Source organism: Caballeronia sp. LZ028 (assembly GCF_031451415.1).
In the GTDB taxonomy this organism is placed as follows: Bacteria; Pseudomonadota; Gammaproteobacteria; order Burkholderiales; family Burkholderiaceae; genus Caballeronia; species Caballeronia zhejiangensis.
Map to the genome: position 1 here is coordinate 958,092 of NZ_JARUXN010000004.1, position 55,447 is coordinate 1,013,538.

Annotated in this window: 58 protein-coding genes and 2 riboswitches (2 of these 60 only partly in view); of the genes, 26 read left to right on the forward strand and 32 right to left on the reverse strand. The window is 62.6% G+C overall.

From position 1 onward, the window contains the following. Positions 1-477, forward strand: the end of a protein-coding gene (gene cobJ / locus QCE58_RS27195) for a precorrin-3B C(17)-methyltransferase (RefSeq protein WP_008353115.1). Its footprint begins 1,176 nt before the window's first position; only the last 477 of its 1,653 coding nucleotides appear in the window; its start codon lies beyond the left edge, outside the window; the stop codon is at positions 475-477. Positions 478-491: 14 nt separating this feature from the next. Here the strand turns inward: cobJ and QCE58_RS27200 are convergent, their stop codons facing one another. The 6 genes from QCE58_RS27200 to cobW form a co-directional block, all read right to left on the reverse strand. After that, positions 492-947, reverse strand: coding sequence for a type VI secretion system amidase immunity protein Tai4 (locus tag QCE58_RS27200; protein WP_250456831.1), 456 nt, complete (start codon positions 945-947; stop codon positions 492-494). After that, entirely contained in the window at positions 944-1,417 is a 474-nt protein-coding gene (locus tag QCE58_RS27205; protein WP_250521723.1) for a type VI secretion system amidase effector protein Tae4, read from the reverse strand. Before QCE58_RS27205 ends, QCE58_RS27200 begins: the two co-directional genes overlap by 4 nt. Positions 1,418-1,588: 171 nt before the next feature. Further along, a complete protein-coding gene (locus QCE58_RS27210) occupies positions 1,589-2,158 on the reverse strand; it encodes a VWA domain-containing protein (protein WP_250456833.1) in 570 nt (189 codons plus the stop codon). A gap of 119 nt (positions 2,159-2,277) precedes the next feature. After that, the gene (locus QCE58_RS27215; RefSeq protein ID WP_250521724.1) at positions 2,278-3,285 is read right to left on the reverse strand and encodes an ATP-binding protein; all 1,008 of its coding nucleotides are present in this window, start codon (positions 3,283-3,285) and stop codon (positions 2,278-2,280) included. Next, complete coding sequence (cobN, locus tag QCE58_RS27220; RefSeq protein WP_250521725.1) at positions 3,282-7,058, reverse strand: cobaltochelatase subunit CobN; 3,777 nt, start codon at positions 7,056-7,058, stop codon at positions 3,282-3,284. Before cobN ends, QCE58_RS27215 begins: the two co-directional genes overlap by 4 nt. 5 nt (positions 7,059-7,063) lie before the next feature. Continuing rightward, positions 7,064-8,149: a cobalamin biosynthesis protein CobW gene (gene cobW / locus QCE58_RS27225; protein ID WP_250521726.1), complete on the reverse strand. Its 1,086-nt coding sequence runs from the start codon at positions 8,147-8,149 to the stop codon at positions 7,064-7,066. Positions 8,150-8,269: 120 nt separating this feature from the next. Then, a riboswitch (cobalamin riboswitch) is annotated at positions 8,270-8,527 on the reverse strand. 47 nt (positions 8,528-8,574) lie between these two features. Here cobW and QCE58_RS27230 point away from each other — a divergent pair. The 4 genes from QCE58_RS27230 (at position 8,575) to QCE58_RS27245 (ending at position 11,396) form a co-directional block, all read left to right on the forward strand. After that, a complete protein-coding gene (locus QCE58_RS27230; RefSeq protein ID WP_008353104.1) occupies positions 8,575-9,000 on the forward strand; it encodes a cobalamin biosynthesis protein in 426 nt (141 codons plus the stop codon). Positions 9,001-9,249: 249 nt separating this feature from the next. After that, on the forward strand, positions 9,250-9,852 hold the full coding sequence (gene cobO, locus QCE58_RS27235; protein WP_175979443.1) for a cob(I)yrinic acid a,c-diamide adenosyltransferase: 603 nt from the start codon (positions 9,250-9,252) through the stop codon (positions 9,850-9,852). A gap of 3 nt (positions 9,853-9,855) precedes the next feature. Continuing rightward, positions 9,856-11,154, forward strand: a complete 1,299-nt coding sequence (locus QCE58_RS27240; protein WP_250521727.1) for a cobyrinate a,c-diamide synthase — start codon at positions 9,856-9,858, stop codon at positions 11,152-11,154. After that, positions 11,151-11,396: a DUF1289 domain-containing protein gene (locus tag QCE58_RS27245; protein ID WP_008353096.1), complete on the forward strand. Its 246-nt coding sequence runs from the start codon at positions 11,151-11,153 to the stop codon at positions 11,394-11,396. The genes QCE58_RS27240 and QCE58_RS27245 overlap by 4 nt, the downstream gene beginning before the upstream one ends. Positions 11,397-11,430: 34 nt before the next feature. Here the strand turns inward: QCE58_RS27245 and QCE58_RS27250 are convergent, their stop codons facing one another. Further along, on the reverse strand, positions 11,431-12,213 hold the full coding sequence (locus tag QCE58_RS27250) for a CbtA family protein (RefSeq protein WP_175979445.1): 783 nt from the start codon (positions 12,211-12,213) through the stop codon (positions 11,431-11,433). 9 nt (positions 12,214-12,222) lie between these two features. Further along, positions 12,223-12,456, reverse strand: a complete 234-nt coding sequence (locus QCE58_RS27255) for a CbtB-domain containing protein (protein ID WP_034471940.1) — start codon at positions 12,454-12,456, stop codon at positions 12,223-12,225. A gap of 31 nt (positions 12,457-12,487) precedes the next feature. Then, a riboswitch (cobalamin riboswitch) is annotated at positions 12,488-12,638 on the reverse strand. Positions 12,639-12,660: 22 nt separating this feature from the next. Between QCE58_RS27255 and QCE58_RS27260 the strand changes: the two genes are divergently transcribed. From QCE58_RS27260 to QCE58_RS27270, 3 genes are read left to right on the forward strand one after another with little or no spacing between them, the layout of a single operon-like run. Continuing rightward, complete coding sequence (locus QCE58_RS27260) at positions 12,661-13,227, forward strand: histidine phosphatase family protein (protein WP_250521728.1); 567 nt, start codon at positions 12,661-12,663, stop codon at positions 13,225-13,227. A gap of 59 nt (positions 13,228-13,286) precedes the next feature. Further along, positions 13,287-13,658, forward strand: coding sequence for a DUF1428 domain-containing protein (locus QCE58_RS27265; RefSeq protein WP_034471935.1), 372 nt, complete (start codon positions 13,287-13,289; stop codon positions 13,656-13,658). A 50-nt stretch (positions 13,659-13,708) separates the two neighbouring features. Beyond that, entirely contained in the window at positions 13,709-14,023 is a 315-nt protein-coding gene (locus tag QCE58_RS27270) for an antibiotic biosynthesis monooxygenase (protein WP_008353090.1), read from the forward strand. A 106-nt stretch (positions 14,024-14,129) separates the two neighbouring features. On the opposite strand, the gene QCE58_RS27275 is transcribed toward QCE58_RS27270, so the two are convergent. Both QCE58_RS27275 and lhpI read right to left on the reverse strand, forming a co-directional pair. Beyond that, a complete protein-coding gene (locus QCE58_RS27275) occupies positions 14,130-14,453 on the reverse strand; it encodes a hypothetical protein (RefSeq protein WP_008353089.1) in 324 nt (107 codons plus the stop codon). A 129-nt stretch (positions 14,454-14,582) separates the two neighbouring features. Continuing rightward, positions 14,583-15,524 (reverse strand): bifunctional Delta(1)-pyrroline-2-carboxylate/Delta(1)-piperideine-2-carboxylate reductase, encoded by a 942-nt coding sequence (gene lhpI / locus QCE58_RS27280; protein ID WP_250521729.1) that lies wholly within the window; start codon positions 15,522-15,524, stop codon positions 14,583-14,585. A gap of 231 nt (positions 15,525-15,755) precedes the next feature. On the opposite strand from lhpI, the gene ppk2 reads away from it, so the two are divergent. Then, entirely contained in the window at positions 15,756-16,652 is an 897-nt protein-coding gene (ppk2, locus tag QCE58_RS27285; protein ID WP_008353084.1) for a polyphosphate kinase 2, read from the forward strand. 20 nt (positions 16,653-16,672) lie between these two features. Here the strand turns inward: ppk2 and QCE58_RS27290 are convergent, their stop codons facing one another. The 5 genes from QCE58_RS27290 to QCE58_RS27310 all read right to left on the reverse strand — a co-directional run bounded on the left by QCE58_RS27290 (position 16,673) and on the right by QCE58_RS27310 (position 23,891). Beyond that, complete coding sequence (locus QCE58_RS27290; protein ID WP_308196618.1) at positions 16,673-17,056, reverse strand: hypothetical protein; 384 nt, start codon at positions 17,054-17,056, stop codon at positions 16,673-16,675. A gap of 1 nt (position 17,057) precedes the next feature. Continuing rightward, complete coding sequence (locus QCE58_RS27295; RefSeq protein WP_033537058.1) at positions 17,058-18,557, reverse strand: efflux transporter outer membrane subunit; 1,500 nt, start codon at positions 18,555-18,557, stop codon at positions 17,058-17,060. A gap of 5 nt (positions 18,558-18,562) precedes the next feature. Next, the gene (locus QCE58_RS27300; protein ID WP_008353078.1) at positions 18,563-21,763 is read right to left on the reverse strand and encodes an efflux RND transporter permease subunit; all 3,201 of its coding nucleotides are present in this window, start codon (positions 21,761-21,763) and stop codon (positions 18,563-18,565) included. A 31-nt stretch (positions 21,764-21,794) separates the two neighbouring features. After that, positions 21,795-22,991: an efflux RND transporter periplasmic adaptor subunit gene (locus QCE58_RS27305; RefSeq protein ID WP_175979449.1), complete on the reverse strand. Its 1,197-nt coding sequence runs from the start codon at positions 22,989-22,991 to the stop codon at positions 21,795-21,797. An 81-nt stretch (positions 22,992-23,072) separates the two neighbouring features. Next, complete coding sequence (locus tag QCE58_RS27310) at positions 23,073-23,891, reverse strand: alpha/beta hydrolase (RefSeq protein WP_008353075.1); 819 nt, start codon at positions 23,889-23,891, stop codon at positions 23,073-23,075. A 217-nt stretch (positions 23,892-24,108) separates the two neighbouring features. On the opposite strand from QCE58_RS27310, the gene QCE58_RS27315 reads away from it, so the two are divergent. The 4 genes from QCE58_RS27315 (at position 24,109) to QCE58_RS27330 (ending at position 26,432) form a co-directional block, all read left to right on the forward strand. Then, positions 24,109-25,119 carry a LysR family transcriptional regulator gene (locus tag QCE58_RS27315; protein ID WP_008353073.1) on the forward strand — a complete coding sequence of 337 codons (1,011 nt, stop codon included), beginning with the start codon at positions 24,109-24,111 and terminating at the stop codon, positions 25,117-25,119. Between the two features lie 38 nt (positions 25,120-25,157). Next, positions 25,158-25,688: a GNAT family N-acetyltransferase gene (locus tag QCE58_RS27320; protein WP_008353072.1), complete on the forward strand. Its 531-nt coding sequence runs from the start codon at positions 25,158-25,160 to the stop codon at positions 25,686-25,688. Between the two features lie 189 nt (positions 25,689-25,877). Further along, positions 25,878-26,249: a DUF4148 domain-containing protein gene (locus QCE58_RS27325; RefSeq protein WP_008353071.1), complete on the forward strand. Its 372-nt coding sequence runs from the start codon at positions 25,878-25,880 to the stop codon at positions 26,247-26,249. Between the two features lie 33 nt (positions 26,250-26,282). Continuing rightward, positions 26,283-26,432: a hypothetical protein gene (locus QCE58_RS27330; protein WP_239294398.1), complete on the forward strand. Its 150-nt coding sequence runs from the start codon at positions 26,283-26,285 to the stop codon at positions 26,430-26,432. A 45-nt stretch (positions 26,433-26,477) separates the two neighbouring features. Here QCE58_RS27330 and QCE58_RS27335 read toward each other — a convergent pair whose 3' ends face one another. Next, positions 26,478-29,000, reverse strand: coding sequence for an adenosylcobalamin-dependent ribonucleoside-diphosphate reductase (locus QCE58_RS27335; protein WP_250521730.1), 2,523 nt, complete (start codon positions 28,998-29,000; stop codon positions 26,478-26,480). Between the two features lie 181 nt (positions 29,001-29,181). On the opposite strand from QCE58_RS27335, the gene mobB reads away from it, so the two are divergent. Continuing rightward, on the forward strand, positions 29,182-29,706 hold the full coding sequence (gene mobB / locus QCE58_RS27340) for a molybdopterin-guanine dinucleotide biosynthesis protein B (RefSeq protein WP_008353068.1): 525 nt from the start codon (positions 29,182-29,184) through the stop codon (positions 29,704-29,706). On the opposite strand, the gene QCE58_RS27345 is transcribed toward mobB, so the two are convergent. The 4 genes from QCE58_RS27345 to QCE58_RS27360 all read right to left on the reverse strand — a co-directional run bounded on the left by QCE58_RS27345 (position 29,703) and on the right by QCE58_RS27360 (position 33,233). Continuing rightward, the gene (locus QCE58_RS27345; protein ID WP_033537076.1) at positions 29,703-29,903 is read right to left on the reverse strand and encodes a DUF2783 domain-containing protein; all 201 of its coding nucleotides are present in this window, start codon (positions 29,901-29,903) and stop codon (positions 29,703-29,705) included. The genes mobB and QCE58_RS27345 overlap by 4 nt on opposite strands. 8 nt (positions 29,904-29,911) lie before the next feature. After that, complete coding sequence (locus QCE58_RS27350) at positions 29,912-31,591, reverse strand: FAD-dependent oxidoreductase (protein ID WP_250521731.1); 1,680 nt, start codon at positions 31,589-31,591, stop codon at positions 29,912-29,914. A 288-nt stretch (positions 31,592-31,879) separates the two neighbouring features. Beyond that, on the reverse strand, positions 31,880-32,662 hold the full coding sequence (locus tag QCE58_RS27355; protein WP_250521732.1) for an IclR family transcriptional regulator: 783 nt from the start codon (positions 32,660-32,662) through the stop codon (positions 31,880-31,882). A gap of 61 nt (positions 32,663-32,723) precedes the next feature. Continuing rightward, positions 32,724-33,233, reverse strand: coding sequence for a cupin domain-containing protein (locus QCE58_RS27360; RefSeq protein WP_250456845.1), 510 nt, complete (start codon positions 33,231-33,233; stop codon positions 32,724-32,726). 88 nt (positions 33,234-33,321) lie between these two features. Here QCE58_RS27360 and QCE58_RS27365 point away from each other — a divergent pair, with 88 nt between their 5' ends. Further along, positions 33,322-34,053, forward strand: a complete 732-nt coding sequence (locus QCE58_RS27365) for an ABC transporter substrate-binding protein (RefSeq protein WP_250521733.1) — start codon at positions 33,322-33,324, stop codon at positions 34,051-34,053. Between the two features lie 14 nt (positions 34,054-34,067). Beyond that, positions 34,068-34,490: an N-acetyltransferase gene (locus QCE58_RS27370; RefSeq protein ID WP_008353060.1), complete on the forward strand. Its 423-nt coding sequence runs from the start codon at positions 34,068-34,070 to the stop codon at positions 34,488-34,490. 50 nt (positions 34,491-34,540) lie between these two features. Here QCE58_RS27370 and QCE58_RS27375 read toward each other — a convergent pair whose 3' ends face one another. Then, entirely contained in the window at positions 34,541-35,230 is a 690-nt protein-coding gene (locus QCE58_RS27375) for a DJ-1/PfpI family protein (protein ID WP_250521734.1), read from the reverse strand. Between the two features lie 120 nt (positions 35,231-35,350). Between QCE58_RS27375 and QCE58_RS27380 the strand changes: the two genes are divergently transcribed. Together QCE58_RS27380 and QCE58_RS27385 are read left to right on the forward strand one after the other, a co-directional pair. Beyond that, positions 35,351-36,337: a GlxA family transcriptional regulator gene (locus QCE58_RS27380; protein WP_008353055.1), complete on the forward strand. Its 987-nt coding sequence runs from the start codon at positions 35,351-35,353 to the stop codon at positions 36,335-36,337. Positions 36,338-36,513: 176 nt separating this feature from the next. Beyond that, positions 36,514-39,435: an EAL domain-containing protein gene (locus QCE58_RS27385; RefSeq protein ID WP_250521735.1), complete on the forward strand. Its 2,922-nt coding sequence runs from the start codon at positions 36,514-36,516 to the stop codon at positions 39,433-39,435. Between the two features lie 9 nt (positions 39,436-39,444). On the opposite strand, the gene QCE58_RS27390 is transcribed toward QCE58_RS27385, so the two are convergent. After that, positions 39,445-39,681 carry a hypothetical protein gene (locus QCE58_RS27390; RefSeq protein WP_250435947.1) on the reverse strand — a complete coding sequence of 79 codons (237 nt, stop codon included), beginning with the start codon at positions 39,679-39,681 and terminating at the stop codon, positions 39,445-39,447. 121 nt (positions 39,682-39,802) lie between these two features. Between QCE58_RS27390 and QCE58_RS27395 the strand changes: the two genes are divergently transcribed. From QCE58_RS27395 to pqqA, 3 genes are all read left to right on the forward strand, one after another. After that, complete coding sequence (locus QCE58_RS27395; RefSeq protein ID WP_008353051.1) at positions 39,803-40,036, forward strand: DUF2795 domain-containing protein; 234 nt, start codon at positions 39,803-39,805, stop codon at positions 40,034-40,036. A gap of 100 nt (positions 40,037-40,136) precedes the next feature. Next, on the forward strand, positions 40,137-40,337 hold the full coding sequence (locus QCE58_RS27400) for a hypothetical protein (protein WP_250521736.1): 201 nt from the start codon (positions 40,137-40,139) through the stop codon (positions 40,335-40,337). A 167-nt stretch (positions 40,338-40,504) separates the two neighbouring features. After that, positions 40,505-40,579, forward strand: coding sequence for a pyrroloquinoline quinone precursor peptide PqqA (pqqA, locus tag QCE58_RS27405; RefSeq protein ID WP_008353049.1), 75 nt, complete (start codon positions 40,505-40,507; stop codon positions 40,577-40,579). 64 nt (positions 40,580-40,643) lie between these two features. Here pqqA and QCE58_RS27410 read toward each other — a convergent pair whose 3' ends face one another. From QCE58_RS27410 to QCE58_RS27450, 9 genes are all read right to left on the reverse strand, one after another. Beyond that, a complete protein-coding gene (locus tag QCE58_RS27410; protein ID WP_008353048.1) occupies positions 40,644-40,877 on the reverse strand; it encodes a hypothetical protein in 234 nt (77 codons plus the stop codon). A 129-nt stretch (positions 40,878-41,006) separates the two neighbouring features. Next, positions 41,007-42,425, reverse strand: coding sequence for an aspartate aminotransferase family protein (locus QCE58_RS27415; protein WP_250521737.1), 1,419 nt, complete (start codon positions 42,423-42,425; stop codon positions 41,007-41,009). A gap of 47 nt (positions 42,426-42,472) precedes the next feature. After that, positions 42,473-43,951, reverse strand: coding sequence for an NAD-dependent succinate-semialdehyde dehydrogenase (locus tag QCE58_RS27420; protein ID WP_250521738.1), 1,479 nt, complete (start codon positions 43,949-43,951; stop codon positions 42,473-42,475). 195 nt (positions 43,952-44,146) lie between these two features. Continuing rightward, positions 44,147-44,626, reverse strand: coding sequence for an Lrp/AsnC family transcriptional regulator (locus tag QCE58_RS27425; RefSeq protein WP_250521752.1), 480 nt, complete (start codon positions 44,624-44,626; stop codon positions 44,147-44,149). A gap of 4 nt (positions 44,627-44,630) precedes the next feature. Next, a complete protein-coding gene (doeB, locus tag QCE58_RS27430; RefSeq protein ID WP_250521739.1) occupies positions 44,631-45,653 on the reverse strand; it encodes a N(2)-acetyl-L-2,4-diaminobutanoate deacetylase DoeB in 1,023 nt (340 codons plus the stop codon). Between the two features lie 4 nt (positions 45,654-45,657). Continuing rightward, entirely contained in the window at positions 45,658-46,884 is a 1,227-nt protein-coding gene (gene doeA / locus QCE58_RS27435) for an ectoine hydrolase DoeA (protein ID WP_008353038.1), read from the reverse strand. Between the two features lie 11 nt (positions 46,885-46,895). Further along, a complete protein-coding gene (locus tag QCE58_RS27440) occupies positions 46,896-47,900 on the reverse strand; it encodes a cyclodeaminase (protein ID WP_250521740.1) in 1,005 nt (334 codons plus the stop codon). Between the two features lie 4 nt (positions 47,901-47,904). Then, positions 47,905-48,870, reverse strand: coding sequence for a hydroxyectoine utilization dehydratase EutB (gene eutB / locus QCE58_RS27445; protein WP_250521741.1), 966 nt, complete (start codon positions 48,868-48,870; stop codon positions 47,905-47,907). 80 nt (positions 48,871-48,950) lie between these two features. Beyond that, positions 48,951-50,348 (reverse strand): PLP-dependent aminotransferase family protein, encoded by a 1,398-nt coding sequence (locus tag QCE58_RS27450; protein ID WP_008353032.1) that lies wholly within the window; start codon positions 50,346-50,348, stop codon positions 48,951-48,953. Between the two features lie 226 nt (positions 50,349-50,574). Here QCE58_RS27450 and ehuB point away from each other — a divergent pair, with 226 nt between their 5' ends. From ehuB to ehuA, 4 genes are read left to right on the forward strand one after another with little or no spacing between them, the layout of a single operon-like run. Beyond that, positions 50,575-51,429, forward strand: coding sequence for an ectoine/hydroxyectoine ABC transporter substrate-binding protein EhuB (gene ehuB, locus QCE58_RS27455; RefSeq protein ID WP_175979466.1), 855 nt, complete (start codon positions 50,575-50,577; stop codon positions 51,427-51,429). Positions 51,430-51,478: 49 nt separating this feature from the next. Further along, entirely contained in the window at positions 51,479-52,171 is a 693-nt protein-coding gene (gene ehuC, locus QCE58_RS27460) for an ectoine/hydroxyectoine ABC transporter permease subunit EhuC (RefSeq protein ID WP_008353030.1), read from the forward strand. 5 nt (positions 52,172-52,176) lie between these two features. After that, the gene (ehuD, locus tag QCE58_RS27465) at positions 52,177-52,836 is read left to right on the forward strand and encodes an ectoine/hydroxyectoine ABC transporter permease subunit EhuD (protein ID WP_208456975.1); all 660 of its coding nucleotides are present in this window, start codon (positions 52,177-52,179) and stop codon (positions 52,834-52,836) included. Positions 52,837-52,862: 26 nt separating this feature from the next. Beyond that, a complete protein-coding gene (ehuA, locus tag QCE58_RS27470) occupies positions 52,863-53,687 on the forward strand; it encodes an ectoine/hydroxyectoine ABC transporter ATP-binding protein EhuA (RefSeq protein WP_275445878.1) in 825 nt (274 codons plus the stop codon). 29 nt (positions 53,688-53,716) lie between these two features. Here ehuA and QCE58_RS27475 read toward each other — a convergent pair whose 3' ends face one another. After that, positions 53,717-55,123, reverse strand: a complete 1,407-nt coding sequence (locus QCE58_RS27475) for a cytochrome c peroxidase (RefSeq protein ID WP_250521742.1) — start codon at positions 55,121-55,123, stop codon at positions 53,717-53,719. 201 nt (positions 55,124-55,324) lie between these two features. Between QCE58_RS27475 and QCE58_RS27480 the strand changes: the two genes are divergently transcribed. Continuing rightward, on the forward strand, positions 55,325-55,447 hold the start of the coding sequence (locus QCE58_RS27480) for an FAD-dependent oxidoreductase (RefSeq protein ID WP_250521743.1). The gene runs 1,440 nt beyond the window's last position; only the first 123 of its 1,563 coding nucleotides appear in the window; the start codon lies at positions 55,325-55,327; its stop codon lies off the right edge, out of view.

Below are 55,447 nucleotides of genomic sequence, written 5' to 3' on the forward strand. Positions count from 1 at the left end.
GCGGTGCTCGAAGCACTCGACGAAGGACGCGCCACGCATCCCGAATGGAATGCGGTGAAGCTTCAGATCGTGCCGGGCGTGTCGGCCTCGCTCGCGACGGCCGCGCGCGCGGGTGCGCCGCTCGGCCATGACTTCTGCGTGTTGTCGTTGTCGGATAACTTGAAGCCGTGGAGCGTGATCGAGAAGCGCATCGCGCATGCAGGCGAAGCGGATCTCGTGATGGCCTTCTATAACCCGCTGTCGAAGGCGCGGCCGTGGCAGTTCGATCGCGCGATCGACGTCGTGAAGCGATATCGGGACTCGGACACGCCGGTCGTGCTGGGAAGAGATATCGGACGTCCGGCGGAGGCTTTGCGCGTCATTGAGCTCGGTGAACTGAAGAGCGAGCTCGTCGACATGAGGACGATGGTCATCGTCGGATCATCGATGACGCGTGTCGTCGGGGATTGGGTTTATACGCCGCGGTGGTATGACTGAGGATGCGTCGAGAGTCAATGCTTGCCCGCTTTTGAACGCGAACGTACCGTCCAGTCAGGGTGCGCTACCCGTCGTTTGACCAGCCGCTCCAATTCCTTGCTGTGGTACAGGTCGAGGCACTTGAGAAAATCGAAGCGAATGTCCGCTCCCTTCGCTTCGGCCTCGACAAGCGGATTATAGTAATCGCGCCGTAGATGCTTGCGCACTAGCGCCTCCACTTCCGCGGGACTTTTATCGAGGTCGTAATAAGTCCAGTCTCTCAGTGCGCTCGCGCTACTTCCGGCATCGACGGCTGCGTCGTTACTGCCTTTGTACGCTGTGGCGACGCATATGGCCAAGACCATGTCCTTGTAATTCTGGGCGTAGGTGCGCGATGGCGCTTCCGGCGAGTTTTCGTTGGGGGGAATGGTCTGTCCGCTTGCCGTAGCGCACGCCAGCGCGAGAATCACCAGGCTGGTCCATCGCTTCATGACAGGCTCCAAAAATGCGCCTGGTCGGTCCTATATCGAACCCCAGGTTCGTTGAAGTCACAACTGTCGTAGCAAACGATACCGTTGTACAAGGTGGCATGGCCTTGTGCGTCTCGCCATCCCGACGTTTCAAAGAGAATCACACCTTTTTTGCCTGCGAGCCTGCCGCCTCCCGAGGGCGGATATTCAATCGTTTCCGGCTTGCCCCAACGCTGTTTGAGAAATTCGATGAGGTCCACCACGCGAAAGAAGTAGCGTCGACGATCAGCGCCTGAAACCGTCTTCCCATCGATGGCTGGAATGGTCGCGCCCGAGTGATTCAAGATATGGCTCATGCGAACCGCGCATGTGTTCTTCCACCTCGCTTCCGCACCCACCTCGTTGATGTTGGCGGCTACCTTCCCACCAATCACCGTCGCGACCTTCCCCTCGGATTCGATGGATCGAAGATTTCCATGGATGCCGACCACGCGGCCGCAAAGCTTGGTCTGTACATTTGTTATCCTAATTATTCATAGCCAAACAACTCCGAAATATGCAGGCGATTATAAAGTCGATATGGCTCGCTGAATCGGCTGCAAGCCTGATCGCGCAAAATTCGGACAATCACCGTGGCAGTCGGCAATATTCGAATCGATTGCTCAACAATCCGAGATTCTTATCAGCGCATCCGCAAGCACATATCTCGCGCTCCACTCGCGCGCGAGCGCCTCGCCGCGCCCGACCCGAATCGCGCCTTCCTCGAAATCGACGACGACGATCTCATCCGCTGCGTGAGGTGCTTGCGGTTGCTCGTTCGTTCGCCCGTCGGTGAGCACCCACAAGCAGCGCCGTTGCACTGGTCTGCGCCGAGCCGCTCTTTCAAGCACCGTTCCCGCGCTCGCCAGCCCAAGCGCGAGAGGCGTGCCGCCACCGCCGCCGATCGGCGCGACCCACCGCTCATTGAACCAGTGCGCCGCGCCCGGCTGACGACGCACTTTGGCGCGTGCACCGCCGAAACATATCAGCGCAATCTCCGCCCGCTCACGATAAGCGCGATCGAACAGCGCGACGAGCATGCCCTTCGCGCGCGCAAGGCGCTCGCCGGCGAGCATCGAGCCGGAGCAATCGAGCAGAAAACAATGCAGCACCGCACCGTCGCCCTGCGTGCGCCGGTATCGCAAATGCTCCGTAGCAAAGCGCGCGGAACGCTTTGCGCGCAATGTCGCCATCCAGTCGATCGACGCGCTGACTTCGCCCTCGCGCGTCGCGCTGCGGCCTTTCGCGAACGCTTCGTTCCATCGAAGACGATGCCTTGTGTCGACGGCATTCGCGTCGCGCCTTCGATGGTTCAGGCTTTTTTTGCGGCGAGCGGCCTCACTTGCTTGACCTTCGCGGTTCCCGTCGGCTCCGGCGGCATGTAGCCCCATTCCGCTTGGTTCGAGCCTGCATCGGGCGACGTCGACTCGCGGCCTGCCGGTTCGCGTGAAGGCGCTTCCCCTTCTCTTCGCCGATGCGTAAGCACCGCATCGGCGACGCGTTCGACGTGCGTGACGTTCACGCCCGCTGCTTCCTCCAACGCAGCCAGCGCTCGCGCCGCGCGCAGCATGACGATGTCCGCACGCAAGCCGTCGACATGCGCCTCGATGCAAAGCTCGCTCACGCGCGCATGAACCGCATCATCGAAATCGAATGACGACAATGCCGCGCGCGCCGCGTGAATGCGCGATTCCAGCGAAGCCTGCTCGTCACGATGCCGCGCGCGAAACGCATCAGGATCGGCATCGAATGCAAGACGCGCCTTGACGATACGTTGCCGCACGAGCGCATCGAAGCAATTGTTCATCTCCACGGCAAGACCGAAACGATCGAGCAATTGCGGCCGCAACTCGCCCTCTTCCGGATTCATCGTGCCGATTAGCACGAAGCGCGCGTCGTGCCGATGCGAAATGCCATCGCGCTCGACGATGTTCACGCCGCTCGCCGCAACATCGAGCAACTGATCGACGAGCGGATTCGGCAGGAGATTCACTTCATCGACATACAGCACGCCCCGATGCGCCTTCGCAAGCAGGCCCGGAGAAAACTTCACACCGCCGTCGCGCAATGCGCTTTGGATGTCGAGCGTGCCGATCAACTGTTCCTCGCTCGCGCCGAGCGGCAAGGTCACGAGCTTCCCTTCGGGCAGCAACTCCGCGAGTGCGCGCGTCGCGGTGGATTTCGCGGTGCCGCGCGGCCCGCTCACGAGCACGCCGCCGATCGAAGGATCGACGGCCGCGAGCAAAAGCGCCTGCTGCAAGGGCGCCTGTGCGACGAGCGCCGAAAAAGGAAACACGGCAGATGTGATGGATTCGTTCAAGAATGTCGGCCTTCGATGTGCTGTTCGACATCGAGCAGATGCCGTTCGACCTGCTCGCGATAGCCAGCGGGTTGCTGCCACAGACCGCGTTGCATCGCTTCGAGCAGACGCTCGCAGATCGATTGCAACGCGTGCGGATTGTGCTGCGCAATGAACTCGCGCGTGTCGGCATCGTTCACATAGGCATCGGTGACCAGCGCGTACTGATGATCCGACACGACGCGCGCGGTGGCGTCGTAGCCGAACAGGTAATCGACGGTCGCCGCGAGTTCGGACGCGCCCTTGTAACCGTGCCGCTTCACGCCATCGATCCACTTCGGATTGACCACGCGTGAACGCACCACGCGCGCAATCTCTTCGTTCAGCGTGCGAACGCGCGGCGCAGCGGGATTGCTGTGATCGGCGTTATACGTCTGCGGCTGCACGCCCGACAGATAGCGCACGGCCGCGACCATGCCGCCCTGGAACTGGTGATAGTCGTTCGAATCGAGCAGATCGTGTTCGCGATTGTCCTGGTTCTGCACGACGACATCGAGCGTCGATAGCCGCGCGCCGAAGCTCGCGCGTGCTTCGACGCCATCGCCCGATTGCGAATACGCGTAGCCGCCCGCGCTTTGATACGCGGCGGAAAGATCCGCATCGGTCTGCCATTGCTTTGCGTCGATCAGTTCCTGCAGACCCGCGCCGTATGCGCCCGGCTTCGTGCTGAACACGCGCCAGCCCGCTCGACGCCGCGCGTCCTTCGTCTCGATGCCGCGCGCGATCAGCTCGTCGCGCTCACGAAGGATGCGCGCGCGGATCGGGTTGACATCGGCGGGCTCGTCGTCCAATTCGGCGACGGCCTGCACCGCCGCATCGAAGAGATGAATGAGATTCGCGAACGCATCGCGGAAGAAGCCCGATACGCGCAATGTCACGTCGATGCGCGGCCGGTTGAAGATCGAGATCGGCAGAATCTCGAAGTCGGTCACGCGATGACTGCCCGCCGCCCACTTGGGCCGCACGCCGATCAACGCGAACGCCTGCGCGATATCGTCGCCGCCGGTCCGCATCGTCGCCGTGCCCCACACCGACAAGCCGATTGCCCGCGGAAAATCGCCGTGATCCTGCACATGGCGTTCGACCAATGCGTTCGCCGACTTTACGCCGAGCGACCATGCGGCTTGCGTCGGCAATGCGCGCGTATCGACGGAATAGAAGTTGCGGCCGGTGGGCAGCACGTCCGGTCTGCCGCGCGAAGGCGAGCCGCTCGGACCCGGCGGCACGAAACGGCCTTCGAGACCTCGCTTCAGTTGCGTGAGCTCTTGCGGGCCGCACGCATCGAGCCGCGCGAGCACATCGCCACGCAGACGTTCGAACACGAGCGATGCACGCGGTCCGGGCGCGGCTGCGTCAGCATCGGACAATAGTTGCATCGCTAACGATTCGAGGCGCTCGCGCGTATCGCCTTGATGACGCCACGGCGCTTCGCTCACATCGGCAAGTGCTTGCGGACGCGGGCCGGTCCACGGCGCGGCCCAATCCGCATCGAGCGGATCGAAGATATCGGGCAATTGCAGATCCCGTGCGATCGCGACGATCAGGCTCGCGTTCGCGCCCTGGCCGTCGCCGATCGGAAAGCGGCCGAGCGCGAGCAGCGTGTCGCGTCGTTGCACGCCTTGCGGCGAGACACCGAATACATGCAGGCCGTCGCGAATCTGCGCTTCCTTCAGTTCGCAGAGATAGGCATCGGCGCGCGTGAGCAACGCGTCTTCACTCACGGTATCGCGTGGCGCATCCAGCCCGAGTTCCTCGTGCAGCCGGTTCTCGACGATGTTCGCGAGAATCGTCTTGCGCAGCAGCTTCGCGCGGCGCACATCGACCATCAACGCTTCGTAGTATTCGTCGACCTGACGCTCGAGATCCTGCAATGGCCCATAGTTCTCGGCGCGCGTGAGCGGCGGCATAAGATGATCGATGATCACGGCCTGCGCGCGGCGCTTCGCCTGACTGCCTTCGCCCGGATCGTTGACGATGAACGGATAGAGATGCGGCATCGGTCCGAGAATCGCATCCGGCCAGCACGATGACGACAACGCGACGCTCTTTCCCGGCAGCCATTCGAGATTGCCGTGCTTGCCGACATGCACGAGCGCATCCGCCTGAAAGCGCAGACGCAGCCAGAAGTAGAACGCGAGATAGGAATGCGGCGGCACGAGTTCGGCATCGTGATAGCTCGCGTAATCGTTGCGCTGCCGCGAACGCGAGGGCTGGATGCCGATGAACACTTCCCCGCAGCGATAGCCCGCGATCATGAAACGGCCGCGTCTGATCGTCGGGTCGTCTTCGGGTGCGCCCCAGGTTTTTTCGAGCGCGGCGCGCGCATCGGCGGGCAGCGTGCGATACGCGTCGAGATAGTCATCGAGCGAAAGACTCTGCAACGCAGGGCGCATATCGCGGACGACGGGATCGTTGGTCACGCCTTCCGTCAACGCGGCGATGAGCGCATCGCCGTTCGCCGGCATGGTGCCGACGCGATAGCCTTCTCGCGCGAGCATCGACAGAATGTTGATCGCGGATGCAGGCGTATCGAGTCCCACGCCATTGCCGATGCGCCCTTCGCTCGCCGGGTAGTTCGCCAGCACGAGCGCGATGCGCTTCTGCGCGTTCGGCGTATGACGCAGCTTGGACCAACGCCGGCTCAGTTCGGCGACGAAGCGCACGCGCTCCGCGTCGGCCTGATAGCGCACGACATCCACCTGCGTATGCTTGCAGTGATATGCGAGCCCCTTGAAACTCACGGCGCGCGTGATGATGCGGCCATCGACTTCGGGAAGCGCGACATGCATGGCGACGTCGCGCGAATTCAGGCCGTGATTGTCCTTCTGCCAGTCATCGCGATTGCCGCCGCTCAGGATGACTTGCAGCACGGGCGCATCGCCCGCGACTTCGAATGCTTCGTCCTCGCCGATCACGCTCGCCGCAAAAGCCGTCGTGTTCAATACGAGCGATGCGCGATGCTGCGCGCACAAACGCTCGACCACTTCGCGGCTCACGCTTTCCTTGAGCGACGAAATCGCGATCGGCAACGGATTCATGCCTTCCTTTTCGAGCGCTTCGATGAGCGCATCGAACACGGCCGTATTGCCCGATTGCAAATGCGCGCGGTAAAACAGGATCGCGGCGACGCCCGCGCCTTCGGTCCAGCGCGCCTGCCAGTCGTCGATGACCGCGATATCGCGCTCGGGATGATAGATCGCGACGGCGGGCAGCGGACTCGGCGGCTGCGGCTCGCGCCCGAAGCCGAACGCGCGATGCGCGATCGCGCGTAGAAACTCCTCGGCATTGCGCGCGCCGCCTTCGCGCAGATAGCGCGACAGCTCGCGGCAAAACGCTGCATCGGCCGTGCTCTTGCCGATAAGATTCGGGTCCTCGGTGAGATCGCCCGAAAACATCGCGAGCATCTGCTTGCGCTCTTTCGCGAGCGCGACGAGCCGCTCGATGCCGTACGGCCAGTACGATTCGCCGCCGAGATGATCGACGATCACGACCTTCGCGTGACGCAATACATCGTCGACATAGAAATCGACCGATGCGGGCTGACGCAGAAACGATTGATTCGCGAGCCGCACGTCGGGAAAGCCCGGCTCGAGACGCGGAAACGCGCTCGCGAGCAACGCGAGCGTCGTATCGGCGGAGCTGAGCACGACGACCGGCGCGCTCGTCTGATCGATACGCATGACGCCCTGCGCGTCGTCGACGAAGCCTCCCGGCGTCGTGCGGAGCAGATGCATCGCGGTTACGCCTGCACGGGCGCGCTCGCGAGCGCGGCGTCGAACGCGCGTTGCAGCGTCGCGCGTTCGAGGTCTTCGCCGATCAGCACGAAGCGGCTTTGGGTATTCGCTTCGCCCGCTTCCCAGCGGCGGTCGAAGTAACTGTCGAAGCGTCGTCCGACGCCTTGCACGACGAGCCGCATCGCCGCGCCCGGCAACGCAGCGAAACCCTTCACGCGATAGATCGTGTGCTGCTCGACGAGCGCATGCAGCGCGGCCAGCGCCTGCTCGCGCGATTCGACGTTGCCATGCACGACGACCGAATCGAACTCGTCATGATGATGATCGGCGTGGCCTGCTTCATCGGGCGAACCGTGATGATCGTGCCGCAAATGAATCGTCTCTTCCGATGCCGATTCGAGACCGAGCAATGTATGCACATCGAGCCTGCCCATCTGCGCGGGCACGATCTTCACTTCGGGCGGAATCTCGGGCCGCACGAGCGCTTCGACCTTTCGCAGCGCTTCATCATCCATGAGATCGGTCTTGTTGACGATGACGAGGTCGGCAGACGAAAGCTGGTCCTCGAACAGTTCATGCAGCGGCGATTCGTGATCGAGATTGGGATCGGCCTTGCGTTGCGCATCGACGGCGACGGGATTCGCCGCGAACTGACCGCTCGCGGCAGCGGGTCCATCGACCACGGTCACGACGGCATCGACGGTGAATGCGTTCTTGATCGACGGCCAGTTGAACGCCTGCACGAGCGGCTTCGGCAAAGCGAGACCGGACGTTTCGATCAGCACGTGATCGATGCTCTCGCGCCGCTCGACGAGTTGTTCCATGACCGGATAGAACTCTTCCTGCACGGTGCAGCAGAGACAACCGTTCGCGAGCTCGTACAGATTGCGGTCTTTGGAGCCGGCTTCATCGTCGCAACCGATGCCGCAACCCTTCAAGATCTCCCCGTCGATGCCGAGCTCGCCGAACTCGTTGACGATCACCGCGATGCGCTTGCCTTGCGCATTGGAGAGGATATGCCGCATCAGTGTGGTCTTGCCGCTGCCGAGAAAGCCGGTCACGACCGTGACGGGAATCTTGCGGGTTTGCATCGTCGCTCCGTGGCTTCGGTTGCATGCGCTTCATGTCGCGCGATGCCTGGCAACGCGGCTGGATGAAAGGGAAACGCACGCTTTTATGGATCATGGGCCGCGCCGCATCCCCGCGACAGCAAGCCCCGCTCAAAGTCTGGCCGGTATCCGGGCTGACGACGACGCCGCTTCGCCTTCCCGCGCGTTTCTCACGCGCAGTGGCTTCGAAGCCGGCTTCCCGTACACGCGATGAAAATGCCGTGCGCGGTGAATCGCTTACCGTTGCGGGGGCAGCGCAGGTTGACGTGCGTTCGACGAATCGAAAGGAACGCGCCCTGCTTCCCGTTTAACTGCGCACGAGAGAATCCGCGCGCGAGCACCAAAACTGCGTGAAAGTCTAGGCCCGGCGGGCGCGAGCGTCAAGAAAGGTGGTAAGGTCGGCGCACATGGAATCCGTCATCGCTCACATGAATCAGCCGGCTGTCACGCGTCTTGCCGTGGGGATCGGCTGCAGGCGGGGCGCGAGCGCCGACGCAATCGAGCACGCCGTGCGCGGCGCTTTGGGCACGCTTGCGTTCGGCGACATCGCCATCATCGCGAGCATCGACGCGAAACGGCACGAGGCGGGACTGCTCGCGTTCTGCGAGCGTCATCGTCTGACATTGCGCTTCTACGGCGCCGATGAAATCGCGCAAGCGCCGCGCACGGCGATATCGCATCATGCAATGGCGCATATGAACGTCGATGGCGTATGCGAGCCTTGCGCGCTGCTCGCGGGCAACGCGCGAACGCTCATCGTGCCAAAGACGATCGATTGTGGCGTAACCGTCGCGATCGCAGCGATGCATGCGCCCCGCGCGAACGGAACATGAATACCTGTCTTGCGGTCGTGCGCGGACGCGGCGTTTCGGCGAGCGGCTTCGCCACGACCGGTTTGAACTTGTCGCGGCAAAGCCAGACGAGAACGCCAAGCGCGACGAGTTCCAGATAGAGATAGAGCGCGTCCATTTGCTTGCTCCTCAAGTCGGTGATTACGTTGATTGCATGATGCCTGCCGTCTGTTAGCGCAGAATTAAGCCGCCGCCTGTTGTACGATACGGCCGTCTTTCTCTGGAGCTCCCGTGAAAACCGATACCGAATCGCATCTGCGCATGACCCAGCGCCGCAAGGAAGGCCACGAGAAAAAGCAGGCCGCCGCCGATCACGAGAAAGGCCTTTTGATCGTGAATACCGGCAACGGCAAGGGCAAGACAACGGCCGCGTTCGGCATGGCGGTGCGCGTGCTCGGACACGGCATGAAGCTCGGCGTCGTGCAGTTCATCAAGGGCGCGCTGCATACATCGGAGCGCGATTTCCTCGGCGCAATCGCGCATTGCGATTTCGTCACCATGGGAGATGGCTACACCTGGAACACGCAGAATCGCGAAGCCGACATGGCCACCGCGCGCAAGGGCTGGAACGAAGCGCGCCGCATGATCGAGAGCGGCGAATATCAGATGGTCGTGCTCGACGAACTCAACACCGTGCTCAAGTACGAGTATCTGCCGCTCGATGAAGTGCTCGACGTGCTGAAGGCGCGGCCCGCGATGCTGCATGTCGTCGTGACCGGTCGCCACGCGCCCGATGCGTTGATCGAACTTGCCGATCTCGTCACGGAAATGCGGCTCGTGAAGCATCCGTATCGCGAGCAAGGCGTGAAAGCGCAACGCGGCGTCGAGTTCTGAGCGATGCCCGACTGCCCCGCTCTCTTCATCGGCGCGAGTGCGTCGCATCAAGGCAAGACCACGGTGACGGCGGCGCTTGCGCGTCATCACGCGCGCCGAGGCCTGACGGTACGCGTGTTCAAGACCGGCCCGGATTTTCTCGATCCGATGATTCTCGAACGCGCATGCGGCGCGCCCGTTTATTCGCTGCATCTGTCGATGGTCGGGCTCGATGCGTGCCGCGCGTTGCTCGCCAAGGCCGCGCGCGAGGCCGATCTCATTCTCATCGAAGGCGTGATGGGTCTCTTCGACGGCACGCCGAGCAGCGCCGATCTGGCCGCCACGTTCAACGTACCGGTGCTCGCGGTGATCGGCGCGCACGGCATGGCGCAGACGTTCGGCGCCATCGCGTTCGGGCTCGCGCGTTATCGCGAAGATGTGCCCTTTCATGGCGTGCTCGCGAATCGCGTTGCATCGGCGCGTCATGCGCAGATGTTGTCGGAGACTATCCCCGTCGACTTGCGTTATTGCGGCCATCTGTCGAATGCGGACGATATCGCCTTGCCCGAGCGTCATCTCGGTCTCACGCAGCCCGATGAAGTCGCGGGCCTCGACGCACGGCTCGACCGCGCCGCCGATGCAATCGCGCAAACGACGCTCGCCGATCTTCCGCCGCCCGTTCATTTCGACGATGCGACGCTGCCCGCGCCGCCGCGTCTGCTCGACGGCGCGCATATCGCCATCGCTCGCGATGCGGCGTTCTCGTTCGTGTATCCGGCGAATGTCGATGTGCTCATCGCCATGGGCGCGCGCATTAGCACGTTTTCTCCGCTCGCCGACGAACCCGCGCCGCACGATGCCGACGCGCTCTATCTTCCCGGCGGCTATCCCGAACTGCATGCCGCGGCGCTCGCTTCGAACGAACGCGCGCGTGCATCGGTCGTTGCGCACGTCGAGCGAGCGAAGCCCTTGGTCGCGGAATGCGGCGGCATGCTGTATCTGCTCGACACGCTGACCGACATCGAAGGCACGCGGCATGCGATGCTCGGCATCCTTCCCGGCGACGCGGCGATGCAACGCAAGCTGTCGCGCCTCGCGATGCAGCGCATCGACACGACGCATGGCGCGATGACGGGTCACACATTCCACTACTCGACGCTCGACACGCCGATGCAGCCGGCGCTCAAGGCCGCTCATGCCACGACCGGCACCGAAGGCGAAGCGCTCTATCGGCATGGTTCGGTGTCGGCCACTTACATGCACGCTTACTGGCCGTCGAATCCGGCCGCGGCCGCTGCGCTCTTTCGCGGCGAATCACTATGACAACGACGCAAGACGATCTCGCTTTCACCATCGAACGCGCGAAAGCGCAGGAACCCATCGGCTCGCCATGCACCGATGTCTGCAAGCTCGATCAGGAAACGGGCCTGTGCCTCGGCTGCTTCCGAAGCCGCGAGGAAATCAAGACCTTCAGATCGATGGACGATGCCGCGAAGCTCGATCTGTTCGATGAATTGCTCAAGCGTCGTGCGGCGAAAGAGCAAACGAAAAGCCCGCGTTCCTGACGAAGCGCGGGCTTCATGAGCGACGCCGAACCGCTTACGCCGCAGCCATTCTTCTCACCGCCGGCCGCTCGAGTTCACGCGCTGCGAGCGCACCGAACACGAGACCGAGCGTCGTCCATAACAGCGCCTGCATGCCGATAGCGGCCACGCGGAAATTCCACAGCAGCGAAGCGGAGAAATCCGCGGGCACTTCATCGACGGACGGCAGCGCGACCTGCGCCGCCACGATCACGACGATATACGCAGCCGCCGCGATGAGCGTCGCGTTCCACCCGCCATGCCGCGCCACCATGCGCCGCTGCAAGCGCACGGCGAAGACGGCAGCCGCGATGGAAATCGCCACCATGCCGAAGAAAAGCGCCGTGCGCGGCCCGATGGTCTCGGCATTGCCGACAGCGGGCGGATTGGGCGGGTACTTGAGGAACGGCACGATGGCGACGCTCACGAAGCCGAACAGCGCGAGCAATGCCGACGTGCCGCGCGCGCGCAACGCGCCGAGCCGTCCATAAGCAAACGCGAACACGAGCGAGAAGAGACCGCCGAGCGCGGTGCCGAACACGGCGACGCCGGTCAGAAGGCCGAGGCCCGCTTGCGTATCGCGAGACACGAGCGCTTCGTCGCCGTGATCGTGCGAATGCGCTGGCGTGGCAGCCGCATCGGCATGACCGTGCTCATGTTCGTGTTCATGCTCGTGCTGTTCCTCGAACGCGATGGCGCGTGCCACCGACGGTTCACCGAACGCACGCGCGAAGCCGAAGCCGATCAGGCCCGCGACCAGTCCCGCGATCATGCCGCGTATCAGCAAAGTGCGAATCATGATGCTTCCTCAGTGGCACGGAAAGCCGAGCAAATGCCGGCCGTCATGCACGAATTCGTGGACGTACGTGCCCGAGAAAATCGACGTCGCGCCCTGTTCGGCGCCGACGAAATAGATTGCGATCAGCAGAATGAGGCCGATGAAGACGGCCCACGGCAACACTTCACGCACCGGAATGGGCACGGGTGCATCGAGTGACGGGGAAACCGGAGCGGAAAAGACCGGCGCGTTGGAAGCATTCATGGTGGTTCTCCAGGGAAAAGCGCGTCCCGATTGACGAAGAGCATGCAGCGGGGTCTGACTCGCGGCGCCGCGCTTTCGCGTTGACGTACCGCACACAGTGGCGCGACCGTGCCGGGTTTGCACCGGCTTCCTCGCACTGCAAGCTTGCCATTCTATGATGATCCGCTGCAAAGTAAAACGATTCCGATTCGACCGCCACCTGCCTTGGAACTCATTCTTCTCTGTCACGCCGCCACGCGCGCGATGAAAACCGGGCACTTTCCCACCGGCGACGAACCTCCCGAGCGCGATGCGCGCGCGCAGCTCGCGTCATTGCACGCCTTGCCCGACACGCGCGTGATTGCGAGTCCCGCGCGCGTCGCGCGTGAAACGGCGGCGTGGATCGCGGATGCATTCGAGATCGTTCCCGCGTTCGACGACATCGACTATGGCCGCTGGCGCGGGCATTCGATACGCGAAACGGGCGAGCGCGAACCGGAACATGTCGCTGCATGGCTCGCGGATCCCGATGCGCGTTCGCACGGCGGCGAAAGCGTCGCCATGCTCGCCGCGCGCGTCGCCGAGGGCTTCGCTTCGATCGACCGGCTCGACGCGGGGCGCTGCATCGTCGTGACGCATGCGATCGTCGTGAAAGTGGCGCTCGCGCATGCGCTTCGCCTGCCGCTCACATCGATCTATGGGATGAACTCCGCGCCGCTCTCGTCCACGGTGCTGGAACGCGCGTCGCCCGCCGATACGTGGACCGCCCTGAACTTCGCTCCATACGAATAGCTCAAAGCAGACAGCGCATCGCGTGCGCGGTGCGCGTTCGACTCAACCAGGAGACTCAGATGGCGCATTACGTGGATGGATTCGTCGTACCCGTACCGATCGACAAGGTCGACGCTTATCGCCGCATGGCCGAAGCCGCCGGCAAGATCTGGCTGGAACACGGCGCACTGGAGTTCGTGGAAACCATCGCCGACGACGTGAAGCCCGGCAAGCTCACATCGTTTCCACAGAGCGTGCAGATGAAGGAAGGCGAGACCGTCGCGTTCTCGTATATCGTCTACGAATCGCGCGAGCAGCGCGATAGCGTCAACGCCAAAGTGATGGAAGACCCGCGCCTCAAAACGATGATGGAATCCGGCGAGACGCCGTTCGATCCTCAACGCATGTTCTTCGGCGGCTTCACGACCATCGTCGAACTCGGGCGCGACTGATCGTTCTTATCCGCTCAATCGAGTCACTACTTCGAAGGAACCGCATCGACATGTATATCGCCATGAACCGCTTCAAGATCGTGCCCGGCGCCGAAGCCGACTTCGAACGTCTGTGGACGAGCCGCGATACGCATCTGAAGGATGTGCCCGGGTTCGTCGAGTTTCATCTGCTCAAAGGGCCGGTGAAAGACGATCACGTTCTGTATTCGAGCCATACGATATGGGCGAATCAGGCAGCCTTCGAAGACTGGACGCGTTCGGACGCGTTTCGCGCCGCGCATCGCAATGCCGGCGGTGAGACGCGCCAGCTTTATCTCGGTCATCCGGAATTCGAGGGCTTCGAAGTCATTCAGACCGTCAAATAGAGCGGTCAAGGCGCAACCGAACGTTCGCGCACTTTTCGGCGAGCACGCGCGTTTTACACACGTGTGAAAAAACGCGCTTCGCCGAAGCTGTCTTTTCAGACGTGTTCTAGGCCTTTGCGCCGCGCGCCATGCGCTGCAGCGTCGATGAATCGATCGCCGCCGCGCAGATTCGCACCGCTTCCTTCAGCGTGCGCGGACGCCCCGCACCGAATTGCGATTCCAGCATCGCGACGGCGCGCAGACGCTCGTCATTGCCGAGTTTCTCGCCCGTCGCAAGCTCAAGAACCGAGATGAAATAAGCCGCAGGCGGCGCCGCGCTCGCATGCGGAGTCGTCTGGCGTTCCCCGTCCGCCGCGCCACCCGCGCCCTCACGTCCGTCGTCGCGCGCCGGAATCCACGGGTGCCACTTGCTGTCGTATCGACTTTTCATGGGTTAGTTCGCTGGCTCGATTGCTGTGGCGCACCTTGGCGCCGTTTGTCATGTGACGCTTATGGCGTCTCTGTCATTAAAGAGACTTACAGCAAGTACCGTTCCAAGCTGGCGTTCCCCTTGCACGGCCTAGCGCGCCGCGACGCTTTCCTCCGACAAAACCGCACGCGCGACGCGACATGCCGCAAGATCCCAAGCCGCGCAGCCGACCGATTTGAACATCACCGGTTGCAATGCATCAACGGCTTTGGACGGCGCCGCGAGCGCGAGCGCCAATGCGTGCACATCGTTCCATTCGACGCTCGCGAGAATGAAATCGCCTGCTTCGTGACGCGCGCCCGCAGGGTCGTCGACGTAAAGCGCGCTTGCATGCACGGTCGCGGCGGCGATCTCGGCGGCATCGGCGGTGAATGCGCCCACGCCGATCACGAGGCGGCCCGCGCGCGCGGGCAACGTATAGACCGGCGTCTTGCTCGTGGTCGCGGCGATGACGACATCGATCGAATCGGGAATCGTGGACTCGTCGAGCGCGGCAAGCTGCTTCGAAAGCGATGCATGCGCCGCACAGAACTCGCGCGCGCGCCCGGGACGCGAGCCTTGCACGACGATGCGCGCATCGGGATAAATAGCGGCGAGCGCCTCGACGTGATACGCAGCCTGCTTGCCCGTACCGATGACGAGCACCTCGCGCGGCGCGGCATCGTGAAGCGCGCGGATCGCGAGCATCGATACCGCCGCCGTGCGCCGGCCCGTCACCGTCGGGCCATCGAGCATGAATTGCGGCACGCCCGTCATGGCATCGTAGGCGGTCACCTGACCGTGGATCGTCGGCAGGCCGAGCGCGCCGTTGCCCGCGCAAACGTTCACGAGCTTGTGCATCGCGAGATCGGCGGCGCTCGCGGGCATCGACAACATCACGCCGCCTTCGATCGGCACCACCATGCGCTCTGGACTCACGATGCGTCCCGCCGCGTAATCGAGCATCGTCGCGGCGAGGGTGTCGACAAGCCGGTCATACGGCACGAGGCGCGCGGTTTGAGCTTCGTCGAAACTATGGATCGTTGCGGTCATCGCGTTCGCTCGCTTGATATGGGGAAGATGAAATCGAACTTCAAAATGCCATCGAAGTGCCGGAACATTCTAACGGCGCGCGACGCCGCGTCATAAAGCAGCGAATCGCTCGCTAGAATGAACGAATCAGCCGCTGTCATGTGACTGCCATCGAATGTCGTCACAATCGGCCGTCCCGCGCCGCGACCGTCATCGCGACGGCGGCAGCCCAAGAACGCCACGGAGCCCCTCATGAACACGACGGAAAAGCAGCGCCGTTTCCACGCCGACATCATCGACAGCTACGACGAAGAGTTCGAGATGGAGATCGACGATCGCTTCCTGGACGGCGAATCGACTTTCTCCGATGAAGAGCGTCAGTTACGCAAGACCTATTTTCGCGAGCTGTTTCGCTTGCAAGGCGAACTCGTGAAGCTGCAGGACTGGGTCGTGCACGAGGGGCATCGGCTCGTGGTGCTGTTCGAGGGACGCGATGCGGCGGGCAAAGGCGGCGCGATCAAGCGCATCACGCAACGGCTGAATCCGCGCGTGTGCCGCGTGGCCGCCCTGCCCGCGCCGAACAATCGCGAGCGCACGCAATGGTATTTCCAGCGCTACGTGTCGCATTTGCCGGCGGCGGGCGAGATCGTGCTGTTCGATCGAAGCTGGTATAACCGCGCGGGCGTCGAGCGCGTGATGAACTTCTGCACGGACGAAGAGTATGAGGAATTCTTCCGCTCGGTTCCCGAGTTCGAGAAGATGCTCGTGCGAAGCGGCATTCAGATCGTGAAGTACTGGTTCTCGATCACCGACGACGAACAGGAAGTGCGCTTCCAGGCGCGTATCGAAGATCCTTTGAAGCAGTGGAAACTGAGCCCGATGGACCTGGAGAGCCGCCGCCGATGGGAGGCCTACACGGCAGCCAAGGAAGTGATGCTTCAGCGCACGCACATTCCCGAAGCGCCGTGGTGGGTCGTGCATGCCGTCGACAAGAAACGTGCGCGCCTGAACTGCATTCATCACTTGCTGAGTCAGGTGCCGTATCACGATGTCGAGCATCCGCCGATCGAACTGCCCGACCGCGTGTTCAATCCCGATTATTTGCGCCAGCCCGTGCCGGATGAGATGTACGTTCCCGAAGTGTATTGAGGTCGATAGCGCGGCGCGCGTCAGCAGCAGTTGTTGCAGGGCAGATGCTTCACGCTCGCGCCATTGCGCTGACGCGAAACCGCATGACGCAGCGCGAACTGATATGCGTGCTGCGAACCTCTCAATACCATTACGAACATGACTTGCGCGAGATTGAAGTCGAGCGTGACCATCAGGCGCGTCAACAGTAGCAGTGGCAACACCACCGCCGGCTGATACAGTTGTTTTGCGATCAAGTCTTTCATCATCGGCTCCCTATCCCATGATTGGAATTCTATGGATTCGAGCCGTGCGGATAAACGCCCCGCAGGTGAAGACATATGTTCCGGGAGGCGAACAATCGAGCTGTCATCGATGCGCGCCCCGAGAAAAAATGGCCCTGCGCGATGCAGGGCCATCTTCATGCTACTTCTGCGCGAGACTCGGCTCGGGCACCGGCGTGGGCTTCGCATCGCCCCAGCCGCCGCCCAGTGCGCGGATCAAATTCACCGTCGATACCGCCTGCGTGCCCCGCAACTGCACCGAGGCGCGCTGCGTCTGCAATACGGTGCGCTCCGCATCGATCACGTCGAGATAATTTACCGCGCCTTCGGTGTACTGCGTGCGCGACAACTGCGCGGCACGCACCGACGCCTTCACTGCATCGTCCTGCGTCGCGGTCTGATCTTCGAGGATGCGCAGATCCGACAGATTGTCCTCGACCTCGCGGAACGCAACGAGCACCTGCTGACGATAGTTCGCCGAATCCTCTTCATATATCGCGCGCGCATTCGCGAGATTGCCCTTGCGACGGCCGCCATCGAAGATCGGGATATTCAGCGCCGTACCCGCGAACGGCCCGAGCAGGAACGTGCGGCTCGACCACTTGAAGAGATCGCCGAGCGTCGCGGATTCGAAGCCGCCCGAGCCCGTCAACGTGAGCGACGGGAAGAACGCCGCCTTCGCCACGCCGATACGCGCGTTGGCCGCAGCCATCGCGCGTTCCGCCGCCGCGACATCGGGACGACGTTCGAGCAGCGCCGAAGGCAAACCGGGCGGCACGCGCACCGTTACCGGCTTGAGCGGATTCGCGGCCATCGTGAATTCGGCGGGCGACTTGCCGAGCAATACCGCGAGACTATGTTCCGATGCCGCGCGCAGACGTTGCACCGTCATCGCATCCGAACGCGCTGTCGCAAGCTCGGACTTCGCGCGGGCCACGTCGAGTTCGCTGATATCGCCTTCGGTGTAGCGGCGTTGCACGAGCTTCAACGCTTCCTCGCGTAGCTGCACGGTGCGCGTGAAGACATCGCTTTCCGCATCGAGCTCGCGCAGATTGAAGTAGTTCTGCGCGACGTCAGCCTGCAATGCCAACTGCACCGAACGGAACAACGCCTCGCTTTGCTGCGTGTCCGCGTTCGCGGCTTGCACCGAGTTCGACACGCGGCCGAACAGATCGACTTCATACGACACGCTCGCCTGCGCGCGCCACAGCGTTTGCGCAGGCACGTTGCCATCGGCGGGCAGGAACTGCGATGCCGGCGAGAACTTCTCGCGCGTCGGGCCGAAGCCCGCATCGAGCGTCGGGAACAAGCCCGCCCGCGCCGTCTGGTTGATCGCGCGCGCTTCCTTCACGCGCGCGGCCGCCGCCTTCAGGTTCTGGTTCGCGTCCTGCGCCTGCTTTTCCAGATCGTTGAGCGTGGCGTCGTCGAAGATCGTCCACCATTCGCCCCGCATCATCTCTTCGGACGGCTGCGCGGTCTTCCACGTACCCGCTTCCGATGCATCGAGCGTCTTTTGCGGCGTTTCCTTGTAGGCGGACGGCGCATTGACGTCGGGCTTCTCGTAGGTCGGCGCGAGCGAGCAGCCCGCGACCAGCAACAACGACGCCATCAGACTCGATAAAACATGCAGCTTATTCATCATTCCCCTCACTGCGCTTCGACCGAAGCACCAATACCGCGCATCTGCGGATGCGTGCCGTGCTTGTCCGTTACGTGCTCGGTGCGCGAGAGCTTGCGCAGGATCACGTAGAACACCGGCGTCAGCATCAGGCCGAAGAGCGTCACGCCCAACATGCCGAAGAACACCGCCACGCCCATTGCATGACGCATTTCCGAACCCGCGCCCGTCGACAGCACGAGCGGCACCACACCCATGATGAACGCGATGGACGTCATCAGAATCGGGCGCAAACGCAGGCGGCTCGCTTCGATCGCGGCCTGCACGATCGTGCGGCCTTGCATCTCCAGTTCGCGTGCGAACTCGACGATCAGAATCGCGTTCTTCGCCGACAAGCCCACGAGCACCATCAAACCGATCTGCGTGAAGATGTTGTTGTCGCCATCGGTGAGCCATACGCCGACCAGCGCGGACAAAATACTCATCGGCACGATCAGAATGACCGCGAGCGGCAGCGTCAGGCTTTCATACAACGCGGCGAGCACGAGGAACACGAGCAGCACGCTGATCGGGAAGACCCACAGCGCAGCGTTGCCCGCGAGGATCTGCTGATACGTGAGATCGGTCCATTCGAACTTGATCCCGCGCGGCAGCACTTCGGCCGCGATGCGTTCCGCCGCCGCCTGCGCCTGGCCCGATGAATAGCCGGGCGCAGGACCGCCGTTGATATCGGCGGCGGTATAGCCGTTGTAGCGCACGACCATCTCCGGACCATACGTCGGCGTCACCTTCACGAGCGACGACAAGGGCACCATGTCGCCATTCGCGTTACGCGTCTTCAGCAAGCCGATGTCTTCCGGATTCGCGCGGAACGGCGCATCCGCCTGCACGCGCACCTGATACACGCGTCCGAAGCGATTGAAGTCGTTCACGTAGAGCGAGCCGAGATACACCTGCATCGTGTCGAACACGTCCGTCACCGAGACGCCCAGCTGCTTCGCCTTCACGCGATCCAGATCGACGTTCAATTGCGGCACGTTGATCTGATAGCTCGAGAACGTCGGTCCAAGCTCGGGCGTTTGCGATGCGCGCTTGATGAACGCCTGGGTCGCATCGGCGAGTGCCGCATAGCCGAGCGCGCCGCGATCTTCGAGCTGCATCTTGAAGCCGCCGAGCGTACCGAGACCGAGCACCGGCGGCGGCGGGAACACGGCGATGAACGAGCCCTTGATGCCCGCGTACTTCTGATTCAGCGCGCCGGCAATCGCGCCTGCGGACAGCGCCTTGTCATGCACGCGCTCCTTGAAGGGCTTCAGCGTGACGAACACGATGCCCGCGCTCGACGAGTTCGTGAAGCCATTCACCGACAAGCCCGGAAACTCCACCGCGCTTTCCACGCCCGGCTGCTTCAGCGCGATATCCGACATCTGACGGATCACGCCTTCCGTGCGATCGAGCGATGCGCCGTTCGGCAACTGCGCGAAGCTGATGAGGTACTCCTTGTCCTGCGCGGGCACGAAGCCGCCCGGCACGATCTTGCCCATCAGCACCGCGCCGCCGAGCAGCACGGCATACACGACCATCATCAATGCCTTGCGGTTGATGACGCTCTTCACGCCCTTGCCGTACGCATCCGAACCGCGATGAAAGACCTTGTTGAAGCCGCGGAAGAAGCCGCCGAACACGCGGTCCATGCCTCGCGTGAGCCAGTCCTTCGGCTCGTCGTGGCCTTTCAGCAGCAGCGCGGCGAGCGCCGGCGACAGCGTCAGCGAGTTGAAGGCCGAGATCACCGTCGAGATGGCGATGGTCATCGCGAACTGCTTGTAGAACTGGCCCGTGAGACCCGACATGAACGCGAGCGGCACGAACACGGCAACGAGCGTCAATGCAATCGCGATGATCGGCCCGCTCACTTCGCGCATCGCCTGATACGTCGCTTCTCTCGCCGATAACCCCGCTTCGATGTTGCGCTCGACGTTCTCGACGACCACGATCGCATCGTCGACGACGATACCGATCGCAAGCACCATCCCGAACAATGACAACGCGTTGATCGAGAATCCGAATGCAAGCAGCAGCGAGAATGTGCCGACGATCGACACCGGCACCGCGAGCAGCGGGATGATCGACGCGCGCCACGTTTGCAGGAACACGATCACGACGAGCACCACCAGCGCGATCGCCTCAGCGAGCGTGTGAATCACGGCTTCGATACTGGAGCGCACGAACTGTGTCGGGTCATAGACGATCTCGTATTCGAGACCCGCGGGCATGTCCGCCTTCAGTTCCTTCATCGTCTTGCGGACTTCGTCGGAAATCTGCAGCGAGTTCGCGCCCGGTTGCTGATTGATTGCGATTGCAACTGCCGACTTGTTGTCGAGCAACGAACGCAGACCATATTCCGATGCAGCCAGCTCGACGCGCGCGACATCGGAGAGATGCGTGACCGCGCCATCGGGCGACGTCTTCAGCACGATGTCGCGAAACTCCGACTCGTTCTGCAAGCGGCCGCGCGCATTCACGTTCAGTTGCAGCGGCACGTTCGGCAGCGTCGGCGATCCGCCGATCACGCCCGCCGCGACCTGCACGTTCTGCTCGCGGATCGCGTTGACGACATCGGTCGCGGTCATGCCGCGCTGCGCGACCTTTTGCGGATCGAGCCACACGCGCATCGAGTAATCGCCCGAGCCCCACAGCTGCACTTCGCCCACGCCCGCGATGCGTTCGAGCCGGTCCTTCACGTTGATCAGCGCGTAATTGCGCAGATACGTCATGTCGTAACGGCCGTTGGGCGAATTGAGGTGAACGACCATCGTCAGCGTCGGCGACGATTTGATCGTCGTCACGCCGAGACGCTGCACGTCCTGCGGCAGACGCGGCAATGCCTGGTTCACGCGGTTCTGCACGAGCTGCGTGTTCTTGTCCGGATCGGTGCCGAGCTTGAACGTTACGGTCGTCGTGAGATTGCCGTCGCTGTTCGCTTGCGACTGCATGTAGAGCATGTCCTCGACGCCGTTGATCTGCTCTTCGAGCGGCGAGGCCACGGTCTCCGCGATCACCTTCGGGTTTGCGCCGGGATACTGCGCATGCACGACGACCGAAGGCGGCACGACTTCCGGATATTCGGAGATCGGCAGCTTGAACATCGCGATGACACCCGCCAGCAGCACGACCACCGATAGCACGCCCGCAAAGATCGGGCGATCGATGAAAAATTTGGATATGTTCATGACGAGTTCTGTCTGTTGCGGATGACGCGCATCACTGTGCGGATGCCGTCTTCACGGCGGGCGCTTTGTCGTCGTCATTCATCGCGACGTTGTTGGCCTTGATCACATCGTTGGGACGCACGCGCTGCAGGCCGTTGACGACGATGCGCTCGCCCGGCTGCAAACCCTTCGAGATCACGCGCAGGCCTTCATGCGTCTGACCCAGCGTGACTTCGCGATACTGCACGCGGTTGTCCTTGTCGACGACCATCACGTACTTCTTGTCCTGATCGGTGCCGATCGCTTCGTCTTCCACGAGCACGGCCGGATGCGGCGAGCCGCCGCCGACCTTCACGCGTGCATAGAGCCCGGGCACGAGCGTGCCGTCGGGATTGTTGAAGCGGGCACGCACGCGGATGGTGCCGGACGTCGTATCGAGCCGGTTATCGACGGAATCGACGACGCCTTCGCGCGAATAGCCATCTTCGTTCGCGAGACCGAGCGACACCGGCACCGTGCTGCCCGCATCGCGGCCGAGATAGCGCAGATACGTTTGTTCATCGACATCGAAGGATGCGTAGATCGGCGATACGGAAACAAGCGTCGTGAGCAAAGGCGCGTTCGCCCCCGTCGACACGATGTTGCCCACAGTAAGTTCCGCGCGCGACACGCGGCCCGACACCGGCGCGACGATATGCGTGTACGCGAGATTGATCTTCGCGGCTTCGAGCGCAGCCTGCGCGGCCTTCAGGTTGGCGACGGCCTCGCGCGCAGCGTTCTGTTTCTCGTCGTAATCGCGCTTGGCGATCGCGTTGTCGGCGAGCAGACGTTCGGCGCGCGCCGCATCCGTCGACGTATAACCATTGCGCGCCTGCGCCGCCGCGAGCTGCGCCTGAGCGCGGTCCACTTCGGCTTCGTAAGGACGCGGATCGATCGTAAAGAGCGCATCGCCCTTCTTCACGAGCTGGCCGTCCTTAAAATGCACCGCGACGATCGTGCCGGGAACGAGCGGACGAATGTCGACGTGATCGACCGCTTCGAGCCTGCCCGAATAGCTTTGCCAGTCGGTGATGGTCTTCGACACGACCGCTGCGACGTCCACTTCCGTTGCAGTCGGGCTGTGCGCGGCGGCTTTGGCTTCGTTGATCGCCGAATCGCCGTGGCCGCGCAAGGCGGTATAACCGCCCGCGCCGGCGACGATCAGCACCGCGCCTAGCGCGGCGTAGATGCGTTTGCGAGTGAATGACATGGTGAAGGCTCCGGTTAGCGTTGAGATTGTTGTTGTGTGATGCGTGGCTGGCGTGCCGAATCTTGCGGTTATCTTTCGCGCTTACTTCGCGCGTGCGAGGCGCTTCCTGAAGAACGCGACGACATCCGCGAGCGCTTCGGGATGCGCGGCGAGCGCCTGGTGCGAGGTCTTGCAATGACGCGTGACTTCGGTCGGCACACCCGCTGCGATCAATTCGCCCGCGTATTTCTCGGCCTCGATATGCAGCAGATCGTGCTCGGCGCTCGCGATCATCGCGGGCGGCAATCCGCCGAGACGTCGCGATTCGAGCGGCGCGGCGTACGGATGCAGACGTTGCGACGGATTCGGCAGATACGCGCGATACCACTGCGCGCATTCGCATGCTTCGAAATCGGGGCACAGCACTTTGCGTTCGTCGGCGAGGCGCGTCATGCTCGGGTCGAGCAACGGCGCGAGCAGCGCTTGCGCGGACATGCGAATATCGCCGCGATCGCGCGCGATGGCCGCGACGCAGGTCGCGAGATTGCCGCCCGCGTCATGGCCCACGACGCCGATGCGCTGCGGGTCCGCGCGCTGCGAACGCGCATGCGCGACGGCCCATTGCGCGGCGCGATAGCCGTCTTCGGGCGCGGCGGGAAACGGAAACTTCGGCGCGAGCGAATAGCCGACGGACACGACCCACGCGGGTGTATCGCGCGCGATCGTCGCTGCTGCGATATCCGCGTCGTCGAGTCCGCCGCGAATGAATCCGCCGCCGTGGAAGTAAAGAACGATGGGCAGGATCGTGCCGTCCGATGCGGGACGATAGCTGCGCAGCGTGATCGGCTGCGCGTGTCCCGTGATGTGCACATCTTCGATGCACAAGCGCGGACTCGACTCCAGATCCAACAGTGTTGCCATGGTTATTCTCGGTGCGAGGCCCATGCTGCAAGGCCTTCACGCATAAGTTGCGATGCTGCGAATTCTGGAGGCCGCGCCTTTTTTAATAAATGCCTATAATCCGGCAACACAATTCGGTCGCACCGAACAATCGTGGTTATCCCTCGCGATTGTTCTTCCGTCATTCTTTAGCGCGCGCTTAAATAGTTGCATCGCTAAGTAAAGAAGGTGAGAGAACATGGATCGGCTTCAGGCAATGCAGGTCTTCACTCGCGTCGTCGACACCAACAGCTTTTCCCGCGCAGCGGACACGCTCAATCTGCCGCGCGCCTCGGTCACGACGATCATCCAGAATCTGGAAGCGCATCTGAACGTGCGGCTGCTTCAGCGCACGACGCGCAGGCTCAATCTCACGCCGGACGGCGCAGCGTATTACGAGCGCTGCGTACGCATCCTCGCGGACATCGAAGAAGCGGAAGGCTCGTTTTCGAACAACGGGAAGGGCCCGCACGGCAAGTTGCGCGTGGACATGCCCGGCGCGATCGGGCGGCTCATCGTGATGCCGCAGCTATGCGATTTCCACACGCGCTATCCGGAAGTCGAACTGATGATGGGCTTCGGCGACAAGCCGGTCGATCTGATTCAGGAAGGCGTCGATTGCGTGATTCGCGTGGGCACGCTGCAGGATTCGAGTCTCGTCGCGCGCCGCATCGGCGTGTTTCAGGGCGTGACGGTGGCCGCGCCCCAATATCTGGAACGCAACGGCACGCCGAAAACCATCGACGATTTGCAAAATCACACGGCGGTGAATTATTTTTCGAGCCGCACGGGCCGCATCATGGACATGGATTTCGTCGTCGACGATGAAACCATCGAAGTGAAGATGCGCGGCATGATCGCGGTGAACGACGCCGAAGCGTATCTGAGCTGCGGCCTGAAGGGCGTCGGCATCATCCAGGTGCCGCGCTTCATGGCGCTGCCGCATCTGCGCGCGGGCGAGCTCATCGAAGTGCTGCCGCAATGGAATCCGCTGCCGATGCCTATTTCCGCGGTGTATCCGCATAACCGGCATCTGTCGCCGAAGGTGCGCGTGTTCGTCGACTGGGCCGCGGAGTTGTTCGAGCGCTGCCCGTTGCTGCAAGGTCAGAAGGATGCAGAGGAACGCTGCCTGCCGACGAGCACGCCGTCGCCGACCATCGTGCGGCATGGCACGCCGGAAGTCGCGGGCACCGAGGACATAGTTGCATAGCTAAGCATCTGCCGAGAGGCGGCCACGGAAAACAAATCATGAACAATGAGATTACCGTGCGCCGCCTCGGCGCGAATGAAGTCACGCGGTATATCGAAGCGCTGGCGGACGTGCTCATCGATTGCGTCGAAGGCGGTGCGTCGGTCAGTTTCATGTTGCCTATTTCGCGCGCGACCGCCGTCGAATTCTGGACGCGCGTCGCCAATGGCGTCGTGCGCAACGAACGCATCCTGCTCGTTGCAGAGAGCGCGGACGGGCATGTGCTCGGCACGGTGCAGGTCGTCATCGATCAGCCGGAAAATCAGCCGCATCGCGCCGATATCGCGAAGATGCTCGTCGCGCGCCGCGCGAGACGCCGCGGCATTGCACAGCATCTGATGAGCGCCGCCGACGATGCCGCGCGTGCAGCCGGCAAGTCCGTTCTCGTGCTCGATACCGTCACCGGCGGCGATGCAGAACGTCTCTACCAACGCGCCGGATGGCAGCGTGTCGGCGTCGTGCCGAACTACGCCTTGATGCCCGACGGCACGCTCTGCGGGACTACGTTCTTCCATAAGCAGCTTGCCTAGCGCGCCCTGCAAACGCCCACGCATCAAGCCTCTGCGCGATTATTCGCCGAAATCGATAAATCTATTCGCTGATACGGCATTTATCCACCGGTATCGCGCGGCTACATTCAATCCCAACGCAGCACGCTCAACGCCGAATGCAATCCGCATTTGCCCGCACGCTGCATCGGAATGAAAGGAGTCGCAAGCATGAAACAACTCATCACGGGGTTTTCTCTCGCAGCCATCTCCGCCGTCGTCACGACGACCGCTTTCGCGGAGAGCGGCCAGGGCATCGGCCACGCAGGCACGTATCAGGTTCAGACGCAAACTCAGGCCAATGCGAGCGATACGCCCAAGACACGAGCGCAAGTGCGTGCCGAACTCGCGGCCGCGTACTCGAACGGCTCGTTGCCGGCATTGAATCGCAACACGTATCCGGATCGCAGCATGTGGGGCGATGCCATCGCCGCGCAAAGCGATCAACGCGCACGCGATGCGGCGCAAGCGGAAGCGCGCAATCGCGGGATCGTCGAATACGCCAATGGCTCGGCGACGCAAGGCAACGTGATCGCGCGTTGATTGCGCGATCGGCAAAAGAATCAAGAGGTCATCATGTTCGAAAACACGTCGCTCGATCAGTTCTCGCTTCTCGACGAACTGCCAACGCTCACGCCGGTGTGGCATCCGTTCACGCAGCACAGCGCGCATGAACCGGGCGTTGCACAAGATACGAAGCAGGACAGCACTGAACGCTCGCATTGAGCGTGACAGGAAGGCGCGGACGAATGCCCGCGCCTTTTTTTCAACTCAACCGCACGCGCCGATTTCGCCGCATGCCGTGCAGAAGTCGCAGCCGTCCTTGCGGATCACTGCATTGGCGCAGCATGTCGCACATTTACGGCCGTGCATCAGGGGCAGGCTATGTGGATCGATTTCGCCTTGCGCGGCACCTTCGGATATGTCATCGCGTTCATCGGCTACAGCTACCGGATGCGGCGCGCGATCGGCGCCCTTGCGCGCAAGCACGCGCGACGGTACCTGGTTGCCTTCTGCATCGAGAAAACCGCGTCGATGAAGAATCTGCTGGATCGCATACGCTAGCGCGGCCACTTCCGAATCGTGCCAGCGCGGACTGCGATGTCCGTCGAGCCTTTCGACATCGCCGAGACGCACTTGTCCGCGATCCCACGACACTTTACGCATGTCCTGAAGCGTGCGCGCCGCGAAGCCGCCGCGCGCGGCCAGCGAGATCGAACGCATCGTCGCCGTGATCCATTGCTGTGATTCGTCGCGCTGCCCGGTGGGAATGAAGAACTCGATGGGCCGTTCGATCGTCACGTCCTCGCCGCCGATGCGCCCCGTCACTTCGATGAACGACACCGCCAGATAGAGCGACTTCTTGCCCGCCTGCGTCAGATACTCGACCTTCTCGATGATCGCAGGCAGCTCTCCTTTGGGCCGATGATCGATCGCGATGCGCAACGGATCGAGATCGAGCTCGGGGTCCGGCGAATCGCTCGGCGTTTCGGCAGGCGCGACGGACAGCACCGCGCCCAGCGTCTCGTTGGGCCGATACGTTGCAAGCCCTTTCAAGCCGCGCCGCCACGCTTCGAAATAGAGATCCTGAAACTTGTCGAACGGATAATCGGCGGGCACATTGACGGTCTTCGAGATCGACGTATCGACGAAAGGCTGCACCGCCGCCATCATTTCCATGTGATCGTGCGCGGACATGTCCAGCGCGCTCACGAAGTAGTCGGGCAACGCATTCACATCGCCGCCCATCTCGCGATACAGCCGGTATGCGTGATCTTCGACAGCGAAGGTCTGACGCGAACCGTCGGCCATGCGCTTCGTGCGCTGATACGTCCACGAGAACGCGGGCTCGATGCCATTCGATGCGTTGTCCGCGAACGCGAGGCTCACGGTGCCTGTCGGCGCGATCGAAAGCAGATGGCTGTTGCGAATGCCGTGCTCGCGAATCGCACGCTTGATGTCATCTGGCAAGCGCGAGGCGAACGTGCCCTCTTGCAGATAATGCTTCGCATCGAAAAGCGGAAACTTGCCGCGCTCCTTCGCGAGCTCGACGGATGCGCGATATGCTTCGTCGCGCATCGTGCGTGCGACGCGCGTAGCGAAATCGCGGCCCGCCTGCGCGTCATAGCGCAAACCGAGCATCACGAGCGTATCGCCGAGGCCCGTAAAGCCCACGCCGATGCGCCGCTTCGCCGCCGCTTCGCGCGCCTGTTCTTCGAGCGGCCAGAGCGTGACGTCGAGCACGTCGTCGAGAAAACGCACTTGGGTGCGCGTCGTGCGCGCGAGGCCGTCCCAGTCGAACGACGGCGCGCCGCCACGCATCTGCGCAAACGGATCGTGCACGAAGCGCGTGAGATTGAGCGGGCCGAGATTGCAGCAACCGTATGCGGGCAGCGGCTGCTCGCCGCATGGATTGGTCGCGCGGATCGACTCGATCGCGCGCAGGTTGTTGTCATCGTTCATGCGCGACATGAACACGACGCCCGGCTCCGCGACATCGTAGGTCGAGCGCATGATCGTGTTCCACACTTCGCGCGCCTGCACTTCGCGATAGACCCACAAGCCATCATCGCGCTGATGCATGTCCGCGGCTGCGCGTTGCGCGGGCGATGGCTCGGCCTTGTGCACGAGCTGCCACGACGCGTCGTCGGCGACGGCCTGCATGAACTCGTCCGTCACCGCGATCGATACGTTGAAATTGTTCCAGCGTCCTTTCGTGTGCTTCGCCGCGATGAATTCGAGCAGATCGGGATGCGTGCAGTCGAGAATGCCCATTTGCGCACCGCGCCGCGCGCCGGCGCTTTCGACCGTGCGGCACGATGCATCGAATACATCCATGTAGCTGCATGGGCCTGACGCCGCCGATCCGGTTGAATGCACACGCGCGCCTCGCGGACGTATGGCGGAAAAGTTATAGCCGACGCCGCCGCCGCGACGCATCGTCTCGGCCGCTTGCAACAGCGCGACGTAGATGCCCGGCAAGCCGTTGCTATCGACGCCCTGTATCGCATCGCCGACCGGCTGCACGAAACAGTTGATGAGGGTCGCATCGATGCCCGCGCCCGCCGCGCTCATGATGCGCCCCGCGCCTAGCGCGCCGCGCTTGAAGTTATCGACGAACTCCGCTTCGATCTTCGCGCGCGTTTCTTCAGGCTCGGCCCGCGCGACACCGCGCGCCACGCGGCGATAAATATCGTCGACGCGAGTCTCGTCGCCCTTGGCGTATTTTTCGAGCATCACGTCGATGGAAAACTGCTGCGGTGCGATAGCGGTGCTGGGATTGTCTTCGGCCATGTCGGTTCCTTGAATCACTGAGGCGGCAGGCGTCGGGGTCGGAAACCCGCTATGCGCCGACGCGTTCCGCCGCAAAGGCAATGCCCGACGATAGCGCGATTTCTCCCCGCTCGCCATCGAGCCGTTAAACTCGCTTGATCGAAACCAGAACAATCAGCCGACCATTCGCATGAACTCGCGCATGAACTCGCGTCATCCGCCGCTCTTCGGCATCTCGGGCCGCTCGGGCCAAGGCAAGACCACGTTGATCGAAGCGCTTCTGCCGTGGCTGCGCGCACGCGGCGTCACCGTCAACGTCATCAAGCACAGTCATCATTCGATCGAGCTCGAACCGCCCGGCAAGGACAGCGCGCGCTTTCGTCGCGCGGGCGCGGGAGAAGTGTTGATCGCATCGCCGTACCGCTATGCGATCGTGCGCGAGTTGAATGGCGACGCAGAGCCGCCGCTGAGCGAACTGGCCGCGCGACTCAGTGACGCAGACCTCGTGATCGTCGAAGGATTCGCGCGCGAAACAATGCCGCGCCTCGAAGTCGTGCGGCCCTCGGCGGGCCGCGATCCGCTTTACAAGAGCGATGTAGAGATAGTTGCAATCGCAACCGATGATGCCGCCGCCCTCGATTCAAACTTGCCGAAGCTCGATCTGAACGACATCGCGAGCATCGGCGCGTTCATTTGCGAGCGCATGGGCATCGCGCTGAACGACTAGTTCGCGGCGAGGCCCTGACGCGCCATCGCGAGCGCTTCTTTCAACACTTCGTTATCGCCGATGTGATTCGCGAGCAGCAACACGAGCTTTGCGTTGAGCATGTGGCTGGCTTCGTCGGAGAGGCCGTTGTGCGTGTCGATGAGGCGCTCGTAGAACGCATCGTGATCGGCGATATTCAGTTCGAGATTGAGCTTCATACGATTCATCATCCGTTGCAGGTTGCACGCTTGACCGCAGCCGTCACCGATGCGGCATCGAAGGCACGCCAGCGCGCGCATACGTGCTGATCGGGACGCAGCAGATAGAACGTGCCGGGTCGCGCGTCGAAGCGATGCGCGACCATGCCTTCCACATCTTCCACGACCGTCACGCCGGGCACGGTACACATCATGCCTCGCGGCACGACGACGAGCGCATGAACCGGAAGCCGCCCGTTCGACAAAGCAGCCAGACTTTGCGCGCAGACTTCCGGGCCGTGTCCGAGCCCGCAGAAATAGATGCCCGTGAATGCGCTGCCGTGCGTCTGCGGCAACAGCCATGCGTCGCGGTCATCGACGCGCACGGGCGCATCGACGCACGGCGCGCCGGGAATCATCGCGCAATTGAAGGCGTCGCCTTCCTTGTCGGGCGTATTGAGTGTCGAGTCGCGCAGCACCGCGGGCACCGAGAGCCGTCCACTGTTCGCCATGCGTCTTGCGAACGCGCAGTCCCTCGCGAGATTGAGCGTCGCATCGCGAAAGAGCCTCGAAACGGCGCTCTTCGGCGTGATGAAGTCGGTGGCGCGCGTCGAGTTGAGGATGTTTTCGTCGGCGGCGTATTCGCGCTCGGATGCGTAGGTGTCGAGCAGCGTATGCGGCGCATCGCCGTTCACGACCAGCTTCAGTTTCCAAGCGAGATTGTCCGCATCCTGCACGCCGCTGTTGGCGCCGCGCGCACCGAACGGCGACACGCCATGCGCGGAATCGCCCGCGAAGATGATGCGTCCGTGCCTGAAGTCGTCCATACGCAAACAGGAGAACGTGTAGACGCTCACCCATTCGAGTTCGAATTCGGCGTCTTCGCCAAGCAACGCCTTCACGCGCGGAATCACACGCTCGGGCTCTTTTTCCGCGACCGGGTCCGCGTCCCAGCCGAGCTGAAAATCGATGCGCCATACATTGTCCGGCTGACGATGCAGCAGCACCGACTGATTGCGATGGAACGGCGGATCGAACCAGAACCAGCGTTCGGTCGGGAACGGCGCCTTCATCTTCACGTCGGCGATCAGGAAGCGGTCCTTGAACGTGCGGCCGTGGCTGTCCAGACCGAGAAGCTTGCGCATCGCGCTGCGAGAACCATCGGCGGCCACCACGTAGCGCGCCTTGAGCGGATACGCGCCATCCGGCGTTTCGACTTGCAGTTCGACGTGATCCTCGTGCTGCGTCACGCCGGTCACGTTGCTCTTCCAGCGCAGTTGCAATGGCTCCAGTTGCATCGCGCGTTCGGCGAGAAAGCCTTCGACGTAGTACTGCTGCAGGTTGATGAACGCGGGTCGCGAATGGCCGGTTTCCGGCAGAAGATTGAACGTGTAGACAAGCTCATCCTGCAGAAATACCTTGCCGACATTCCAGCTCACGCCCTTCTCGATCATCCTGTCGCCGCACCCCAGGCGATCGAAGATTTCCAGCGTGCGCTTGGCGAAGCAGATCGCGCGCGAGCCGCTCGACACGGTGTCGTCGTTATCGAGCAGCACGGTACGCACGCCCTGCTGCGCGAGATCGATGGCCGTGGCCAGTCCGACCGGACCTGCGCCGACTATCGCAACGGGATACGGCGACGACGCGGGCGCATCGTGATCGGGCGCGCGTTCATAGTCGAAGCGCAGAGAGGCGTAGTTCACGGACATTCGGTCGTCTCCATCGTCGAGTCGCTTTCGTCTGACAGGACTCGGTCGGCTCGGGCGCGAATCACTTCGCTTTCGGTTAGTTGTTCATCATTGTACAAGCCGTTTTACAGTGTTGAATTTAGGTTTACCCGAATGCCACGGACGAGCGCTTGCATCCGCTTACGGTTTCTTCAAGGTACGCCCGTTCACGGGAATGCGGCGTGCAAACGCAGCAAAGCCCATATGGACTTCAGAGGATGAAAAGTGAATGCCGGGGCACTGGCGCCCCGTTTGATCGCGCGACTTCGATCAGACTGCGACGAAGCCGAGCATCTTCGATACGCGCTGCGCGCACGCGTGCAGCGCCGTCGCCATGTCGCCGTTCCACGCGCCGTCGAACGATCCGCTCGGGCCGATCGCCGTGATCGCGAGCACGATATTGCGCGTGTGATCGAAGACCGGCGCGCTCATCGCGCTGATGCCCGCGACGGGCTCGTCGATCGCCCGCGCGATGCCGTGCTCGCGCACTTCGGCGAGCATCGCGTCGGTTTGCGCACGCGTGTAGTCGCGCCGTTGCGCGCCGACCTGCAACGCGCCCGCACGCTCGATGGCGACGAGCGCTTCGACGGTCATCGGCGGCAGATAAGCCGCGAATGCGCGGCCCGTCGCCGTCTGCAGCAACGACATCACCGTGCCCGTACGCATCGTGACGTGGATGGGCACGCTCGCCTGCTGGATGTGAACGATGGTCGGTCCATAGCTGCCCGCAGTCGCGAGCGCGACGGTATGCTCGATGCGGGGCGTCACGTTCGCTACTTCCGCAATCGCGAGGCGCACCGGATCAACGCGCTGCAGACTGATCAGACCCATTTGCAGCGCGAACGGCCCGAGTTCATAGCGGCCCGTCGCGGGATCCTGCTGAATCAGGCCGAGATTGCCGTAAGACACGAGATAAGGATGCGCCTTCGCCGACGGCATGCCGGCTTTCTTCGCGAGATCGCCGAGCAGCATCGGGCCGCCGTGGTCCACGAGCGCGCGCAAAAGCGCTCCGCCTACTTCGATCGATTGAATCCCGCGGCGCACTGCGCTCATGCCTGACCTTGTGTTGTTGTCCACGATGCGCGCGATGATAACCGCACTCGCGTGCGTACCGTCATACTTCGGGGTTCAGGCGCTCTATCAATTCGCGATGTTGCGGATAGCGCGCCTCCAGCGTGCCCGGCACGGCCAGTTCGAACTCGCTGAACTCGAAACCCGGCGCCACCGTGCAGCCGACGAGCGATACGCCTTCTCTATCGTGACATTCCGCCGCGAACCAGTCGCCCGCTTCGACGACGGTCTGAAACACGGCATCGGCACGATCGAGCGCATTGCCGAGCCGATGCGTGACTAGCGTTCGGTTCGCTTTGAGCACATGCACGTCGATCGGATCGCCTGCGTAGAAGTGCCAGACTTCATCGGAGCGAATGCGATGCCATGCCGAATGCGCGCCATCGCAAAGCAAAAAGTAGATCGCGGTGGACGCCGAACGCGTTTCGCGTTCGTTCTCGCGCACGACGTTGCCGCTCGCGCGATACGTCTCGCGAAAGAAGCCGCCTTCGGGATGCGGCTCGAGCTTCAGACGCCGAATGATTTCGCTGCTGTCGATGCGTTCGCGTTGCATGTCGTTCCTTTGGCAGAGCGGTTGCGGTTCGCGTATTCTGCATCGGATTGCTCGTATCGCCATGCTCTTCAACTCATCGACCAACACCATGACTCTTTCTTCTTCCTTGCTCAACGCTTTCGCGCCGACCGGCACGCTGCGCGCGTCGATCAATCTCGGCAATCCGATCCTCGCGCATCGCACCGACAGCGGCGAGCCGGGCGGCGTATCGGTGGACATCGCGCGCGAGCTGGCGTCGCGGCTCGGCGTGCCTGTCGCCTTCACGTCGTTCGACCGGGCCGCCGAATCGGTCGAAGCCGTCACGAACGAAAGCGCGGACGTCGGCTTCTTCGCGATCGATCCGCTGCGCGGTGCGGGCATCGCGTTCACCGCGCCGTACGTGCTGATCGAAGGCTGTTATCTCGTGCGCGAGGCATCGCCGCTCACGCGCAATGAAGATGTGGATCGCGAAGGCAATCGCATCATGGTCGGCAAGGGCAGCGCGTATGACCTCTTTCTCACGCGCGAGATCAAGCATGCGCAGATCGTACGCACGGCGTCGTCGCAGGCCGTCGTCGAAGCATTCCTGCATGACGGTCTTGAAATTGCGGCGGGCGTGAAGCAGCAACTCGAAGCCGACGCGTCACGCACGCCCGGACTGCGCCTGCTCGACGGACGCTTCATGGTGATCCAGCAGGCGATGGGCTTGCCGAAGCGCCGCGGCGACGAAGCCGCGCTTTATCTGCGCGACTTCGTGGAGGATGTGAAGCGCTCGGGCTTCGTCGCCGCTGCGCTTGCACGGCACGGTATCAAGGGGGCATCGGTTGCCCCGGCAGCGTAATCGCTCACGCGTCGATGAACGCCGGCGTCACGCTCGCCATCACCGACTGGATCGACGCGACGTTCGAGCGCGACGTCGCGGGCGGGCTTGCCGCGTTCAATCGCGCGCAACTCGGGCCGAGCCATCAACGCGATCTGGCGGTGTCGCTCTATCGCGATGACGACTTTCTGGGCGGGCTCGCAGGCTACACGGCGTGGGACTGGCTCTTCGTGAAATGGCTGTGGATACGCGAGGACGCGCGCGGCGCCGGACTCGGCGCACGCGCGCTCGAAGCCGCCGAAAGCGAAGCAAAAAAACGAGGATGCCGCGCCGCGTGGCTCGATACGGTCAACCCCGCAGCGCGCGCCCTCTACGCGCGCTGTGGTTACGAGCTTTTCGGCGAACTCGCGGATTTTCATGCGGGTCAGCCGCGCTACTTCATGCAAAAGCGCTTCTAGTCATTTGGCGTTTTGCATTTCGCATGCATGAGACCAAAGCGCATTTTGAATTAAGCATGCGATTTCAGCCGTTCCGCGACACGCGCCGTGATCGCACTGCGCGCGGCCAGCGACGGCGCGCAACGCTCGCGCACATCGTTCGCGACCGCGGCGGGCGCGCGCGCCGGATCGCCCGAGTCGAACGGCGGCGCCGGCGCGTATTCCATCTGCAATTGAATCGCCTGCGCTTCGTGCTCGCCGACGAGTTCGGCCGCGAGCGTCAGCGCGAAATCGATGCCCGCCGTGATGCCGCCGCCCGTGAACAGGTTGCCGTCGCGCACGACGCGCTCGTGCACCGGAATCGCGCCCAAATCCGGGAGCAGATCGTGATACGCCCAGTGCGTCGTTGCGCGCCTGCCGCGCAAAAGCCCCGCCGCGCCGAGCACGAGCGAGCCGGTGCAAACCGAGGTCACGTAGCGCGCGCCCGCCGCCTGTTCGCGGAGGAAGGCGAGCGTTTCCTCGTCTTCCATCAGATCGCCGACGCCTGAACCGCCCGGCACGCACAGCACATCGAGCGCGGGGCAATCCGCGTAGGTCACGTCGGGCGTCAGGATCATGCCGGCGCTCGACCGGACGGGCTCGCGCGTCTTCCAGACGAGATGCACCTTCGTGTCGGCCATGTGCGCGAACACGTCGTAGGGGCCGGTCATGTCGAGTTGCTGCACGCGAGGAAACAGCAACAGGCCGATATGTAGCGTCATCGTTTTCTCCTTGATCGAGCGTGTTTTTCGTGTGGACGAACCGATGCTACGCCGCTACGCTATGGCGAACTCGACACATAACCCACGTTTTACGCCAACTTGTCTTTCGTGGAAAACGCCATGCGAACCATCGACGTGCTCGCCTTCCCCAACGTGCAGTTGCTCGACGTCGCGGGCCCGTTGCAGGTGTTCGCGTCCGCCAACGACCTGGCGGTCGCGGCGGGCTTGCAGCGGCCGTATCAGCCGCGCGTGGTTGCGCGGGGCGGCACGGTGAACGCGTCGGCGGGACTGGGGCTCGTCGGCGAGGCATTGCCCGATGCGAGCGAAGCGTGCGACACGCTGATCGTCGCGGGCGGCTGGGGCGTGCACGAAGCGGTGCACGACCGCGAACTGGTCGATTGGGTGCGCGCGCGTTCGGCGCACGCGCGGCGCACGGCGTCCGTTTGCACGGGCGCGTTTCTGCTTGCCGCCGCCGGCCTTCTCGACGAACGCCGCGCCGTGACGCACTGGACGCGCTGCGGGGAACTCGCCACGCGCTTCCCGGCGATCCACGTCGAGCCCGATCCGATCTTCATCCGCGACGGCGACGTATGGACATCCGCGGGCGTCACGGCGGGCATCGACCTGTCGCTTGCGCTCGTCGAAGACGATCTCGGCCGCGCGCTCGCGCTCGACGTCGCGCGCCATCTCGTCGTGTTCCTCAAGCGCCCCGGCGGGCAGGCGCAGTTCAGCGCGGCGCTGTCGTTGCAGAAGTCGGGCGAACGTTTCGGCGAGCTGCACGCGTGGATCGCTGAAAATCTCGCGGCGGATCTTTCGGTCGGCGTGCTTGCCGCGCGTGTCGGCATGAGCGAGCGCAGCTTCGTGCGCCATTACCGCGCGCAAACCGGCATGACGCCCGCGCGCTCGATCGAACGCATGCGCCTCGAAGCCGCGCGCCGCCTGCTCGGCGATACGGCGCTTCCCGTAAAGCGCATCGCCGCGCGCTGCGGATTCGGCACCGAGGAAACGATGCGGCGCGGTTTTCTGCGTTCGCTGGGCGTGTCGCCGCAGGCGTATCGCGAGAGATTTACCGGGCACGATCGCGTCGAAACCGCGCATCCGGCATGAATGCCCGTATGCATTGCGGCACGAGCGGCTTTTTTTGAACCGCATGCTCAAGGCTGTATGCTCCGTGCCGTTACCCATATAGAGCCTTTGCTTGTTACGCGCGCCCGGAGCAGCGTGCGAGCGCAGTCGCTGAACGAGACCCGCCCGACGTGGCGGCAATATGGCCTGGAGCGCCGATGAGTGTGTTTCCCGCGTACGACGCGCAGGTTGCCCGCGCAACCGCGGTCGAGCCTGCAACCGTGGCGGCGACCGATGAAAAGATTTTCGCGAGCGTGGCGTCATCGATCGACGCATTGCTGCGCGAGGCCGCCGCGATGGGCTGCCCGCAGCAATGGGCGTGGTATCGCGCGGGCGAGCAGTTGCATCTCGAGCGGCGCGGCGATGCAGCGCTTCCCGATGCGCAGGAATGGCCGCATGGCATCGCCGAGGAACGCCTGACGGAGGTGTGCATCGATAACGGCTGGCACTGCTGGCCGACCGGACGCGGCGAGAGCGTGCTCGGCTGGCTGCTCGCGCCGGTCACGCATCGCGACGACGCGCATCTCGCCGAACTCGCGCGCACGCTCGGCGAGCGCGTGCAGGCCGATGCCCTCGCACGCGCGCAACTCACGCAGCGCGTGCTTTATGAAATCGCCTATCTGGCGAGTTCCGTGCCCGAGCGCGCCGATTTTCTGCGCGGCGTGCATGAACGGCTCGGCACGCTCATCGACGCGGAGAACTTCTATCTCGCACTCTACGATCGCAAGACGGGCAAGATCACGTATCCGTATTATGTCGACGTCATCGATACCGACGTCGTCGCGGCCGAAAACTACGACATCCTGAATCCGGAACGTCTTTCGATGACGGGTCGCGTGCTCACGAGCGCGCAGCCACTTTTCATCACCGCCGGGGATATTTGCACGGCGGAGCGCGCGGGCCATTTCTATTGCATCGGCGACCGCCCCGAGTTCTGGATGGGCGCGCCGCTCAAGAATGCGAGCGACGAGGTATTCGGCATGCTCGCGATGCAGGTCTATGACGTATCGCGCATTTATACCGTCGAGGACCGCGCGCTCTTTCTGGTCGTCGCACGACATGTGGCGATGGCGCTCGACCGCATCCTGCATCGCGCCGATCTCGAAGAGCAGGTCGCGCACCGCACGTCCGAACTGTCGAAGCTCAACGCGGCGCTGCGCCACGGCATCGCCGAGCGCGAACGATCCGAGCATCTGCAAGCTGCGCTCTACCAGATCGCAGAATTGTCGAGCCGTCCCGGCGACATGATGGAGTTCTTGCGCAGCCTGCATGGGATCGTCGGCGAATTGCTTTACGCGCGCAATTTTTATATCGCACTCATCGAACCGGAAACGGACGAAGTGTCGTTCCCGTATTACGTCGATGAAATCGTGCAGGAGCGCCCCGCGCCGCGACGCGGACAACGCGGCCTCACCGAATATGTGATCCGCGAGCGGCGCGCGCGGCTGATCGATCATGCGGAGGCGCTGCGTCTCATCGAAGAAGGCGCGTTCGAGATCGAGCATAGCGAAGTGCGTCTGCGATCGTGGCTCGGCATTCCGCTCTTCGATGGCGATGTCGTGCGCGGCGTGCTCGCCGTGCAAAGCTATTCGCCGCTCGTGCGCTATTCGCTGCGCGATCAGGAACTGCTCACCTTCGTGTCGCGGCATATCGATACGGCGCTTTCGCGTCGGCGCGATGCCGAAGCGCTGCATGCCGCGAACCTCGAACTCGAAGCGCGGGTCCAGGCGCGCACGCGCGAACTCGACGATGTCAACGCACGCCTGCTTTATGAGAACTCGCACGATTCATTGACGGGCTTGCCGAATCGAAGCCATCTGATGCACAAGCTGCGCTGCGCATGGCAGGACTATCAGACGCGCGGCGACCAACTCTCGGTGATGTTCATCGACCTCGACCGATTCAAGGTCGTGAACGACAGCCTCGGCCATCACTTCGGCGACATGCTGCTGGTTCAGGCCGCGGCGCGCTTGCGCGATTGCCTGCGTTCGACGGATCTGCTCGCGCGCCTCGGCGGGGACGAATTCGCCGTGCTCTCCCCGGATGCACACGTTCGCGATGCGGTATCGATCGCCAAGCGCATTCTGGCCGCGTTCGATCTGCCGTTTCACATCGAAGAGCATGTCGTGTTTTCGTCGTGCAGCATTGGCATCGTGAGCGCGGACAGCCAGTTCCATACCGAGCCCGCCGACCTGTTGCGCGACGCCGATACCGCGATGTATCGCGTGAAAAATGCGGGACGCGACAGCTTCGTCGTGTTCAATCAGGAACTGCGACGTCAGGTGTCGGACCAGGTGGAACGTGAGGGCGCATTGCGCAATGCGATCAAGCGCGATGACGAACTGCTGCCTTATTTCCAGCCTATCGTCGACGTAAAGAGCGGTGAGATCGTCGCGCTCGAAGCGTTGATCCGCTGGCATCAACCCGATGGCCATATCGTCGGGCCGGGTGAATTTCTTCCTTCGGTCGAAGGCTTGAGGCTCATCGGCAGACTCGATCTATACATGCTCGAACGCGTTGCCGCGATTCTCTCGAATGCGCGCTTCGCGCACTGGCCGCCGGTGCATGTGAACTGCTCCAGCTATAGCATGACGCGCCCCGAATTCGCCGATGACGTTCTGGCGCTATTGCGTCGCTATCGCGTCTCGCCGTCGCGCGTGTGCCTCGAGCTTACCGAAGGCGCGCTCGTGGCCGAGCCCGATCTCGCGCGGCGCACCATGCAGCGACTGGCCGACAACGGCATGTCTGTCGTGCTCGACGATTTCGGCGCGGGTTTTTCGTCGCTCAGTTATGTGCATCAATACCAGTTCACCGGCCTCAAGATCGACAAGTCGTTCATTCTCGAACTGACCGAAAGCCCGCGCAGCCGTGCGATCGTGCGCGCGATCGTGCGCATGGCGGAATCGCTCGATCTGACGCTCGTCGCGGAAGGCGTCGAAGATGCGGCGACGCTCGCCGTGTTGCGCGACATGGGCGCGGCGCAGGCGCAGGGCTATTTCTTCGACAAGCCGCTGCCGCTCGACGCGCTCACACGCACCGCGCTCGCTCCGCGCGCGACGACGGCAAGCGCGGCACTGTAGCCGCGTGCATCAAGGCATGCCGCCCAGCGACGGTGAAATGATGCTGCCCGGCTCGCCCTTCGGCGCACCGCTCTCATCGGCCACGGCGCGTGTCGACACCGGCGCGTGGTTCTTCGCGCAGGTCTCGACCGAGTCGCTGCCGAGGCATTGCTGAAAGCCATCGGCAGTTACCTTGGTGTCGAAGCTATAGATGATCTCGCCGACCTTGACTTCGGTGTCGGAGATGCGGTCTGCTGCAATAGCCATGTTATGTCTCGCCTCGATTTCGGTAGGAACGTATCGACAATTCAGCATCAACCGATCCCGGTGACGGGTACGCGCGTTGCTGAATCGTCAGGGTTATCGTCGAATCGAAAAGGAGGCGGAAATGGCACAGCATCCCGCGCATTCGCAGAATCACCGGCATCCGGATGAGCCGCGCCCGGAAGAAATCGCGCGCGTGCTGAAGGGCGCCGACTATCCGATGGGCAAAGAAAAACTTCTGACGCTCGCGAAAAGCAATGGCGCGGACGGCGAGGTCTTGGCCGTGCTCAACAAAATGACCGATCGCAATTTCGACAGCGAAGATGCGGTGCTGCGCGAAGCCACGCGCGTCGAGTAACAGCGACATAACTTTCGCTTATTCCGCAATGCGGCATTCAATCCTGCCGCCCCACGCTTTCGATCTTTCCGCAAGGCACGTGTTTGACGAGGAAAATGTAATGACCGAAAAACCCGCAGCTCCCGATACGCACGACAAGCCGCGTGCGCCCGGAGGCAATAATCTGAGCAATATCGACCCTGCTGAAGCAGACCGGGTCATCCCTCGGCCGGGCGAGGCAATGGAACCCGACCCGGTCCATGATCCTGACAAGATCGGCACGACACCTGACGATTCGGGAAATCGCCCGAGACCGCTATAAAAAATTTAAATGAACGCCGGTGCAATTTCCAATCGTGTCGTACCTGTTCTCGCGCTAGCATCTAAAGTGCGTCGATTTGGGATGCGCGGCTTTGCACGGCGCCTGCAGCAGAAGAACCGCGCAATGGCCCGGCATCCGTCTGGCCAATCATTGCACAAGGAGGCTCTATGAAGTGGGAAACCCCGAGTTTCACGGATATGCGCTTCGGCTTTGAAATCACGATGTATATCGCGACGCGCTAATCGGAAATGACAAAACGGCCACCTGAGTGGCCGTTTTGTTTTATGGGCGCGTCGAATCGATGCGTCAATCTTTGCCCGGCGTCCTGGATTGTTCGTTCGCGGGATCGGGAAGATCTGCGTTCTGTGCGTCAAGCCCGCCCTTTCCTGCAATTTCCGGCTCATTGCCCGATCCATAAGGCACTTCCGCCGTCTGATGCGGATGCTGATCGAGCCGACGGTTCTCCGGTTCGATCTCCGCTGCATTCGGGTGAGGCGCGGAATGCGGTTGCTGATGGCGTTTCTCTTCGCTCTCGCTCATCGTGAATCTCCTTTCGATGGGGCACCGAAGATTACTCAGCAACGCACGTTCCTTCAGACTCGCAAAAAGGGCCCGCAATGCTTCGCGAGCCTCTGCCGACACAACTACCCATACCGCTACTCAAGAGAATCAGATCGCTTGCGTAGCGAGTGCCGAGCCGACAACTTCGTTCGCCACCGCATCCACGGCCTGCTTCACGATGCCGACGATTTCGTCCGCTTCTTCACGCGTCGTGACGAGCGGCGGCGCGAAGCCGAGGATATCGCCATGCGGCATGGCGCGCGCGATCACGCCGCGTTCGAGTGCTGCCGCCGATACCTTCGGGCCGACCTTCAGCGCGGCGTCGAACGGCGTACGCGCGTCCTTGTCGGCCATGAATTCGAGCGCCGCGAGCATGCCTGCCCCGCGCACTTCGCCGACGAGCGGATGCGAATCGAAAGCCGTGTGCAATTGCTGCTGGAAATACGCGCCGACATCGGCGGCATTCTGCGTCAGGTTTTCGCGCTCGAGAAGTTCGAGGTTCGCGATAGCAGCAGCCGCGCAAATGGGATGCCCCGAATACGTCCAGCCGTGTCCCATCGGACCATGTTCCCGCGAGCCCTTCTCGATCACGTCCCACACCTTCTCGCCGACGATCACGCCCGACAGCGGCGCATAGGCGCTCGTCAGGCCCTTCGCGACCGTGATGAGATCGGGCTTGATGCCGAAGTGCTGCGCGCCCATTTTCGAGCCGAGACGGCCGAAGCCGCACACGACTTCATCGGAGATCAGAAGAATGTCGTGCTTCCGCAGAACATCCTGGATAGCTTCCCAATAACCTTGCGGCGGCGCGATGATACCGCCCGTGCCCATGACCGGTTCGGCGATGAATGCAGCGATCGTATCCGCGCCTTCTTTCGCAATCAGCTTTTCGAGTTCATCGACGCAATACGCGGTGAATTGCGCTTCGCTCATGCCGGCGGGCGCCTTGCGATACCAGTGCGGACACACCGTGTGCTTTACGCGGTCGATCGGCAGATCGAAGTTCTGATGAAAGCTCGGCAGGCCCGTGAGACTGCCCGTCACGATGCCCGAACCGTGATAACCGCGCTCGCGCGAGATGATCTTCTTCTTGTTCGGACGGCCGAGAACATTGTTGTAATACCAGACGATCTTGATCTGCGTTTCGTTCGCATCCGATCCCGACATGCCGTAATACACCTTCTTCATGCCCTCGGGCGACCAGTCGATGATGCGCGACGACAGCTCGATGATCGTATCGGTCGAGTGACCGACATACGTGTGGTAATACGCGAGCTTCTTCGCCTGCTCATAGATTGCGTCGGCTACTTCGGTGCGGCCATAGCCGATGTTCACGCAATAGAGGCCCGCGAATGCGTCGATATAACTTTTACCTTGATGATCCTGAATGCGGATGCCCTTCGCGCCCGTGACGATCTTGCCGGGCAGCGCGCCGCTCGCGTGATCGTGTGCATGCGTGGACGGATGCATGAAGTGCGCGCGGTCTTCGGCGAACAGTTGCTCGAGCGATTGATTCTGCTGGGTCATGTGCTTCTCCTTGATATGCGGTACTGCGTGTCTCTGAGGATAGGTCTTCAGGCCGCGCTCGTGAGCGGCAGGCCGAGATTGCCGAGGCAAAAGTATTTCGTTTCGACGAAGGGCTCGAAGCCTTCCGCGCCGCCTTCGCGTCCGAGGCCCGATGCCTTCATGCCGCCGAACGGAATCGGCGCGCCGGTGAACTTCACGCCGTTGACCGACACCATCGCGAAATCGAGTCGGCGCACGAGCTGGAAGATCGTGTCGATGCGCGTCGCACAGACGTAGGCGGCGAGGCCGTATTCGGTGTCGTTGGCGCGCGTCACGGCTTCGTCGAGCGTATCGAACGGCGAGATCGCGGAGATCGGCGCGAAGTTCTCTTCGTCGTAGATACGCATGCCCGGTCTGGCATCGGCGACGACGGTCGGTTCATAAAACCAGCCACCGAGCGCATGAGCTTTGCCGCCGACGGTGATGCGCGCGCCTTGCGCCTTTGCATCCTCGACACGAGCGACGGTCGCATCGAATGCGGCCTGATGCATGAGCGGACCGACATCGACATCTGCTTCGAAGGCCGTCCCTACTTTCAGCGCTTTCACTGCTTCCGTGTAGCGTTCGACGAACCGTTCATAAAGCGGACGCGCGACGAGAATGCGGTTCGCAGCGCAGCAATCCTGCCCCGAGGTTTGAAACTTCGCGCCCACTGCAACGCGCACGGCCTGTTCCAGGTCCGCGTCTTCCGTCACGATGAAAGGCGCGTTGCCGCCCAGTTCCAATGCGAGCTTCTTGATGCCCGCCTGCGCTGCCGTCTTCGCAACGAGACCGCCGACGCGCGTCGACCCCGTGAAGCTCACGGCGCGCACGCGCGTATCGCTGACGAGCGTTTCCATCGCCATTTGTGGCTCGCCGATCACGACGTTGAACACGCCCGGCGGAAAGCCTGCTTCTTCGGCGAGTTGTGCGAGTGCGATCGCGGAGAACGGCGTTTCGTGCGCGGGCTTCACGACGACGGTGCAGCCCGCGGCAATCGCGGCGGCGGCCTTGCGCGTGATCATCGCGACGGGGAAATTCCACGGCGTGATCAATGCCGCGACGCCGACCGGTTCCATCACGGTGCCGAGATGCGCGCCATCGATATGCGTCGGAATGGTGCGGCCCGCCAGGCGTTTCGCTTCGTTCGCGAACCATTCGACGAAGCTCGCCGCATAGGCGATTTCGCCTTTGGATTCCGCGAGCGGCTTGCCTTGCTCGAGCGACAAAATGCCGGCAAGGTCCGATTGATGACGCATGATGAGTTCATGCAAGCGCAGGAGCAGCGCACTGCGCTTTTGCTGCGGCATCCAGCGCCATGACTGGAATGCGCGATCGGCGGCATCGATGGTGGCGACGATTTGCGCCTGATCGAGCATCGGGACATGGCCGATGACGTTCTGATCGGCGGGATTGGTTACTGCAATCGATGCGGCGCTGTCGCTGTGAATCCAGCGGCCGTCGACATAACAGAGGGATTTGAATAGAACGGGATGGCCCAGCAGCATGTTCGTCTCCTTGCTCAAAGCGTGCTTGATTTGCATGGTTCGATGGGTCCACTTTAAGGGCGTTGCCGCGATGGAGTTTTTTGTTATTGCCCTCGGGCGGTTGGTGTTTTTTCTGTTTTTTCTGTGCTTCTTTTTGCGTTTTTTTTGGGCTTCCCCGAGCCGACACAAATACGGGATCCGGCAACCAAAAAATAACTAAACCACATCGTCAACCCAATCCGGCGGCCCTTCCGTACTATTCTTCACGACTTTCGTAACGATATAAGTGAAGTACCGCTCGATACCCAACTCTTCGACGAGCAAAGAATCGATGAACCGCTGATAGTGATCGATATCCCGCGACACGACGTGCAGCACGTAATCCACGCCGCCGCCGGTGGCATAACACTGCACGATCTCGGAAGCCGCCGCGACGCGCTCCTCGAAGCGCCGCATATCTTGCGCGGTATGACGCGAAAGCGTCACCTCAACGACAATACGGCTGCCCTTGAAAGCAGCCGTCCAGTCGATATCCGCGCGATAGCCCTTGATAAGCCCGCTGTCTTCGAGTTTCTTCACACGCTCCCACGCGGGCGAGATCGACAAATTGACCTCTTCCGAAAGGCGCGATTTCGTTATGCGGCCATCCCGCGCAAGAATGCGCAGAATGGCCAGATCGTAGCGGTCGAGCTTGATCAACTTACACGCTCACGGCAATGTTGCGTTCGACGATATCCGCGACCACGGCCACGGTGTCGCCCATCTGCACGAGGCCCGGAAAATGCCGCGCCGCAAGCAGTCCGTCACGCTTCGCGCGATATTCAACCGGCGTCGCGCCCGTGCGCGTAACGTCATACACGCGCGCAAGCACATCGCCCGCTCTCACCATGTCGCCGAGATCGCGGCACATTTCGAGCAGGCCCGTATGCTCGCTCGTCGTGTAGCAGGAACCATCCGGCATGTCGAGCAACGTCGTCGTGCGCGCTTCGCCGCGAACCATCTCCTTCTCGATGATGCCCGCATACGCGAGAAAGCCGTACACGCCGCGCTCCGCCACCGCGACGCTCTTCGCCGTCGACGAACCGCCACCGCCCAGTTCCGTCGAGACGAACACCTTGCCCGCTTCCTCGGCCGCGCTGTCATACAGACCGATGCTGTCGAGTTCGAGCATCCGCATCGAATACGGCGCGCCGAATGCACGCATCGCGGCTTCGCAACGCGACTGCTGCGTCCCGTCGTTCAATACATGAATGGCCGCAAACGGCAGAAAATCGAGCGTGCGGCCGCCCGCGTGGATATCGAGCACGTAATCGGCGAGCGGCAACAGATGACGCTGAAAGTAATCCGCGATCTTTTCCGTCACCGTGCCGTCGGGCTTGCCCGGAAAGCTGCGATTCAGATTGCCCGCGTCGATCGGCGAAGTGCGCGAACCCGCGCGAAACGCCGGATAGTTCATGAACGGCACGATGATCACGCGGCCGTTCACGTCGCTTGCCGTCAATGTCGATGCGAGCTTCGCCAGCGCGATCGGCCCTTCGTATTCGTCGCCGTGATTGCCGCCCGTGAGCAGCGCGGTCGGTCCGTCGCCGCGCTTGATCACGGTGACGGGAATCATCACGGCGCCCCACGCGGAATCGTTGCGCGAATACGGCAGCTTCAGAAAGCCGTGCTGTTCGCCCTCTGCATCGAAGTCGACGGTCGGGCTGATCGGTGACGCGCGCATCGTGCTACTCCTTCACGAACAATTTGCGAGGCGTGTTGCAGAAGGTCTCGACGCCGGTGTCCGTAATCAGGATGCTCTCCGTGATTTCGAGGCCCCAGTCGTCGAGCCACAGCCCCGGCATGAAGTGGAACGTCATGCCGGGTTCGAGGACGGTCTGGTCCCCGGGACGCAGGCTCATCGTGCGCTCGCCCCAGTCCGGCGGATAGCTCGCGCCGATCGGATAACCGCAACGGCTATCCTTCTCGATGCCGAACTTGCGCAACACCGCGAAGAATGCATTGGCGACGTCCTCGGTCTTGTTGCCCGGCTTCGCCATCGCGAGACCCGCCTCGATGCCTTCGACGACCGCCTTCTCGCCTTCGATGAAATGCTGCGGCGGGCGGCCGAGATACACCGTGCGCGAGAGCGGGCAGTGATAGCGCTTGAAGCATCCGGCGATTTCGAAGAACGTGCCCGCATTCGCCGTGAACGTCGAGTCGTCCCATGTGAGATGCGGCGCGGCGGCGTCGGAACCCGTCGGCAATAGCGGCACAATCGCGGGATAGTCGCCGCCATAACCTTCGACGCCCGTGATGCCCGCTTCGTAAATCTGCGCGACGAGATCGCTCTTCTTCATGCCCGGCTCGACCGTGTCGAGAATGCGCGCATGCATCTTCTCGACGATGCGCGCCGCGACGCGCATGTACTCGATCTCGCGCTTCGACTTCACTGCGCGCTGCCAGTTGACGAGCGCGGTCGCATCGACGAACTTCGCGTTCGGCAGATGCTGCGTCAGCGACGCATACGCCTTCGCGCTGAAGTAATAGTTGTCCATCTCCACGCCGATGCGCAACGTGTCCCAGCCACGCGCGGCAATTACTTCGGATGACAGATAATCCATCGGATGGCGCACCTGCGACTGCACATAGTGATCCGGGTAGCCGACGATATCGTCGTGCGACATGAACACCGTGCGCTTCGCGCCGTTCGCGTCCTGGCCGCGGCCGTACCAGACCGGATCGCCGTGCATCGCGAGCAGCACGCATTGATGCACGTAGAACGACCAGCCGTCGTAACCGGTGAGCCACGCCATGTTGGTCGGGTCGGTCACGATCATCAGATCGATGCCCGCTTTCTCCATCGCGCGCCGTGTCTTCGCGATCCGCGCGTCGTACTCGCTGCGTTCGAACGGCAGGCGTACCACGGGCGCCCCTCGTTCATCCAGCTTCTTCTGTTGCGTGATTTCGGACATCGTCCCCTCTATCAAGCGGTCACATCGTTGTGGAAAATGGTTCCTGCCTGTGCCGCGCGCGCTCGCTGAATGGCGAGCGTCGCGATCGCGGTGTCTTGCGCGCCGGTGCCGGTCAGATCGCAGACGGTGATCTCGTCATCGCTCATACGGCCTTGAGCCTGTTGCGCGATGACTTCGCCAAGCTCGGCAAAAGATGCATCAGCATCCGTCACGCCCGCTTCGATCGCATGATGCAGCTCGCCGAACACGCGCACTTGCTGAAGGCGGTCGCACACATAGCGCGCTTTGGCGAACACGTCCGGAGCGATTTCATTCTTGTGCTCCGCATCCGATCCCATCGCGGTGATATGCAAGCCCGGATGCAGATCGCGTGCGTGTATCAGTGGCTCGCGGCTCGGCGTCGTCGTGATGGCGATATCGGCGTGCTTCAACGCCTGGTTCACGCTGTCGGCGACATCGCACGGCAAGTCTTCGCAGTCACGCGCGAACTGCTGCGCGCTCTTCGGATCGCGCGCCCATATGGTCACATGCCCGATGTCGCGCACGAGCCGCAACGCCTTCAATTGCAGACGCGCCTGCTCGCCCGCGCCGATAATCGCGACGCGCTTCGCATCCTTGCGCGCGAGCCAGCGCGATGCAACCGCGCCCGCCGCAGCGGTACGCACGGCGGTGAGATAACCGTTGTCGAGCAACACGGCTTCCGTGAGACCGGTGCGCGCGGACAGCACGAGCATCAGGCCATTGAGGCTCGGAAGTCCGAGCGACGGATTGTTGAAGAAGCCAGGGCTCACCTTGATCGCGAAGCTCGGAAAGCGCGGCAAATAAGCGGTTTTCACGTCGACTTCGCCGGCGTGCTCGGGAATGTCGAGACGCAGGATCGGCGGCATTGCGACGGCTTCGGTCGCGAGCGACTTGAACGCGGCTTCGACTTGCTCGATCGCGTCGAGGTCAAGCGGCACGAGCTTGCGCAATTGCGCCTGCCCGAGCAGCACGGTGGAGGTATCGATGTTGGACATGGGTTCAGGCCGCTCCGATGAGTCGACGATGCGTTGCGATATCGATGTTGCTGCCGCTCACGACGATGACGATCGGTCCGTTCGCGGCTCCAATCGCGCCGTCGAGCAAAGCCGCGATGCCGACCGCCGCCGCGCCTTCTACAACGAGCCGCTCTTCGCGATACGCGTGCACGATGCCGCGCGCGATCGACACTTCATCGAGCAGCACGACATCGTCGATGAGATCGCGCGTCATCGCGAACGTATGTCTGTTATCGAGGCCGATGCCGCCGCCGAGCGAATCGGCGAGTGTTTCGAGTTCATCGACGAACACCGGCTTGCCTGCCGCGAGACTCGCATGCATCGCAGCGCCGCGTTCCATCGACACGCCGATCATCTTCACGTCGGCACGAATGCTTTTCGCCGCGAACGCGACGCCGCTGAATAGCCCGCCGCCCGACAAGGGCACGACGATGCTCGCCGCACCGGGCAGCGCTTCGAGAATTTCAAGGCCAATGGTGGCTTGCCCCGCGATCACGCGTTCATCGTCGAAGGGCGGCACGAATGCATAGCCTTCTTCGCGCACGAGACGTTGCGCTTCGACCTGTGCATCGTCCTGACTCTTGCCGACGATGACGACACGCGCGCCGAGCGCGGCCACCGCATCGACCTTGTTCTTCGGCACGAGCGACGACATGCACACTGCAGCTTCGATGCCGAGCGCGCGTGCCGCGTGTGCAACCGCGCGGCCATGATTGCCCGTCGATGCGGTGACGACACGCTTGCAGCCTTGCTCCGCGATCTGTGCGAGCGCATTGGTCGCGCCGCGCAGTTTGAAGCTGCCCGTAGGTTGCAGCGTTTCGAGTTTCAGATGAACGGGCACGCCCGCGATGCGCGAGAGCGACAGCGAATGAACCAGCGGCGTGACGAGCGCGCGGCCTTCGATGCGCTGGCGGGCGCGGTAGACATCGGCGAGCGTGAGTGCGGACATGTGCGCCTGAATTGCGTTTGAGCTAACCATGCAACTCAGTCTAATGTCCTAAAAAATCGTTTTCGATTGTCCTAGTTCATTTAGTTGAAGTCATGCACATGCGGGTACTGACCGAAGACTTCGCGCATCGTTTCGACCGCGCTGCGAAACGTGCTTTCGCCGACTTCCGCGCCCACGCATAGCCGCACCGCATTGGGCCGGTCCGCGCCGCGCACGAGAAACGGATCCGGCGACGTCACGGCGATATTGCGATTGCGCAATTCACGCGTGATGCGCTCCGCTTCCCATTCGTCGGGCACACGCAGCCATACCGAAAGCGCGTTCGGATGACTGCCGAGCACGTATTCGCCGAGCACTTCGCGCACGACGCCCTGGCGTGCCGCGAGCCGCTCGCGCTGAATCTCCACGAGACGTTGCGCCGTGCCATCCGTGATCCAGCGCGCGGTGACTTCCGCGATGGGCGAGGTCGCCATCCAGCAACTGACGCGCAGCACGCTTTCCGCACGCAACGCAAGACGCCGCGGCACCGTCATGAAGCCCGTGCGCAAGCCGCTCAATACGGACTTGGTCATGCTCGTGCAGTAGAAAGCGAGTTCCGGAATGAGGCTCGCGATAGGCGTCTGCGTTTTCGCGGGCAACGCGCCATAGACATCGTCCTCGATCACATAGACGCCATAGCGTTCCGCGATGCGCGCAATCGCGCGGCGGCGGGAGTCGGGCATCATCGCGACCGTGGGATTGTTCAGCGTCGGCGTGCAGACGAGCGCGCTCACGCGTTCGCTGTCGCAGACTTCCTCGAAGTGCTCAGGGCGAATGCCGTGCTCGTCGATCTCAAGACCTTTGAGCGTAAACCCCAACACGTTCGCCGATCCGATTACGCCGTGATCGGTGAGGCTTTCGCACAGCACCGTATCGCCCGGCCCGACGATGCTCGCCAGCGCAAGGAAGATGCTATGCGCGACGCCGTTGGTGACGAGCAGCGTCTCGACCTTCGCGGGCATGTTGAGCGAAGCGAGCCATTCGACGCCCGCCTGTCGATGACTGTCGAAGCCCGCAATCGGCCGGAACGCACGTATCCACGGCTGATCGTCGATGGTCGAAAGCGTCGCGCAGACCTTGCGCCACATCGCGTCATGCTCGGGCGTATGGACGATGCGCGCGATCGAAAAATCGACGACCGAGCGCTCGGCGGTGTCGAGCATGTAATTGGACATCGTTTCGGTCACGCGCGCGCTGACGAAGCTCCCGCGTCCGACCTCGCATCGAATCAGCCCTTGCCGTTCGAGTTCCTTGTAGGCATTGGTGACGGTCTGCACGCTGATCGCGAGATCGGCGGCGACTTCGCGTTGCGGCGGCAACCGTTCGCCCGATGCGAGCGCGCCGCTTTCTATATCGGCGGCCATCGCCTTGACGAGCCGCTTGTACTTCGACTGCACGCCCTGCACGGTACGCACGGCGTCGCGCCATCTTTCATTCACTTGCTGTTCCTCGCATGCCTGGTTCCATGCGCAATAGTGGCCCAAAAGCGCGCGCGAAAATAATTGTCCTAGAGCAATCGGAACAAATATATGGCTTTGTATTCTGCGTCGGTGGCTATGCGGCGAGTGACTCCAAAGCCCCTTGGAGTAAGGGTTTTCCTCGGTCTCTCACATGCAGCGCCGCCCCACTCGACCACGCTTGAAGAACCATTACTACGGGAACGATATGAACACGAAGCGACTGTCTGGAATGCTGGCGGCGGCGTGCGTCGCGGCAGCGAGTCTTGCCGCCTATGCCACAAGCGCGAACGCGGAAACCACCTTGCAGCGCATCCAGCGCACCGGCGAGGTGCGTATCGGCTATGCGAACGAAACGCCCTTCGCCTACACGACGCCCGATGGCACCGTAACCGGCGAATCGCCCGAGATCGCGAAGAAGGTGTTCGCCAAGCTCGGCGTGAAGAAGGTCGATGCGGTGCTGACCGAATGGGGCGCATTGATTCCGGGCCTCAAAGCCGGCCGCTTCGACGTGATTGCAGCGGGCATGTACATCACGCCCGAGCGTTGCAAGCAAGTGGCGTTCGCCGATCCGCAATATCAGATTCCCGACACGCTGCTGACGATGAAGGGCAATCCGAAGAACCTGCACAGCTATGCCGATGTCGCGAAGCAGCCGGACACGAAGCTTGCTGTGATGGCAGGTACGGCGGAACTCGGTTATGCGCGCGCGGCGGGCATCAAGGACGACCAGATTCTTCAGGTTCCGGACACGACCGCGCAATTGCAGGCCGTGCGCGCGCGTCGCGCCGACGCGGCTGTCGGCACCGCATTGACGATGAAGGGCCTCGCCGAAAAAGGCGGCTCGTCGGTCGAGGCGATCAAGCAGTTCAACGACGATCCGAAGCACACAGGCTATGGCGCGCTCGCGTTCCGACCCGAAGACACCGATCTGCGCGACGCCGTCAACAAGGAGCTGCATCAGTGGCTCGGCACCGACGATCATTTGAAGACCGTCGCGCCCTTCGGCTTCGACAAGTCCAACGTGACAGCGAAGAAAGCGCCGGAACTGTGCGCCGGTTGAGCATCGATGCATCGCGACGCGCAGCTTCATCTACTAGCGAGGAACCGTCATGAGTGACCTCCGTGAGCTTCTGCCCTTGATGATGAAGGGCACGCTCGTCACGATCCAGATCGCCTTCATCAGCATCCTGCTTGCGATCGTCATGGCGGGCGTCGCGACGGCGTTGCGCGCCGCGCCATACCGTGTCGTGCGATGGATCGGCAACGTGTATGTCGAAGTGTTTCGCGGCACTTCGCTGCTCGTGCAGTTGTTCTGGCTCTTCTTCGTGCTGCCGCTGCCGCCGTTCAACGTGCAACTGACGCCCTTCACGGTCGCCATCGTCGGGCTCGGGTTGCACTACGGCGCGTATGGCTCCGAGATTCTGCGCGGCGCGCTGCGTTCGGTGCCGGGCGGACAGTACGAAGCGGCGCTCGCGCTGAACATGCCGGCCACGGCGCGGCTGCGTCGCATCGTGCTTCCGCAGGCGATGATCAACGCGCTGCCGCCCGCGACGAATCTGATGATCGAACTGTTGAAGGGCACATCGCTCGTCTCGCTGATCACGCTGTCGGATCTCACGTTCCGCGCGCGCCAGCTCGACGAAGCGACCTTCAAGACAGCGGAAATCTTCGGGCTCACGCTGCTCATCTACTTCGTGCTCGCGCAGGTGATCGTCGCCGTGATGCGGGTGTTCGAGCGGCGCGTGAGCAGTCATGTCGCGATCCGTCGCGCGAGCCGCACCTTACCGGGGGCCGCATCATGACGTCGCTGGGTCAACTCTTCGATGTGAAATACGCGCTGCATATCCTGCCGGAACTCGCGCGCGCGGCGACTTATACGATCGGCATCACGCTCGTCGGGTTCGCCATCGCGCTCGTGCTCGGCCTCGTTCTCGCCATCATGCGGCGCAGCGATTTCGCGCCGCTCGCGAAGACGACTGCGTTCTTCATCGAGTTCATACGCAGCACGCCGCTGTTGATTCAGGTGTACGTGCTCTTCTATGTCGCGCCGCTTTACGGCTTCACGATGTCGGCGTTGACGGCGGGCACGCTCGGCATCGCGGTCCATTACGCATGCTACGTGTCCGAGGTGTATCGCGCGGGACTCAACGGCGTTGCTCGCGGACAATGGGAAGCATCGTGCGCGCTGTCGCTCCGGCCGTGGCGCACCTATACCGGCGTGATTCTGCCGCAAGCGATCCGCCCGGTGATTCCCGCGCTCGGCAACTACCTTGTTGCGATGTTCAAGGACACGCCGGTGCTCTCCGCGATCACCGTCGTCGAACTGATGCAGCAGGCGAAGAACATCGGCTCCGAGACCTTTCGCTATCTCGAACCCATCACGATGACCGGAATCTTCTTTCTCATCATCAGCGTGACGTTCGCTTCGGGCGTGCGTCATATCGAACGGCGCGTGAGGCTGCCATGACCGCGACTCAATACCAGGAGCAGCAGATGAAACGGGATTTCGACCCCGCGCTCGGCCGCGCAGCCGACGCCAGCGCGAACACGCCGATGGTGCGCTTTCGCAACGTCACCAAACGCTACGGCGCGCTGACCGTGCTCGACGGCCTCGATCTCGATGTCGCGCCGAACGAGAAGGTGGCGATCATCGGCCCGAGCGGCTCGGGCAAGTCCACGCTATTGCGCGTACTGATGACGCTCGATCCGCTGACCGATGGCGTCATCGAAGTGGACGGGCAGCCGCTCACGCACGAAATGCGCGGCGGCAAGCTCGTGCCCGCATCGCCGCGGCATGTTCGTCAGGTTCGCAGCAAGATCGGCATGGTGTTTCAGAGCTTCAATCTCTTTCCACACATGACCGCGCTCGCGAATACGATCGAAGCGCCAATGAGCGTGCTCGGATTGTCGAAGAAGGAAGCGACCGAGCGCGCGCGCGAACTGCTGTCGCTCGTCGGCCTCGCGGAGAAGTGCGAGCATTACCCGTCGCAATTGTCGGGGGGACAGCAGCAGCGCGTCGCGATTGCGCGAGCGCTCGCCATGCGGCCGAAGATCATGCTGTTCGACGAAGTGACATCCGCGCTCGATCCCGAACTATGCGGCGAAGTGCTCAACGTGATTCGCCGTCTCGGCGAAGAACACAACCTGACGATGCTGATGGTCACGCACCAGATGGGCTTCGCGAAAGAGTTCGCCGATCGCGTGTGTTTCTTCTCGCAAGGCAAGATTATCGAACAGGCGCCGCCGCAGCAGTTCTTCAGCGCACCGCAGCATGAGCGCACGCGGCAGTTCCTGCGTGCGGTGACCGAGGCGCTTTGATTCGTTGCTGCGCGCGGCGCGGGTGCGGCTTACTGCGTGCTCGCCGCCAGCGGCGTATAGGTTCCCGTGAGTGCCTTGAGGAACGCGACGATCGACTCGACATCCGCTTCCGATAGCTTCGTTCCCACTTCGTACTTCGCCATGTCGCGAACCGCCTGATTCAGGTCGTTCACGTTGCCGTCGTGGAAATACGGCGCGGTCAGCGCAACGTTGCGCAGTCCCGGAACCTTGAAGCGATGCAGATCGCCCGGATCGCGTGTCACGTTCGCGCGGCCTTTGTCCGCATCCGTCAATGCAACGCCGCGCGCCGCGAAGTAATCGCCGGCGAGTCCCATCCGTTCATACGACTGGCCGCCGAGATTCGCGCCGACGTGACAGGTCGCGCAACGGTTCGCCTTGAATAGCTGATAGCCGCGCAATTCCTGCTCGTTGAGTGCGGTCTTGTCGCCGCGAAGATAGGCGTCGAAACGGCTCGGCGTGAGCAAGGTCTTTTCGAATTCGGCGATGGCGTCCGTGATGTCGTCGCCCGACCAGCCGCGTTCATACACACTCGTGAAGGCGCGCGTGAACTCCGCATCCTTGTTCAGCTTCCCGATGATCTGATCCCACGAAACCGAAGCCATCTCGACCGGATTCAGCGGCGGCCCGCCCGCCTGATCCTGCAGCGTCGCGGCACGTCCGTCCCAGAACTGCGCGTGATTCAGCGCCGCGTTGAATACGGTCGGCGCGTTCACGCCGCCGAGTTGACCGCCCACGCCGAGCGATAGCTTGCGGTTGTCGACGCCGCCGGTTCCGAGGCCATGACAGCTCGCACACGAGATCGAATTGTCAGACGACAGGCGCGGATCGTGGAACAGGCGCATGCCGAGCGCGACCTTGCGCGCATCGACGGGCAGCGATGCCGGCAATGGCTGCACCGGCTCGTTCGCGAATTCGTCGCTTACGCCGTGCGTCGCATAGTTCGCTTTGCGGACATCGGCGATCCATTCGAGCAGCATGTCGCGATCATCCTGCGTCAGGCCCGTGCTCCAGTGCACGGCGCGGAACGCAGCGGGCGGCATCGTGCCGTCTTTCACGACTGTTTCGAGCTTGGCGATATCGGCTTCAGGCGCGGGCGTGCCGTCTTCGAGAGCGTTGTACAGCGCGTCGATACGGAAATGACGCAGCCCTTTCTCGACGTCATGCTTCGATAACTGCGCGATGCCAGGCCATGTCGAATACGACGGCAATTCGGCCTTCGTCGAATGGCAGTAATAGCATGCGTTGCGGTTCAGCACGTTGCGAATGGAACCCGCTTGCGCCGACGACACCGGCCCTTCTGCGGCCTTGCTCGCATACGCCGTGTCGTGCAGATACGCATAACCCGACATGCCCAGATATCCTGCAATGACGACCCCCGCGACCGCTAACAACGACTTCTTCAACATGTTTGACATCGACTGGCTCTAGCTTTCGAATTAGTTGGCTAGCGATGCTAACGAACGCGGCCGGAATCGTGGTTGAGAGCCGTCAACGTCCTTTCCCGGACAACTTGTCGCGCCTGATGCGTGGCGTCGAATGCCGTGCGCCATGGCGTCGCATGAGCGTCGAGGACCGTTTATTGCTTCACGCTCATTCGATGACCACCGGAGAGTGCGATGCCCCCCACCCTGCATAAAGTCGCGCGTTTCGCGGATCTGTCCGCCGGGCGCGGCACGCGCGTGTGCGTCAAGAGCGAAGACAAGGACGCGAAGGACATTCCGATCCTCCTCGTGCGCGAC

What these genes read in the sequence shown, in the direction of transcription:
- QCE58_RS27255 (WP_034471940.1), bottom strand. Translation starts at nt 12,456, where the DNA reads ATGAATGCTTCCAACGCGCCGGTCTTTTCCGCTCCGGTTTCCCCGTCA.
- QCE58_RS27250 (WP_175979445.1), bottom strand. Translation starts at nt 12,213, where the DNA reads ATGATTCGCACTTTGCTGATACGCGGCATGATCGCGGGACTGGTCGCG.
- QCE58_RS27310 (WP_008353075.1), bottom strand. Translation starts at nt 23,891, where the DNA reads ATGGCAACACTGTTGGATCTGGAGTCGAGTCCGCGCTTGTGCATCGAA.
- doeB (WP_250521739.1), bottom strand. Translation starts at nt 45,653, where the DNA reads ATGCGCGCGTCACCGATCAGCCCGACCGTCGACTTCGATGCAGAGGGC.
- QCE58_RS27290 (WP_308196618.1), bottom strand. Translation starts at nt 17,056, where the DNA reads ATGAAGATGGCCCTGCATCGCGCAGGGCCATTTTTTCTCGGGGCGCGC.
- QCE58_RS27390 (WP_250435947.1), bottom strand. Translation starts at nt 39,681, where the DNA reads ATGGCTATTGCAGCAGACCGCATCTCCGACACCGAAGTCAAGGTCGGC.
- QCE58_RS27275 (WP_008353089.1), bottom strand. Translation starts at nt 14,453, where the DNA reads ATGAAAAGTCGATACGACAGCAAGTGGCACCCGTGGATTCCGGCGCGC.
- QCE58_RS27400 (WP_250521736.1), top strand. Translation starts at nt 40,137, where the DNA reads ATGACCGAAAAACCCGCAGCTCCCGATACGCACGACAAGCCGCGTGCG.
- QCE58_RS27315 (WP_008353073.1), top strand. Translation starts at nt 24,109, where the DNA reads ATGGATCGGCTTCAGGCAATGCAGGTCTTCACTCGCGTCGTCGACACC.
- QCE58_RS27365 (WP_250521733.1), top strand. Translation starts at nt 33,322, where the DNA reads ATGACTCTTTCTTCTTCCTTGCTCAACGCTTTCGCGCCGACCGGCACG.
- QCE58_RS27270 (WP_008353090.1), top strand. Translation starts at nt 13,709, where the DNA reads ATGTATATCGCCATGAACCGCTTCAAGATCGTGCCCGGCGCCGAAGCC.
- QCE58_RS27355 (WP_250521732.1), bottom strand. Translation starts at nt 32,662, where the DNA reads ATGAGCGCAGTGCGCCGCGGGATTCAATCGATCGAAGTAGGCGGAGCG.
- doeA (WP_008353038.1), bottom strand. Translation starts at nt 46,884, where the DNA reads ATGTCCGAAATCACGCAACAGAAGAAGCTGGATGAACGAGGGGCGCCC.
- QCE58_RS27305 (WP_175979449.1), bottom strand. Translation starts at nt 22,991, where the DNA reads ATGTCATTCACTCGCAAACGCATCTACGCCGCGCTAGGCGCGGTGCTG.
- QCE58_RS27330 (WP_239294398.1), top strand. Translation starts at nt 26,283, where the DNA reads ATGTTCGAAAACACGTCGCTCGATCAGTTCTCGCTTCTCGACGAACTG.
- QCE58_RS27370 (WP_008353060.1), top strand. Translation starts at nt 34,068, where the DNA reads ATGAACGCCGGCGTCACGCTCGCCATCACCGACTGGATCGACGCGACG.
- QCE58_RS27395 (WP_008353051.1), top strand. Translation starts at nt 39,803, where the DNA reads ATGGCACAGCATCCCGCGCATTCGCAGAATCACCGGCATCCGGATGAG.
- QCE58_RS27325 (WP_008353071.1), top strand. Translation starts at nt 25,878, where the DNA reads ATGAAACAACTCATCACGGGGTTTTCTCTCGCAGCCATCTCCGCCGTC.
- QCE58_RS27475 (WP_250521742.1), bottom strand. Translation starts at nt 55,123, where the DNA reads ATGTCAAACATGTTGAAGAAGTCGTTGTTAGCGGTCGCGGGGGTCGTC.
- lhpI (WP_250521729.1), bottom strand. Translation starts at nt 15,524, where the DNA reads ATGACCGCAACGATCCATAGTTTCGACGAAGCTCAAACCGCGCGCCTC.
- QCE58_RS27380 (WP_008353055.1), top strand. Translation starts at nt 35,351, where the DNA reads ATGCGAACCATCGACGTGCTCGCCTTCCCCAACGTGCAGTTGCTCGAC.
- ehuB (WP_175979466.1), top strand. Translation starts at nt 50,575, where the DNA reads ATGAACACGAAGCGACTGTCTGGAATGCTGGCGGCGGCGTGCGTCGCG.
- cobN (WP_250521725.1), bottom strand. Translation starts at nt 7,058, where the DNA reads ATGCATCTGCTCCGCACGACGCCGGGAGGCTTCGTCGACGACGCGCAG.
- QCE58_RS27360 (WP_250456845.1), bottom strand. Translation starts at nt 33,233, where the DNA reads ATGCAACGCGAACGCATCGACAGCAGCGAAATCATTCGGCGTCTGAAG.
- QCE58_RS27420 (WP_250521738.1), bottom strand. Translation starts at nt 43,951, where the DNA reads ATGCTGCTGGGCCATCCCGTTCTATTCAAATCCCTCTGTTATGTCGAC.
- eutB (WP_250521741.1), bottom strand. Translation starts at nt 48,870, where the DNA reads ATGTCCGCACTCACGCTCGCCGATGTCTACCGCGCCCGCCAGCGCATC.
- QCE58_RS27230 (WP_008353104.1), top strand. Translation starts at nt 8,575, where the DNA reads ATGGAATCCGTCATCGCTCACATGAATCAGCCGGCTGTCACGCGTCTT.
- cobW (WP_250521726.1), bottom strand. Translation starts at nt 8,149, where the DNA reads ATGCAAACCCGCAAGATTCCCGTCACGGTCGTGACCGGCTTTCTCGGC.
- QCE58_RS27210 (WP_250456833.1), bottom strand. Translation starts at nt 2,158, where the DNA reads ATGGCGACATTGCGCGCAAAGCGTTCCGCGCGCTTTGCTACGGAGCAT.
- QCE58_RS27320 (WP_008353072.1), top strand. Translation starts at nt 25,158, where the DNA reads ATGAACAATGAGATTACCGTGCGCCGCCTCGGCGCGAATGAAGTCACG.
- ehuA (WP_275445878.1), top strand. Translation starts at nt 52,863, where the DNA reads ATGAAACGGGATTTCGACCCCGCGCTCGGCCGCGCAGCCGACGCCAGC.
- QCE58_RS27245 (WP_008353096.1), top strand. Translation starts at nt 11,151, where the DNA reads ATGACAACGACGCAAGACGATCTCGCTTTCACCATCGAACGCGCGAAA.
- QCE58_RS27350 (WP_250521731.1), bottom strand. Translation starts at nt 31,591, where the DNA reads ATGTCCGTGAACTACGCCTCTCTGCGCTTCGACTATGAACGCGCGCCC.
- QCE58_RS27415 (WP_250521737.1), bottom strand. Translation starts at nt 42,425, where the DNA reads ATGACCCAGCAGAATCAATCGCTCGAGCAACTGTTCGCCGAAGACCGC.
- QCE58_RS27375 (WP_250521734.1), bottom strand. Translation starts at nt 35,230, where the DNA reads ATGACGCTACATATCGGCCTGTTGCTGTTTCCTCGCGTGCAGCAACTC.
- QCE58_RS27385 (WP_250521735.1), top strand. Translation starts at nt 36,514, where the DNA reads ATGAGTGTGTTTCCCGCGTACGACGCGCAGGTTGCCCGCGCAACCGCG.
- QCE58_RS27240 (WP_250521727.1), top strand. Translation starts at nt 9,856, where the DNA reads ATGCCCGACTGCCCCGCTCTCTTCATCGGCGCGAGTGCGTCGCATCAA.
- QCE58_RS27345 (WP_033537076.1), bottom strand. Translation starts at nt 29,903, where the DNA reads ATGAAGCTCAATCTCGAACTGAATATCGCCGATCACGATGCGTTCTAC.
- QCE58_RS27295 (WP_033537058.1), bottom strand. Translation starts at nt 18,557, where the DNA reads ATGATGAATAAGCTGCATGTTTTATCGAGTCTGATGGCGTCGTTGTTG.
- QCE58_RS27410 (WP_008353048.1), bottom strand. Translation starts at nt 40,877, where the DNA reads ATGAGCGAGAGCGAAGAGAAACGCCATCAGCAACCGCATTCCGCGCCT.
- mobB (WP_008353068.1), top strand. Translation starts at nt 29,182, where the DNA reads ATGAACTCGCGTCATCCGCCGCTCTTCGGCATCTCGGGCCGCTCGGGC.
- ppk2 (WP_008353084.1), top strand. Translation starts at nt 15,756, where the DNA reads ATGAACACGACGGAAAAGCAGCGCCGTTTCCACGCCGACATCATCGAC.
- QCE58_RS27200 (WP_250456831.1), bottom strand. Translation starts at nt 947, where the DNA reads ATGAAGCGATGGACCAGCCTGGTGATTCTCGCGCTGGCGTGCGCTACG.
- ehuC (WP_008353030.1), top strand. Translation starts at nt 51,479, where the DNA reads ATGAGTGACCTCCGTGAGCTTCTGCCCTTGATGATGAAGGGCACGCTC.
- QCE58_RS27265 (WP_034471935.1), top strand. Translation starts at nt 13,287, where the DNA reads ATGGCGCATTACGTGGATGGATTCGTCGTACCCGTACCGATCGACAAG.
- QCE58_RS27300 (WP_008353078.1), bottom strand. Translation starts at nt 21,763, where the DNA reads ATGAACATATCCAAATTTTTCATCGATCGCCCGATCTTTGCGGGCGTG.
- QCE58_RS27440 (WP_250521740.1), bottom strand. Translation starts at nt 47,900, where the DNA reads ATGTCCAACATCGATACCTCCACCGTGCTGCTCGGGCAGGCGCAATTG.
- QCE58_RS27335 (WP_250521730.1), bottom strand. Translation starts at nt 29,000, where the DNA reads ATGGCCGAAGACAATCCCAGCACCGCTATCGCACCGCAGCAGTTTTCC.